The following is a 57671-nucleotide window of genomic DNA, read 5'->3' as shown; positions in this document are numbered from 1 at the left end:
GGCCGGATCACGATGAGCGCCGCCCAATGGCTCGCCGATCACTTTATCGACAATGCCCAGGCCCTTCAGACGCTCGGCAGTGATGCCCATGGCTTCAGCAGCATCCGGGGCTTTCTCGGAAGTTTTCCACAGAATCGAAGCGCAACCTTCCGGCGAAATCACCGCATAGGTCGAGTACTGCAGCATGTTCAGCTGGTCGCAGACGCCGATCGCCAATGCACCACCGGAACCACCTTCACCGATCACGGTGGCAATGATTGGGGTTTTCAAACGAGCCATGACGCGCAGGTTCCAGGCAATCGCTTCGCTCTGGTTGCGCTCTTCGGCGTCGATACCAGGGTAAGCACCCGGAGTGTCGATGAAGGTCAGGATCGGCATTTTGAAGCGTTCGGCCATTTCCATCAGACGGCACGCCTTGCGGTAGCCCTCCGGACGCGGCATACCGAAGTTGCGGCGAACCTTCTCGCGCACTTCTCGGCCTTTCTGGTGACCGATGATCATCACCGGCTGATCATCCAGACGGGCAACACCACCTACGATGGCAGCGTCGTCGGAGAAGTGACGGTCGCCGTGCAGTTCGTCGAACTCGGTGAAGATGTGTTCGATGTAGTCCAGGGTATACGGACGTTTCGGGTGACGCGCCAGACGTGCGATCTGCCAGCTGGTCAGCTTGCCGAAGATGTCTTCGGTCAGCGTGCTGCTCTTGTCCTGCAGGCGGGAGATCTCATCGCCGATATTCAGCGAATTGTCATTACCGACCAAGCGCAACTCTTCGATCTTGGCTTGCAGGTCGGCGATCGGCTGTTCGAAATCTAGAAAATTCGGGTTCATAGGCGTCCGTCTTGGGTCGACCTTCCAAGAGAGCTTGGGCCGGCCGGTTGTCTATTCGCGCCCTACCTTAAGGGACAGGCGCGTTCAGGTCGAGATTAAAAATTCGGGTCGGGATCAGGCGCGCTCTAATGGTAAAGAATGGCACCTGACCGTCAACGGTATTGGAGGAAGACGTTGTCTCGCCCGAACTGGTCACGCAGGGCTTGAATCAAGGCATCCGCCGGATCGATCCGCCAGGTCTCGCCGAACTGCAACAAGGCCTTCGCATCGGGACTGGTGTACTCCATGGTGATCGGACACGCACCGCGGTGGCGCTTGAACAGCTCACCCAGCCAGCGTAGCTGATCGCCCTTCAAATCCTTGGTGTGCAATTTCAGGCGCAGGCTTTCGGCCAGGTTGGTGCGCGCATCTTCCATGCTCATCACGCGCTTGACCCGCAACCGCAGGCCGCCAGAGAAGTCGTCATTGCTGACTTCGCCTTCGACCACCACCATCGCGTCGGTCTGCAACAGCGACTGCGCGGAATGGAAGGCGTCGGCGAACAGCGAGGCCTCGATCCGCCCGGAGCGGTCGTCGAGGGTAATGAAACCCATCTTGTCGCCCTTTTTGTTCTTCATCACGCGCAGGGCGATGATCATGCCCGCGACCGTCTGGGTATCGCGGGCAGGCTTCAGGTCGATGATGCGCTGACGGGCGAAGCGACGGATCTCGCCTTCGTATTCGTCGATCGGGTGACCGGTCAGGTACAGGCCCAGGGTGTCTTTTTCCCCTTTCAGGCGTTCCTTGAGGGTCAGTTCCTTGGCCTTGCGATGATTGGCGTAGACGTCGGCGTCTTCCTCGACAAACAGCCCGCCAAACAGGTCGGCGTGACCACTGTCGTGGGTGCGCGCGGTTTGTTCGGCAGCCTTGATCGCCCCTTCCATCGCGTTCAACAAGACCGCGCGGTTCTGGTCGATGCTGGATTGATAGGCTTTGGGTTCGTCATGGAAATACGGGCCCAGACGATCCAGCGCGCCGCTGCGGATCAAACCGTCCAGGGTGCGCTTGTTGATCCGTTTGAGATCGACACGGGCGCAGAAATCGAACAGATCCTTGAACGGCCCGTCCTGACGCGCCTCGGTGATCGCTTCCACCGGTCCTTCGCCCACACCCTTGATTGCGCCGAGGCCATAAATAATGCGGCCTTCGTCATTAACCGTGAACTTGAACTCCGAAGTATTCACATCCGGCGCGTCGAGACGCAGCTTCATGGTGCGAATTTCTTCGATCAAGGTCACGACCTTGTCGGTGTTGTGCATATCCGCAGACAGCACCGCGGCCATGAACGGCGCCGGGTAGTGGGTTTTCAGCCACGCGGTCTGGTACGACACCAGGCCATAGGCGGCGGAGTGGGATTTGTTGAAGCCGTAACCGGCGAACTTTTCTACCAGGTCGAAGATGTTACCGGCCAGGTCGGCGTCGATATTGTTGGTGGCGCAACCTTCAATGAAACCGCCACGTTGCTTGGCCATTTCCTCGGGTTTTTTCTTACCCATGGCTCGACGCAGCATGTCTGCACCGCCAAGGGTGTAACCGGCCATGACCTGGGCAATCTGCATCACCTGTTCCTGATACAGGATGATGCCGTATGTCGGCGCCAGGACTGGCTTGAGGCCTTCGTACTGGTAATCCGAGTGCGGGTACGCGAGCTCCGCGCGACCGTGCTTACGGTTGATGAAGTCGTCCACCATGCCCGATTGCAACGGGCCCGGACGGAACAGGGCCACCAGTGCGATCAAGTCTTCCAGGCAGTCGGGCTTGAGCTTTTTGATCAGCTCTTTCATGCCGCGCGACTCGAGCTGGAACACCGCAGTGGTTTCAGCTTTTTGCAACAGCGTGTAGGTCGGTTTGTCGTCCAGCGGGATAAAGGCGATATCCAGCGGCGGCTCGTTGACCTTGGCGCGATCGCGGTTGATGGTTTTCAGCGCCCAGTCGATGACCGTCAGGGTCCGCAGCCCCAGGAAGTCGAACTTCACCAGACCGGCAGCCTCGACGTCATCCTTGTCGAACTGGGTTACCAGGCCATCGCCCGCTTCGTCGCAATAAATCGGCGAAAAGTCGGTCAGTTTGGTCGGCGCGATTACCACACCACCTGCGTGTTTGCCGACGTTACGCACAACGCCTTCAAGCTTGCGCGCCATTTCCCAGATTTCCGCAGCCTCCTCATCGACCTTGATGAAGTCGCGCAGGATTTCTTCCTGCTCGTAGGCCTTTTCCAGAGTCATGCCGACTTCGAACGGAATCATCTTCGACAGACGATCCGCCAAACCGTAGGACTTGCCCTGCACCCGCGCCACGTCACGGACCACCGCTTTCGCAGCCATGGATCCGAAGGTGATGATCTGGCTCACCGCGTTACGGCCGTATTTCTCGGCCACGTAATCGATCACCCGGTCACGGCCGTCCATGCAGAAGTCGACGTCGAAGTCGGGCATGGAAACCCGTTCCGGGTTAAGGAAACGTTCGAACAGCAGGTCATATTCCAGCGGGTCGAGGTCAGTGATTTTCTGCACATAGGCCACCAGCGACCCGGCACCCGACCCACGACCCGGACCTACCGGCACGCCGTTGCTCTTGGCCCACTGGATAAAGTCCATCACGATCAGAAAGTAACCGGGGAAGCCCATCTGGATGATGATATCCAGCTCGAAATTCAACCGGTCGACATAGACCTGACGCTTGGCTTCGTAGTCTTCGGTGGTGTCCTTGGGCAGCAGAACGCTGAGGCGCTCTTCGAGACCATCGAAGGAAACCTTGCGGAAATACTCGTCGATGGTCATGCCATCGGGAATCGGGAAGTTGGGCAGGAAGTGTTTGCCCAGTTTCACCTCGATGTTGCAGCGTTTCGCGATCTCAACCGTGTTTTCCAGCGCCTCGGGCAGGTCGCTGAACAGCTCGGCCATTTCCTCGGCACTTTTGAGGTATTGCTGATCGCTGTAATTCTTCGACCGCCGCGGATCGTCGAGGGCGCGGCCCTCACCGATGCACACGCGGGTTTCGTGGGCTTCGAAGTCTTCCTGCTTGATGAAACGCACATCGTTGGTGGCCACCAGCGGAGCGCCGATTTTCGTCGCCAGGGCCACGGCGCCGTGCAACTGCTCTTCGTCATTGGGGCGGCTGGTGCGCTGGACTTCCAGATAGAAGCGATCCGGGAACACCGCCATCCATTCGCGTGCCAGGGTTTCGGCTTCGTCCGGGTTGCCGCTGAGCATGGCCAGACCGATCTCGCCCTCTTTCGCCGCCGACAGCATGATCAAGCCTTCGCTGGCTTCAGCCACCCACTCGCGCTCGATGATCACCGAGCCATTGCGCTGGCCGTCGATGAAGCCACGGGAGATCAGCTCGGTGAGGTTGCGATAACCCACCGCATTCATCGCCAACAGGCTGATCCGGCTCAAGGGGTTATCCGGATCCTTGTTCGACAGCCACAGGTCGGCGCCGCAGATCGGCTTGATCCCCGCCCCCATTGCCGCTTTATAGAATTTGACCAGGGAACACATGTTGTTCTGGTCAGTGACCGCCACAGCAGGCATGTTCATGCCGACCAGGGTCTTGACCAGCGGTTTGATCCGCACCAGACCGTCGACCAGGGAATATTCAGTGTGCAGGCGTAGATGAACGAATGAAGCCGGCATAGTGATCCTGTCTAGAAACTAGAAACGTAAAGACAACAAGGCCCGGATTGTACCGGGCCTTGAGTAAAACATCAGCCTGCGACTAACTGCCCATCAGGTTTTCCAGCGCTTCGTAAGCCTCACGCACTGGCGCGAACGAACGGCGGTGGATCGGTGTAGGACCGAGACGCACCAGCGCTTCCAGATGAACGGGCGTCGCGTAGCCTTTGTGGCTGCCAATCCCGTAACCCGGATAAATCAATTCGAACGCGGCCATTTCTCGATCACGACTGACCTTGGCCAGAATCGATGCCGCAGCAATGGCCGGTACCTTGCCATCGCCCTGGATTACCGCTTCCGCTCGCATCGAGAGTTTCGGGCAACGGTTGCCGTCGATCATCGCCAGTTTCGGCTGAATGTGCAGCCCCTCGACCGCACGCTGCATGGCCAGCATGGTGGCGTGAAGAATATTCAGCTCGTCGATTTCTTCTACTTCAGCCCGAGCGACATACCAGCTCAGGGCTTTTTCGCAGATTTCGTCGTAAAGCGCTTCGCGACGGGCTTCGGTGAGCTTTTTGGAATCGTTGAGGCCCAGGATGGGGCGGCTCGGATCGAGGATCACTGCCGCCGTCACCACCGCACCGCACAGCGGGCCGCGACCAACCTCATCGACACCCGCCACCAGATCTACAACCTCATCGACCAGCATAAAATCCAGGCCCAGCTGCTTGTTTGCTTTGCTCATTATGCTCTGCCAATCAGGTTCAGTACCGCGTCCGCTGCCTGATTGGAGGCGTCCAAGCGCAGGGTTCGGTGGATTTCGTCAAAGCCTCGGGTCTGCTCCTGGCCACCTTCGATCAGTGGCGACAGGGTCTGGGCCAAGGCCTCAACCGTCGCATCGTCCTGCAACAACTCCGGCACCAGCAGGCGCTGGGCCAGCAGATTCGGCAACGAGACGTAGGGACTCTTCACCATCCGTTTGAGAATCCAGAACGTCAGCGGTGCCAAGCGATAAGCGACCACCATCGGCCGCTTGTACAACAAGGCTTCCAGCGTAGCCGTGCCCGAAGCGATCAACACGGCATCGCAAGCAGCCAAGGCCAGATGGGACTTGCCATCGAGTAAGGTCAGCGGCAGATCGCGACCGGCCAGCAGCTCTTCAAGCTGGGCCCGGCGCTGCGGACTCGCGCACGGCATGACGAACCGTACGCCCGGGCGCATGGCGCGCACGCGCTGGGCAGTGTCGAGGAACAGCGCACCAAGGCGCCCGACCTCACCACCCCGGCTACCCGGCATCAGGGCGACCAGTGGCCCATCCGGCAAACCAAGTTCGGCCCGCGCTGCGGCGCGATCAGCCTCAAGCGGAATAGCATCGGCCAGGGAATGGCCGACAAACCGCACCGGCACGCCCTTCTCTTCATAAAATTTAGCTTCGAACGGGAACAGCGTCAGCATCAGGTCGCAACCTTCGCGAATCTTCAGCACCCGCTTCTGCCGCCAGGCCCAGACCGACGGGCTGACGTAATGCACGGTCTTGATCCCGGCCTGACGCAACTTGAGTTCGATATTGAGGTTGAAGTCCGGGGCATCGATACCGATGAACACGTCCGGCTTCTCGGCGATAAGGTCCGCAACCAGTTTTTTACGACGCGCCAACAGCTCGCGCAAACGGCCCAGCACTTCCACCAGCCCCATGACAGAAAGGCGTTCCATCGGGAAATACGACGTCAAGCCTTCGGCCTGCATCAGCGGACCGCCGACACCGATGAACTCGACCGCCGGATGCTGAACCTTGAGTGCGCGCATGAGGCCCGCACCCAGAATGTCACCGGAAGCCTCTCCCGCCACCAGCGCAATTCGCAAATTGGCCATGGTTAACGGGTGATGCCGCGGGTCGAAGACTGGATGGAGTCACGGAACACCGCGACTTCCGGGAACTGCAGCGAGGGTTCGGCCAGCTCGACAAGCGCCTGCTCGACCGTCAGGCCCTGGCGGTATACCACCTTGTAGGCACGACGCAGCGCGTGGATCGCATCTTCGCTGAAACCGCGACGGCGCAGGCCTTCGAAGTTCATGCTGCGGGCTTCGGCCGGGTTGCCGAATACCGTGACATAGGCTGGAACGTCCTTGCCAATGGCAGTGCCCATGCCGGAAAAGCTGTGGGCGCCAATGTGGCAATACTGGTGAACCAGGGTAAAACCGGACAGGATCGCCCAGTCTTCAACGTGTACATGGCCCGCCAACGCGGTGTTGTTGACTAGGATGCAGTGGTTGCCGATAACGCTGTCGTGACCGATGTGGGCATAGGCCATGATCAGGTTGTGATCGCCCAGGGTCGTTTCCGAACGGTCCTGAATGGTCCCGCGATGAATCGTCACGCCTTCACGGATGACGTTGTGGTCACCGATGACCAGACGGGTTTCTTCGCCCTTGTATTTCAGATCGGGCGTGTCCTCGCCTACCGAAGAAAACTGGTAGATGCGGTTGTGCTTACCGATTCGGGTCGGGCCCTTGAGAATCACATGCGGCCCGATCACTGTCCCCTCGCCGATTTCCACACCTGCGCCGATGATCGACCAAGGGCCGACTTCGACGTCGTCGGCCAGAATGGCCGTCGGATCGATGATTGCGCGAGGGTCAATCAAACTCATAGTTTGCGTTCCGCGCAGATGATTTCAGCGGAGCAGACTGGCTTGCCATCGACCGAAGCCTGGCATTCGAACTTCCAGATCTGACGCTTGCAGCTGATGAAGCGCGCTTCGAGGATCAACTGATCGCCTGGAGTGACGGGCTGACGAAAACGCAGCTTGTCGGAGCCGACGAAGTAGTAAAGCGTGCCGTCAGCAGGCTTCACGTCGAGCATTTTGAAACCGAGGATGCCGGCAGCCTGAGCCATCGCTTCAATGATCAACACGCCCGGCATGATTGGATGCGCAGGGAAGTGACCATTGAAGAACGGTTCGTTGATGCTGACATTCTTGTAGGCGCGAATGCGCTTGCCTTCCACATCCAGATCCACGACCCGGTCCACCAGCAGGAACGGGTAACGGTGAGGCAGGTATTCGCGAATCTCGTTGATGTCCATCATTTCGGGGGGAAGCCTATGTAAAGATTGGGAGCGCGCGACTGACGCGCACTCCTCTAGCAAATCAAGGAGGCAGTCTAACGGCTGTGCACACTTGATATGGAAATGGTATCAGCCATCTGATGAAGCATTACCGTCAGGGGTCACGTCCCCTACACGCTTTTCCAGCTGTCGCAGACGTCGCGCGATGTCATCGAGCTGACGGATACGGGCCGCGCTTTTACGCCATTCGGCTGCCGGTTGCATCGCCGTACCGGAAGAATAGGAACCCGGCTCGGTAATCGAGTGGGTCACCATGGTCATCCCGGTCAGGAAAACGTTGTCGCAAATCTCGATATGTCCCACCAGACCCACGCCACCGGCGAGCATGCAATGCTTGCCGATTTTGGTGCTGCCGGAGATCCCCACACAGGCGGCCATGGCAGTGTGATCACCGACCTGGACGTTGTGAGCGATCTGAATCTGGTTGTCGAGCTTCACACCATTGCCGATAACGGTATCGGCCAGTGCGCCGCGATCGATAGCGGTATTTACGCCTATTTCCACGTCATCGCCGATCGAAACGCCGCCGATCTGGGCGATTTTCTGCCAGACACCTTTCTCGTTGGCAAAACCGAAGCCTTCACCACCGAGCACGGCACCGGATTGAATCACCACCCGTTTGCCAATGCGTACGTCGTGATACAGCGTGACGCGCGGGGCCAACCAGCCGCCCTCGCCGATTTCGCATCGCGCACCGATGAAGCAATGAGCCCCAACGGTCACACCTGCGCCAATACGCGCCGCACTTTCGATGACCGCAAAAGCACCGATGCTCGCCGCCGGGTCGACCACTGCATCCGCCGCCACCACCGCTGTCGGGTGAATACCGGCAGGCGCCTTGGGTTTGGGATCGAACAAGTGGGAAACGCGCGCGTAGGCCAGATACGGATCCGGCACCACCAGTGCATCACCGGCAAAACCTTCTGCGTCAGCGGACTTCAGCAATACGGCTGCGGCCCGACTGTCAGCCAGGTATTTACGGTATTGAGGATTTGCCAGAAAGCTCAACTGAGCTGGGCCAGCCTCTTGCAAAGTGGCTAGCCCAGTAATTGCTTTCTTCGGGTCGCCACGTAAAGTGGCGCCGAGGAACTCGGCCAACTGGCCGAGCTTTATAGTCGCTGTCATGGGTTACTTCAGCTGATTCATGCGCTCGATAACCTGGCGAGTGATGTCGTACTGAGGCTTGACATCAATCACTGCGCCACGCTCGAAGACCAGGTCAAAAGCACCTTTCTTGATGACTTCTTCCACAGCGCTGTCCAGTTTCGGCTTGAGCTGCTTCAGCATTTCACGGTCGGCAACGGCTTTGGCTTCGTTCAGTTCCTTGGACTGGAACTGGAAATCACGGGCCTTTTGCTTGAACTCGAGCTCAAGACGTTCACGCTCGCCTTGCTGCATCTTGTCGCCACCGGCCATCAGACGGTCCTGGATACCCTTGGCACTGCTTTCCAGGCTCTTGAGCTTGGTCAGTTGCGGGCCAAACTTCTTCTCGGCATCCACGGCGTATTTTTTCGCCGCGTCGGATTCCAGCAGTGCCATCTGATAATTCAGTACGGCGATTTTCATGTCGGCAAAAGCCGGTCCTGCAACCAGTACGGTCGCCAGGAGAACCAATTGAGTCAACTTACGCACGATGCACTCCTACAAAATCCATTGTCGTTATCTTGGGTCAGACGCTTAGAACGTCTGGCCGAGGGAGAATTGGAACACTTGAGTTTCAGCGTCATCCGGTTTCTTGACCGGCATCGCCAGTGCGAAGCTCAAAGGACCCAGTGCGGTAACCCAGGTCACGCCGAGACCGACGGAGCTGGCCACGTTGCTCAGACTGATGTCGTTGCATTCGGTTTGAGCGGTCGAGCCGACATTGGCATTCGTCGTTTTGTCACACTTGGAGTCGAATACGTTACCCACATCCCAGAATACCGAAGTACGCAGGGAACGCTGATCCTTGACGAATGGCAGCGGGAACAGCACTTCGACACCACCCTGGATCAGGACGTTACCACCGAATGGCAGCGGATCCTGGTCCGGGTCGGCGACCGTACCGGCGTTACCCGTGACAGCCTCACCACGGCTAGGTGTACTGCGTGGACCCAGTGTACTGTCCTTGAAACCACGAACCGAGTTGAAACCACCAGCATAGTAGTTCTCATAGAATGGCAAGCCATCAGTCGAACCGTAGCCATCGCCATAACCCAGTTCGGTATGAAGACGCACAGTGTAGTTTTCAGTAATTGGCTGGAACAACTGGCCACGGTAATCAAGCTTGAAGAACGACAGATCGCTACCCGGAGTAGTGGTTTCCAGCGTCAGGCTCTGGGAATGGCCACGGGTCGCCAATACGCCTTTGTTCAAAGTGGACTCGGACCAACCGGCCGAAGCCTTGAAGTTCAGGTAGCTATCGCCTTCACGGTTAACGAAGTCGAAAATCTCATCAACGGTGTATCGGCCAGTCTTGATCTTGTCCTGTTGCGCGGTCAGGCCGAAGGTCAGGCGCGAAGTCTCACTGATCGGGTAGCCGACGCTCACGCCCGCACCCAGGCTGTCTACGGCATAGCTGGCCACGTCGACGTCGAGGTCGTCATAGTCGGTGGTGCGATAGAAAGCGTTGTAACCCAGGCTCACACCGTCAGCAGTCCAGTACGGGTCGACATAACCGAAGTTATAGCGGCTCTGGTATTCACTGCGGGTCAAACCGACGCTGACCTTGTTACCGGTACCCAGGAAGTTGTTCTGGGTGATCGAACCACCAAGGATCAGACCGGCACTCTGGGCGAAACCGACGCTGGCGGTAATCGAGCCGGACGCCTGCTCTTCAACGCTGTAGTTCACATCAACCTGGTCATCGACACCGGGCACGGCCGGCGTCTCGACGTTGACTTCCTTGAAGAAGCCCAGACGTTCCAGACGTGTCTTGGATTGATCGATCAGGTAAGTCGAAGCCCAACCGCCTTCCATCTGACGCATTTCACGGCGCAACACTTCGTCTTCGGACTTGGTGTTGCCACGGAAGTTGATGCGGTTCACGTAAGCACGCTTGCCCGGATCGACAGCGAACGTGATGTCGACCGTGTGATCGTCATCGTGAGGCTGAGGCACGCCGTTGACGTTAGCGAAGGTATAACCCTCGTTACCCAAGCGACGGGTGATCAGTTCGGACGTGGTGGTCATCAGCTTGCGCGAGAACACCTGGCCTTTCTGAACCAGCAGCAGGGACTTGATCTGGTCTTCAGGGACTTTCAGGTCACCGCTGAGCTTGACGTCACGAACGGTGTACTTCTCGCCTTCGTTGACGTTGACGGTGATGTAAACGTGTTTCTTGTCCGGGGTGATGGACACCTGGGTCGAAGCGATATCCATATTGATATAGCCGCGATCCAGATAGTAGGAGCGCAGACGCTCCAGGTCACCGGAGAGTTTTTCACGAGCGTACTTGTCATCGTTCTTGAAGAACGACAACCAGTTGCTGGTCTTGAGTTCGAACAGGTCGATGAGGTCTTCATCAGGGAAAACAGTGTTACCCACCACGTTGATGTGCTGGATAGCTGCAACGGTGCCTTCGTTGATGTTGACCTTCAGGCCCACGCGGTTACGCGGCTGTGGCACCACCTCGGTATCGACGGTAGCGGAGTAGCGGCCCTGAGCGACGTATTGACGCTGCAGCTCGTTACGCACACCTTCAAGGGTGGCGCGCTGGAAGATCTCGCCTTCGGCCAGACCGGATTGTTTGAGGCCCTTCATCAGGTCTTCAGTGGAGATCGCCTTGTTGCCTTCGATCTCGATACTGGCGACCGACGGACGCTCGACTACAGTGATGACGAGGACGTTGCCATCGCGCCCCAGCTGGATATCTTGAAAGAACCCGGTTTTGAACAACGCACGAGTGGATTCCACCAGGCGACGATCATCCGCCTGTTCGCCGACGTTCAACGGCAAGGCACCAAAGACGCTACCCGCGGAGACCCGCTGTAGGCCATTGACGCGAATATCAGAGATAGTGAAGGACTCGGCGTGAACTTCGGCGATCATCAATACGGTGAGAACCGCAGTTAGCAGCAGACGTTTCATGAAGTCCTTTCTTATTCCAACTGGCAATAAAAACTGCCGCAAAATGCGGCAGATTCGCAATTCAGCGAAGCGTTACAGTCGGCCCAGATCATTAACCAGAGCAAGTAACATCACCCCGACCACCAAACTGATACCGATCTGTATCCCCCAACCTTGCACCCGATCCGACAAGGGGCGACCACGCGCCCACTCGATCAGATAAAACAACAAATGCCCCCCATCCAGTACAGGAATGGGCAACAAATTCAGAACCCCCAGGCTAATACTCAGATAAGCAAGGAAATTCAGGAAATCAGCGACGCCCGACTGGGCAGAAGCGCCCGCCACTTTAGCAATGGTTATCGGTCCACTCAAGTTTTTTACCGAGAGCTCACCGAACAACATTTTCTTGAGCGAATCGAGGGTCAGTACGCTCATGGTCCAAGTGCGTCGGGCACCTTCGCCAATCGCGGCCACCGGACCGTAACTGACTTCGCGAATCATCTCTGGTGGCCAATCGACCGCTTTCACCCCGGCGCCCAGATAACCACTGGGCGATTTGCTCTCGCCGCGAGCGGCCAACGTCACAGGGACGTCGATTTGAGCACCATCGCGCTCGACGCGCAGCATGATTTTGGTATCCGGATGCATACGGACGATGTCGACTACCTGCTGCCAGTCTTCCAGCGCCTTGCCATCAAGGGCCAACAAGCGGTCACCCGGCTTCAGGCCCGCAGCCTTCGCCGGCCCTTTCGGATCAAATTCGGCCAGGACTGGAGGCAACGCCGGACGCCAAGGACGAATGCCCAGCGAGCGAATCGGATCTGGCTCCTCGGCCCCCTTGAGCCACTTGTCCAGCACCAGCTCACGGGGTGAGTCCACCGTGGAGCCCTGTTCGCGGACCAGCAATTGAATGGCACCGCTCTCGCCCAGACGACGGATCAGTTGCAGGTTCACCGCGGCCCAGCCGGAGGTTGGCTCGCCATCGATGGCCATGATTTCCTGGCCCGGGCTCAAACCTGCCTTGGAAGCAATACTGCCAGACTCTACCGCGCCGATAACCGGCCGCACCTGCTCGCTGCCCAGCATTGCCAATGCCCAGAAAAACACCATTGCCAATAGAAAGTTGGCGATCGGGCCGGCCGCGACGATGGCGATGCGCTGACGGACAGATTTGCGATTGAAGGATTGATCGACTTGGTCGGCCGGGACCTCGCCTTCGCGCTCGTCGAGCATCTTCACGTAGCCACCCAACGGGATGGCGGCAATTACGAACTCAGTGCCTTTGCTGTCGTGCCAGCGCAACAACGGCATGCCAAAGCCCACGGAGAAACGCAGCACTTTGACCCCACAGCGACGCGCGACCCAGAAATGGCCGAACTCGTGGAAGGTGACCAGCACACCCAGCGCTACCAGGGTGCCGACAATCATATAGAGCGCGCTCATGTACTTTCTCCGCAATCCTATCAGTGCTGCATGGGGCAACGTATTGCAGCACTTATCGCCCGTGACGGCTCAACCATTGCCCGGCCAGTACCCGTGCTTTCGCATCAGCCGTAAACACTGCCTCGAGATCATCTACTGCAACCACAGGCTCGAGGTTCAACGCTTCCTCGATAATACTCGCGATTTCCAGGTAGCGAACCCGTCCGTCGAGAAAGGCCGCCACAGCCACTTCATTCGCGGCATTGAGCATGGCCGGCGCGCTGTTGCCCGCTTCGGCGGCTTGACGCGCAAGGCGCAGGCACGGAAAACGTTCCTCATCGGGCGCCTGGAAATCCAGGCGAGCGATGGCAAACAGGTCCAGCGGCGCAACACCCGAGTCGATTCGCTCTGGCCAGGCCAGGGCATTGGCAATCGGCGTGCGCATGTCCGGATTGCCCAACTGCGCCAATACTGAACCATCGATGTAGTCGACCAGCGAATGAATCACGCTCTGCGGGTGAATCACCACTTCGACCTGGGACGGCGTGGCATCGAACAGCCAGCAGGCTTCGATCAGCTCGAGCCCTTTGTTCATCATGCTGGCCGAATCCACCGAAATCTTGCGCCCCATGGACCAATTCGGATGGGCACACGCTTGCTCGGGGGAAACATGTGCCAGCTCGGCCATGGGCGTCTGCCGGAATGGGCCACCAGAGGCTGTCAGTAAAATCCGACGCACCCCGACCGCGCCAAGTCCACGAGCGAAATCCTGTGGCATGCACTGGAAAATCGCGTTGTGTTCGCTGTCGATCGGCAGCAGCACTGAACCGCTTTTGCGCACGGCCTGCATAAACAGCGCACCGGACATCACCAGCGCTTCTTTATTGGCCAGAAGAATCTTCTTGCCGGCTTCGACCGCCGCCAGGGTCGGACGCAAGCCCGCCGCACCGACAATAGCCGCCATTACCGCATCGACTTGCGGATCGGAGGCGACCCGACACAAGCCCTCCTCCCCTACCAGAACCCGGGTCGACAGACCGGCCGCGCGCAAATCGTCCTGCAAGCGTCGGGCAGCGCCAGATTCCGGCACGACGGCAAAGCGCGGCGAATGACGCACACACAGCGCCAGCAATTCACTCAAACGAGTGAATCCGCTCAAGGCGAAAACCTGATAACGCTCGGGATGACGGGCGATGACGTCGAGGGTACTCAGACCAATCGAACCGGTCGCTCCCAGCACAGTAATCTGTTGTGGGCGGCTCACGGTGCGGCCATCCACAGCAGCACGGCGAATACCGGAATCGCCGCCGTCAGGCTATCGATTCGGTCCAGCACGCCGCCGTGGCCAGGCAGCAGATTACTGCTGTCCTTGATCCCCGACTGGCGCTTGAACATGCTTTCGGTGAGGTCGCCCACCACCGAAATGAACACGATTATTGCGGCACCGAACAGCCCCATCAGCATCTGAGCGAAACTCCAGTCCCGCACAAAACCGACGATTGCGGTAATCACCAGGCTCACCAGCAAGCCGCCGTACACGCCTTCCCAGCTCTTGCCGGGGCTGACCTGCGGCGCCAGCTTGCGTTTGCCGAAGGCCCGACCGGAAAAGTACGCACCGATATCGGCCCCCCAGACCAGCACCATCACTGCCATGATCAGCCAGTTACCCAAGGGCTGCTGCTTGATCAGGACCAGCCCCTGCCACGCCGGCAACAGAATCAACAAACCGATCACCAGCTTGCAGGCAGCACTGGCCCAATGTTGACTGGACTGTGGATAGGTCAATACCAGGTACGTGGCCATGCCCCACCAGAGCACCGCGGCACCCAACACCCAAGGCGCGAGCCCCGGCAGGATGTGCATGAAAAACAGCATCAACGCAACCACAGCGGCATAGGCAAGGCGAATCGACTGAGCAGCGAAACCTGCCAACCGCGCCCACTCCCACGCCCCAAGCGTCACCACCAGCCCAATGAACAGCGCAAAACCGGACCCTTCGAGCAGGAAAAACCCGCCCAGGGCAATCGGCAGCAGAATCAGTGCCGTGACGATTCGTTGTTTAAGCATTAAACCCGGGCTCCAGCCTCGACCTGCTCGCTCGTTTTACCGAAGCGACGCTGGCGAGAAGCGAAATCGGCTAGCGCATTGCGCATGGCGTCGTGTTTGAAGTCCGGCCAGAACAGGTCGGAGAAGTACAACTCGGCGTAAGCCAGCTGCCACAGCAGGAAATTGCTGATGCGATGCTCGCCACCGGTACGGATGCACAAGTCTGGCAACGGCAGATCACCGGTCGCCAGACAGGTTTGCAACAGCTCGGGGGTAATGTCCTCCGGACGCAGATGCCCGGCTTGAACTTCTCGGGCCAGACGCTGCGCGGCTTGCGCGATATCCCACTGACCGCCGTAGTTGGCAGCGATCTGCAGGACAAAGCGGTTGGCACCGACAGTCATCGCCTCGGCTTCGCGCATGGCGGCCTGAAGCTCCGGATGAAAACGCGAGCGATCACCAATGATGCGCAAACTGATGTTGTTGTCGTTGAGGCGCTTGGCCTCGCGACGCAATGCCTTGAAGAACAGATCCATCAAGGCACTGACTTCATCGGCCGGGCGCTGCCAGTTCTCGCTGGAGAACGCGAACAGGGTCAATACTTCGACCCCGGCCTCGGCACACACTTCGATCACCGCACGCACCGCATCCACGCCCGCTTTATGCCCGGCGACACCCGGCATAAAGCGTTTTTTCGCCCAGCGATTATTACCATCCATGATGATCGCGACATGGCGCGGCACCGCGGACGGCGCAGTCTGCTTTGTCTTATCCATTAAAACGTGACCCTTATACGGCCATCAGGTCTTTTTCTTTCTGCGCCAAATTCGCGTCAATTTCAGCCACGTACTTTTTGGTCAGATCATCAATTTCGCCAGTAGCGCGACGCTCTTCGTCTTCGCTGATTTCCTTTTCCTTGACCAGATCCTTGAGTTGGCTGTTCGCATCACGACGGATGTTGCGCACCGCAACACGGGCATCTTCAGCGACATCGCGAGCCTGCTTGGTGAAGCCCTTACGGGTTTCTTCGGTCAGGGCCGGCATGGAGATCAGCAGCAACTCACCCAGGTTGGTCGGATTGAGGTTCAGACCCGCGCTACCGATGGCCTTGTCGACGGCACCCAGCATGTTGCGCTCAAAGGCAACCACTTGCAGGGTACGGGCGTCTTTCACAGTGATGTTCGCCACTTGCTTGATCGGCGTGTCGGAACCGTAGTACGGCACCATCACGCCTTCCAGAATGCTTGGGTGCGCCTGGCCCGTACGAATACGGCCGAAGTTGTGCGCCAGCGACTCGACGGATTTTTTCATGCGCTCTTGAGCGTCTTTCTTGATTTCGTTGATCATTGTTGGCCTTCCTCGATCAGAGTCCCTTCAGCGCCGCCATGTACGATGTTCAGCAGGGCGCCGGGCTTGTTCATGTTAAATACGCGCAACGGCATCTTGTGGTCGCGGCACAGGCAAATAGCCGTCAGATCCATCACGCCCAGCTTGCGATCCAGTACTTCATCATAAGTCAGATGATCGAACTTCTCGGCATGCGGGTCTTTGAATGGATCAGCCGTGTAAACGCCATCGACCTTGGTTGCCTTGAGCACGACGTCAGCGTCGATTTCGATTGCACGCAAGCAAGCTGCCGAATCCGTGGTGAAGAACGGATTACCGGTACCAGCCGCAAAAATCACGACTTCCTTGGCATTCAGGTGGCGCATGGCTTTGCGGCGATCATAGTGATCGGTCACGCCAACCATGGAAATGGCCGACATCACGATGGCCGAGATATTGGCACGTTCCAGTGCATCACGCATCGCCAGGGCGTTCATCACAGTGGCCAGCATGCCCATGTGGTCGCCAGTGACCCGATCCATGCCGGCCGCGCTGAGCGCCGCGCCGCGAAACAGGTTACCCCCGCCGATCACCAGACCAACCTGGACACCGATGCCGACCAGTTGGCCAACTTCCAGCGCCATGCGATCCAGAACTTTCGGATCGATCCCGAACTCTTCCGAGCCCATCAGGGCCTCGCCGCTAAGCTTGAGTAGAATGCGTTTATAGCGAGCCTGATAACCACTGCCCTGCTGAGCCATTGCGAATCTCTCCTGCGGCGTATTTTAAAAAATTCTTTGCGGGCTGTTTGCAGCCTGCGTTCACTCTAGCTTGACGCTATCACAGCGCCATCGGAACACGGCTTTGTAAGCCAGTTCCGACGAGAAGCCAAATAAATTGGCATCCCCATCTGAAAAGAGGCTGCGCGCGTGAGCGGGCAGCCTCTTCAGGGCGACAGTTAAAAAACCGTCTTATTGCTTGGCAGCAGCCAGTTGGGCAGCAACTTCTTCAGCGAAGTTGTCGACCGGCTTCTCGATGCCTTCGCCTACTTTGAAGTAGGTGAAGGAAACGATTTCAGCACCGGCTTTCTTGGCCAGCTCGCCGACTTTGATTTCAGGGTTCTTGACGAACGCCTGCTCAACCAGGCTGGCTTCGGCCAGGAACTTGCTGATACGGCCTTTGACCATGTTTTCAACGATGTTTTCCGGCTTGCCGGCGATCTTGTCAGCGTTGAGAGTCAGGAACACGCCCTTCTCACGCTCAATCGCTTCAGCGGAAACTTCCGACGGCAGCAGGAATTCAGGGTTGGTCGCCGCTACGTGCATAGCGATGTCCTTGGCCAATTCAACAGTGCCGCCTTTCAGGACAACTGCAACACCGATCTTGTTGCCGTGCAGGTAACCACCAACTACGTCACCTTCAACGCGCGCCAGACGACGGATGTTGACGTTTTCGCCAACCTTGCCGACCAGTACCAGGCGATCAGCTTCTTGAGCTTCGATCAACGGAGCAGCTTCAGTCAGCTTGTCAGCGAACGCTTTTTCAACGCTTGCGGTAACAAATGCCTTGAAATCGTCCTGCAGAGCCAGGAAGTCGGTCTGCGAGTTCACTTCCAGCAGAACGGCGGATTTGCCGTCTTCCTTCAGAGCGATAGCGCCTTCAGCAGCTACGTTGCCAGCTTTCTTGGCAGCCTTGATGGCGCCCGAAGCACGCATGTCATCAATGGCTTTTTCGATGTCGCCGCCGGCCTTGGTCAAGGCCTTTTTGCAGTCCATCATGCCTTCGCCAGTACGCTCGCGCAGTTCTTTGACCAACGCTGCAGTAATCTCTGCCATTTTCAAATTCCTCTTGGATAGGTTTTCAACCATTCCACCCGATCGAACGGGCGTTCAATTCTTCCCGAACCACCCTTGTTAGCCGCTGCACGTTACAGATGCTGTAGCTGCGCTGCTCACAAATGGTTTTCGAGGTGGCAAAAAGGGGGCCAAGCCCCCTTTTTGCTTACTGAGTCAACGCCAGGGCGTCAATTACTCAGCTGCAGCTGCCGGAGCTTCTTCAACAAACTGCTCGGTACCGCCAGCAACGTGGTTGCGACCACGGATTACAGCATCAGCCATCGAACCCATGTACAGCTGGATAGCGCGGATTGCGTCATCGTTGCCTGGGATGATGTAGTCAACGCCTTCCGGGCTGCTGTTGGTATCGACTACGCCGATAACCGGGATACCCAGCTTGTTGGCTTCGGTGATCGCGATGCGCTCGTGATCAACGTCGATAACGAACAGAGCGTCTGGCAGACCGCCCATGTCCTTGATACCACCCAGGGAACGATCCAGCTTCTCAAGATCGCGAGTGCGCATCAGCGCTTCTTTCTTGGTCAGCTTGGCGAAAGTACCGTCTTCGGCTTGTACTTCAAGGTCACGCAGACGCTTGATGGAAGCACGGATGGTTTTGAAGTTGGTCAGCATGCCGCCCAACCAGCGGTGATCGACGTACGGCGAACCGCAACGTGCTGCTTCTTCAGCAACGATCTTGCCAGCGGAACGCTTGGTGCCGACGAACAGGATCTTGTTTTTGCCCTGGGCCAGACGCTCTACGAAAGTCAGAGCTTCGTTGAACATTGGCAGGGTTTTTTCAAGGTTGATAATGTGGATCTTGTTACGCGCGCCGAAAATGTACTTACCCATTTTCGGGTTCCAGTAACGGGTCTGGTGACCGAAGTGCACACCGGCCTTCAGCATATCGCGCATGTTGACTTGGGACATGATAGTTCCTTAATAAGTCGGGTTTGGCCTCCACGTATCCCAATGACCAACCAGCAGCATCAGCTGAGGGCACCCAGGTCATCGTGTCGACACGTGTGTGGATTTAAGCTTCCCAGGGTATCCCCGGAAAGCGGCGCATTTTATATCACAAGGCAGAAAAAAACGGAACCCGGATTCTGAAAACCTGAGGAATGCTTTTGGCCCCTGCCTTGGAATCTCCCCAGAATGCGCCATCCTATAGAGAGAAGCGATGCACAGAGGCTCAGATTTGCGCTGATCGTCTGGTAGAATCGCGTTTTTCAGGGCTGCGAAGATCGCTCACGCAATGCCCATTTCGTTTTAGAAGGCGCCATTGAGCGCAGAGAGAGCCTGTATGACCGTCACCCTCAAAACCCCAGAGGACATCGCAAAAATGCGGATCGCCGGCAAATTGGCCGCCGATGTGCTGGAAATGATTGCCGATTATGTCAAACCGGGTGTCACCACCGAAGAACTGGACCGCATCTGCCACGACTACATCGTCAATGAGCAGAAAGCCATCCCTGCCCCGCTCAACTACAAGGGCTTCCCGAAGTCGATCTGCACCTCGATCAACCATGTGGTCTGCCATGGCATTCCGAACGAGAAACCGTTGAAGGATGGCGACACGCTGAACATCGACGTCACCGTGATCAAGGACGGTTACCACGGCGACACCAGCCGCATGTTCCACGTCGGTACCGTGCCGGTCTGGGCCGAACGTCTGTCCCAAGTGACTCAGGAATGCATGTACAAGGCCATCGAACTGGTCAAACCCGGCTGCCGCCTGGGCGATATCGGTGAAGTGATCCAGAAGCACGCCGAAAAGAACGGCTTCTCGGTGGTTCGCGAGTTTTGCGGTCATGGCATCGGCAAGGTGTTTCACGAAGAACCGCAGATCCTGCACTACGGCCGCGCCGGCACCGGTATGGAACTGAAAGCCGGCATGACCTTCACCATCGAGCCGATGATCAACCAGGGCAAGGCCGACACCAAGGTGTTGGGCGACGGCTGGACCGCCATCACCAAGGACCGCAAGCTGTCGGCTCAATGGGAGCACACCCTGCTGGTGACCGAAACCGGTTACGAGATCTTCACCCTGCGCAGCGACGATACCATCGCGCGCGTTTCGGCCTGATCCCGCCCGCTCCGTTCCCAGCCTTATAGAAAGGAAAGCCAATCGATGCCGCAGGTGGATCCCGAACTCTTCGACCGCGGCCAGTTCCAGGCTGAACTGGCCCTGAAGGCAAGCCCTATTGCTGCTTTCAAGAAGGCGATCCGTCAGGCCCGCGAGGTGCTCGACGAGCGGTTCCGCAGTGGCCGGGACATCCGCCGGCTGATCGAGGATCGCGCCTGGTTTGTCGACAACATCCTGCAACAAGCCTGGGAACAGTTTAACTGGAGCGAAGACGCCGATATCGCCCTGGTGGCAGTCGGCGGCTACGGTCGCGGCGAGCTACACCCCTATTCCGACATCGATCTGCTGATTTTGCTGGACAGCGCCGATCACGAAATTTTTCGGGATTCCATCGAACGTTTTCTGACGTTGCTGTGGGACATCGGCCTGGAAGTCGGCCAGAGCGTTCGTTCGGTGGACGAATGCGCCGTCGAGGCCCGTGCTGACCTGACGGTCGTCACCAATCTGATGGAAAGCCGCACCATTTGCGGCCCCGAACGCCTGCGCCAGCGCATGCTGGACGTCACCAGCACCGCGCACATGTGGCCCAGCAAGGAATTCTTCCTGGCCAAACGCGCCGAGCAGAAAGCCCGTCATCACAAGTACAACGACACCGAATACAACCTGGAACCCAACGTCAAAGGCTCGCCCGGTGGCCTTCGGGATATTCAGACGATTCTCTGGGTGGCCCGTCGCGAATACGGCACCCTGAACCTGCGGGCCTTGGCGGGCGAAGGTTTCCTGGTGGAGAGCGAAAACGCCCTGCTGGCCTCGTCCCAGGAGTTTCTGTGGAAGGTACGTTATGCCCTGCACATGCTCGCCGGCCGCTCCGAAGACCGCCTGTTGTTCGACCACCAGCGTTCCATCGCCGGGCTATTGGGGTTCGAAGGCAACGACGCCAAGCAAGCCATCGAAAACTTCATGCAGCAGTATTATCGGGTAGTCATGAGCATTGCCCAGCTCAGCGACCTGATCATCCAGCACTTTGAAGAAGTGATCCTGGCCCCCGAAGACGAAGCACCACCACAGCCGATCAACTCGCGGTTCCAGCTGCACGACGGCTACATCGAGGCGCGTAGCGACAACGTGTTCCGCCGTACGCCATTCGCCATGCTCGAGATCTTTGTGCTGATGGCTCAGCAACCGGAAATCAAAGGTGTACGCGCCGATACCATCCGTCTGCTGCGCGAGAATCGTCATCTGATCGATGACGACTTCCGCAACGATATTCGTAATACCAGCCTGTTCATCGAGCTGTTCAAGTGCAAAATCGGCATCCACCGCAATCTGCGGCGGATGAACCGTTACGGCATCCTTGGGCGCTATCTGCCGGAGTTCGGCTTCATTGTCGGGCAGATGCAGCATGACCTGTTTCATATCTATACGGTCGATGCGCACACCCTGAACCTGATCAAGCACCTGCGTAAGCTGCAGTACACCCAGGTGTCGGAAAAATTCCCGTTGGCCAGCAAGCTCATGGCCAAACTGCCCAAACCCGAACTGATTTACCTGGCCGGTCTTTATCACGACATCGGCAAGGGCCGGCATGGCGATCACTCGGAAATCGGCGCCGTGGACGCCGAAGCTTTTTGCCAGCGCCACCAGTTGCCGATCTGGGACAGCCGTCTGATCGTATGGCTGGTGCAGAACCATTTGATGATGTCGACCACGGCCCAGCGCAAAGACCTGTCCGACCCGCATGTGATCCACGACTTCGCGCAGACCGTCGGCGATGAAACCCGCCTCGATTATCTGTACGTGCTGACCGTTGCCGACATCAACGCAACCAACCCGACGCTGTGGAACTCCTGGCGCGCGAGCCTGTTGCGCCAGCTCTACACCGAGACCAAGCGCGCCTTGCGTCGTGGTCTGGAAAACCCGGTGGATCGCGAAGAGCAGATCCGCCAGACCCAGAGCGCAGCACTGGACATTCTCGTACGCGGCGGCAACGATCCGGACGATGTCGAGCAGCTCTGGGCGCAATTGGGCGATGACTACTTCCTGCGTCACACCGCCGGCGACGTGGCCTGGCACACTGACGCGATTCTGCAGCAGCCGGCCGACGGCGGCCCGCTGGTGCTGATCAAGGAAACCACCCAGCGCGAGTTCGAGGGCGGCACGCAGATCTTCATCTATGCACCGGATCAGCACGACTTCTTCGCCGTGACCGTGGCGGCGATGGACCAGCTCAACCTGAACATTCACGATGCCCGGGTCATCACCTCCAGCAGCCAGTTCACCCTCGATACCTATATCGTGCTCGACACCGATGGCGACTCGATCGGTGATAACCCGGCGCGGGTCAAGCAGATCCGCGAAGGCCTGACCGAAGCCCTGCGCAACCCGGACAATTACCCGACCATCATCCAGCGTCGGGTGCCGCGACAGCTCAAGCATTTTGCGTTTGCGCCACAGGTCACAATCCACAACGATGCTCAGCGTCCGGTGACCGTGCTGGAGCTCAGCGCGCCCGACCGTCCGGGGCTGCTGGCGCGGATCGGCACGATCTTCCTGGAATTCGACTTGTCGCTGCAGAACGCCAAGATCGCCACCCTGGGCGAGCGCGTGGAAGACGTGTTCTTCATCACCGACGCGAACAATCAGCCGCTGTCCGACCCGTTGCTGTGCAGCCGCTTGCAGGACGCCATCGTCAAACAGCTGAGCGTCAGCCAGGAACCCGATATCAAACTGTCACGACTCAGTATCTGAATTAATAACTTTCCCCCTGTGGGAGCGAGCCTGCTCGCGATGGCGTCAGTCCATTCAACATCGCCAGCGACTGATCTATCGCTATCGCGAGCAGGCTCGCTCCCACATTGAACGAGGCCCTCATGAACAACGCTCTGAACCAGTTGCAGCCCTACCCGTTCGAAAAGCTCCGCGCCCTGCTCGGCAGCGTCACGCCAAACCCGGAAAAGCGCGCCATCGCGCTGTCCATCGGCGAGCCGAAACACCGCTCGCCAGCTTTTGTCGCCGAAGCCTTGGCAAGCAATCTGGATCAGATGGCCGTGTATCCGACCACCCTCGGCATCCCTGTCTTGCGTGAAGCTATCGCCGCCTGGTGCGAACGCCGCTTCAGCGTCCCGAACGGCTGGCTCGACCCGGCGCGCAATGTGCTGCCGGTCAACGGCACGCGCGAAGCGCTGTTCGCGTTCACCCAGACCGTGGTCAACCGTGGTGACGACGCATTGGTGGTCAGCCCGAACCCGTTCTATCAAATCTACGAAGGCGCGGCATTCCTCGCCGGGGCCAAGCCGCATTACCTGCCGTGCCTGGATGAAAACGGCTTCAACCCGGATTTCGACGCTGTTTCGCCGGACATCTGGAAACGCTGCCAGATCCTGTTCCTGTGCTCGCCGGGTAACCCGACCGGTGCACTGATTCCGGTCGAAACCCTGAAGAAGCTGATCGCCCTGGCTGACGAATACGACTTCGTGATCGCCGCAGACGAGTGCTACAGCGAGCTGTATTTCAACGAACAAACCCCACCGCCAGGCCTGCTCAGCGCATGCGTCGAACTGGGCCGCAAGGACTTCAAGCGTTGCGTGGTGTTCCACAGCCTGTCCAAGCGTTCCAACCTGCCGGGCCTGCGTTCGGGCTTCGTGGCTGGTGATGCCGATATTCTCAAAGGCTTTCTGCTGTATCGCACCTATCACGGCTGCGCGATGCCGGTTCAGACCCAACTGGCCAGCGTTGCCGCATGGAATGATGAAGTGCATGTACGCGCCAACCGTGCGCTGTACCGCGAGAAATACGATGCGGTGCTGGAGATCCTCAGCCCAGTGATGGACGTACAGCGTCCGGACGGTGGTTTTTACCTGTGGCCGAATGTGAACGGTGATGACGCGGCATTCTGCCGTGATCTGTTCGAGCAGGAACACGTGACCGTGGTACCGGGCTCCTACCTGTCCCGCGATGTCGATGGCGTCAACCCGGGCGCCGGGCGCATACGCATGGCGCTGGTAGCGCCGCTGGCTGAATGCGTGGAAGCGGCCGAGCGCATTCGCGATTTCATACAGCGCCGCAAGTAACAAAGCCTCGCTCCTGCACAAATCCCGGGCGCTACACCGTAGCGCCTTCAAACGCAATCGCCGCTCCAGTAATCGTTGCCTCCATTTGAAGTGCCATATTGGCTGTTTAGACTGAAGTCTGACCGGCGCACTCATATCGCATGGAACCTCTGATAGCCAGGTCAAAAAGACAACCCGACCACAGCCGACGCGAAACCGTCCGGTCATGGCATAATCCGTCACCTTTTATTTTCAGCACCTGCAAAGGGGGCAATTCCTTGACCGCTTCAAGCAAAACGTTGCACCTTTTCGGCATCAAAGCCTGCGACACCATGAAAAAGGCGCGCACCTGGCTCGATGAACACGCTGTCAGCTATGACTTCCATGATTACAAAACGGTCGGAATCGACCGTGAACACCTGAGCCAATGGTGCGACGAGCACGGCTGGCAAGTGGTGTTGAACCGTGCAGGCACGACCTTTCGCAAGCTCGACGACGAACGCAAAGCCGATCTCGACCAGCGCAAAGCCATCGAACTGATGCTCGCACAACCTTCGATGATCAAGCGCCCGGTGCTCGATCTCGGTGACCGAACCCTGATTGGCTTCAAGCCAGATATCTACGCGGCCGCACTCAAGTAAGGCAGCCCGTTCCATTTTGTTAGAGGTATCAACATGTCCACTACCCTGTTCAGCCTGGCCTTTGGTGTCGGCACTCAAAACCGTCAAGGCGCATGGCTGGAAGTGTTTTACGCGCAGCCACTGCTCAACCCGTCGGCCGAACTGGTCGCCGCCATTGCGCCGGTTCTGGGCTACACCGACGGCAATCAGGCCATCGCCTTCAGCACCGCTCAGGCGTCGCAACTGGCCGAAGCGCTGAAAAGCGTCGACGCTGCACAAGCGGCACTGCTGACCCGTCTGGCCGAGAGCCACAAGCCGCTGGTCGCCACGCTGCTGGCCGAAGATGCACAGCTGAGCTCCACGCCTGAGGCTTACCTCAAGCTGCACCTGCTGTCCCATCGACTGGTCAAGCCCCACGGCCTGAACCTGGCCGGGATCTTCCCGTTGCTGCCGAACGTGGCCTGGACCAGCCAGGGCGCGATCGATCTGGCCGAACTGGCCGAGCATCAACTGGAAGCCCGTCTGCGCGGCGAGCTGCTGGAAGTGTTCTCGGTGGATAAGTTCCCGAAAATGACCGACTACGTGGTACCGGCCGGCGTGCGTATCGCTGACGCGGCGCGTATTCGTCTGGGCGCTTACGTGGGCGAAGGCACCACCGTCATGCACGAAGGCTTCGTCAACTTCAACGCCGGTACCGAAGGCCCGGGCATGATCGAAGGTCGTGTGTCGGCGGGCGTGTTCGTTGGCAAGGGTTCGGACCTGGGCGGCGGCTGCTCGACCATGGGCACCCTGTCGGGTGGCGGCAACATCGTGATCAAGGTCGGCGAAGGCTGCCTGATCGGCGCCAACGCTGGTATCGGTATCCCGTTGGGCGATCGCAACACCGTTGAGTCGGGCCTGTACGTGACCGCTGGTACTAAAGTGGCGCTGCTGGACGAAAACAACAAACTGGTTAAAGTCGTGAAGGCGCGTGAACTGGCCGGTCAACCTGACCTGCTGTTCCGTCGCAATTCGGAGACCGGCGCCGTGGAGTGCAAAACCCACAAATCGGCCATCGAATTGAACGAAGCGCTGCACGCTCACAACTAAGCAGAGCGTCACACGATCACCTGAACTTGTAGGAGCGAGGCTTGCCCGCGAAGCTTTTGGCGCCAGTGATGACGCCTTCGCGGGCAAGCTTCGCTCCTACACAGGTCCGGCGTAGACCCGACCATCAGGTCAGGCGTACACCCCGCCCATGTTCACCAGGGCCCGATTACATGATGATTCCTTCTCCCTGGCGCGCCGATTTCCCGGCCATCGCCGCCCTGCAACGGCAAGACCAGACTTATCTGGACAACGCCGCCACCACGCAAAAACCTCAAGCCCTGCTGGATGCCCTGGCGCATTACTACGCCAATGGCGCGGCTAACGTGCATCGGGCGCAACACTTGCCCGGCGCCCATGCCACCCAGGCGTTCGAGGACAGCCGCAGCAAAGTTGCGCAATGGCTCAATGCCGGCGATTGCGGACAGATCATCTTTACCCACGGCGCGACGTCCGCGCTGAACCTCCTGGCCTATGGCCTGGAACACGTATTCAATCCGGGCGATGAAATTGTCATCAGCGCTCTGGAGCACCACGCCAACCTGTTGCCGTGGCAGCAACTGGCCCACCGTCGCGACTTGAAGCTGGTGATCCTGCCGCTGGATGCCGACGGTTTGATTGACCTTGAAGCCGCCGCTTGCCTGATCGGCCCGCGTACACGCCTGTTAGCGGTCAGCCAGCTGTCCAACGTGCTCGGTGCCTGGCAGCCGTTGCCCGCGTTACTGGCGATGGCCAAGGCACACAATGCAATGACCGTGGTCGACGGCGCTCAAGGCGTGGTGCATGGTCGGCATGACGTGCAGGCGCTGGGCTGCGACTTCTATGCGTTTTCCAGCCACAAGCTCTACGGCCCGGATGGCCTGGGTGCGATGTTCGGTCGTCATGAAGCGCTTGAGCAACTGCGTCCGTGGCAGTTCGGCGGCGAAATGGTGCTGGATGCCAACTACCACGACGCACGCTTTCGTCCTGCGCCGCTGGGGTTCGAGGCGGGTACGCCACCGATTTCCAGCGTGATTGGCCTGGGGGCGACCCTGGATTATCTGGCCGGGCTGGATCAGGACGCCGTGTCCGCCCACGAAGCCGCGTTGCATGACTATTTGCTCAAAGGCCTTGAGGCGCGCAACGGCATCCGGTTGCTGGGCAAGCCGCAACTGGCGCTGGCCAGTTTTGTCGTCGAGGGTGTGCATAACTCTGATCTGGCGCATTTACTGACCGAACAGGGAATCGCCGTACGCGCCGGTCATCATTGCGCCATGCCGTTGCTCAAAAGCTTTGAACTGGCTGGGGCGATTCGGGTGTCGTTGGCGTTGTACAACGATTCCGAAGACCTCGAGCGCTTTTTTGAAGCGCTGGATCAGGCCCTGGAGTTGTTGCGATGATCTTGCCCGCCGATGCCGTCACGGCGCTGGACACGTTTCAGAAGACTGCGAGTTGGGAACAGCGGGCGCGGTTGCTGATGCAATGGGGCGACCGCCTGCCGCCGTTGAGCGATGTGGATAAAGTCGAGGCCAACCGCGTGCATGGCTGTGAGAGCCAGGTGTGGCTGGTCGGTGCGCTGCAGGACGGTCATTGGCAGTTCAGCGCCAGCAGCGATGCACGGTTGATTCGCGGGTTAGTGGCGCTGCTGCTGGCGCGGGTCAACGGCTTGTCCGCAGTTGAGTTGCAGCAGGTGGATTTGGCGGATTGGTTTAATCAGCTGGGGCTGTCGCGGCAGTTGTCGTCGTCGCGCAGTAATGGCCTCAACGCCGTGCTACAGCGGATGCGGAGCCTGAGCGACGTGTAGGAGCTGCCGAAGGCTGCGATCTTTTGATCTTCACGCTAAAGATCAAAAGATCGCAGCCTTCGGCAGCTCCTACGCGGATTTACGTTTCAGCTTGAGGCTTGACCCGATCCGCCGGGCGCCGAACCCCGGCCACAATCTTATCCACAGTCTTGGTCGCCGCGACCATGCCGAATGTTGCCGTCACCATCATCACCGCGCCAAAGCCCCCGGCGCAGTCGAGCTTCACGCCATCACCGACAAAACTCTTCTGCAAGCAAATGCTGCCATCGGGTTTCGGGTAGCGCAGTTGCTCGGTGGAAAACACGCACGGGACGCTGTAGTGGCGGGTCACGGTGCGGGAGAAGCCATAGTCGCGGCGCAACGTGGAGCGCACTTTCGACGCCAGCGGATCGTTGAACGTGCGGTTCAGGTCGCAGACCTGGATCAGTGTCGGGTCGATCTGCCCGCCCGCGCCGCCGGTGGTGATGATCTGGATTTTGCGTCGCTTGCACCAGGCGATCAGCGCCGCTTTGGCGTTGACGCTGTCGATGCAGTCAATCACGCAGTCGATGTTCGGCGTGATGTACTCGGCCATGGTTTCGCGGGTGACGAAGTCCGCCACCGCATGCACCGTGCAGTCCGGGTTGATCCCGCGCAGGCGCTCGGCCATCACCTCGACCTTGGGCTTGCCGACGGTGCTGTCCAGCGCATGCAGTTGACGGTTGACGTTGCTGACGCAGACGTCATCCAGGTCGAACAGCGAAATCTCGCCCACGCCACACCGGGCGACAGCTTCCGCCGCCCAGGAACCGACGCCACCGACACCGACGATCGCCACATGGGCCGCGCGCAAGCGCTCAAGGCCTTCGATGCCATACAAGCGGGCGATGCCAGCAAACCGCGGATCTTCTGTACTCATGACCATTACCCCAAAAACCGGCGCGCATTATAGGGCCGTCGGCGGCCAAGAGCATCTTTGGGTCTATAAACGGCGGTCTTGACTGCCTTAATTGCCTACAAATTTATTGGAATTGGGCTACAACGCCCCGGTCAAAGAACTTAAGTCGACTTGGATTGCCCAACGTCCGGCATTTCCCTGTCCGCTGTACGGTCAGTGAACGCCCGGTGTAGGATGCGCGCCCCGCCCCTTGGCAGCCGGCCGCCGACCGTTCCTTCGTTCAGTAGCCCCTGGAACCTGAAATAGCTATGTCATCGCGTAAATTTGGACTCAACCTGGTCGTGGTTCTTGCAATCGCCGCCTTGTTCACCGGTTTCTGGGCGTTGGTCAATCGCCCGGTCACCGCCCCCAACTGGCCTGAACAGATCTCCGGCTTTTCGTACTCGCCGTTTCAACAAGGCCAGTACCCGCAAAAAGCCCAGTACCCGACCGACGATGAAATGCGTCGCGACCTGGAGATCATGAGCAAGCTGACGGACAACATTCGGACCTACTCGGTCGACGGCACGCTGGAGAACATTCCCAAACTCGCGGAAGAATTCGGCCTGCGGGTGACCTTGGGTATCTGGATCAGCCCGGATGAAGAGCGCAACGAGCGCGAGATCACCCGCGCCATCGAAATCGCCAACACCTCGCGCAGCGTGGTTCGCGTGATTGTCGGTAACGAGGCGATCTTTCGTAAGGAAATCACTGCAGCAGAGCTGAGCCTGATTCTGGATCGCGTCCGCGCGGCCGTAAAGGTTCCGGTCACCACCTCCGAACAGTGGCACGTCTGGGAAGAAAACCCGAGCCTGGCCAAGCACGTTGACCTGATCGCAGCTCACGTTCTGCCCTACTGGGAGTTCGTTCCCGTGGATAAGGCCGGTCAGTTCGTTCTTGACCGCGCCCGTGACCTGAAAAAGATGTTCCCAAAAAAACCGCTGCTGCTCTCCGAGGTCGGCTGGCCGAGCAACGGCCGCATGCGCGGTGGCGCCGATGCGTCGCCGGCGGACCAGGCGATTTACCTGCGCACGCTGGTCAACAAGCTCAACCGCCAAGGCTTCAACTACTTCGTGATCGAAGCGTTCGACCAACCGTGGAAAGCCAGCGACGAAGGTTCGGTGGGCGCGTATTGGGGCGTATTCAACGCCGCACGCCAGCAGAAATTCAACTTCGAAGGCCCGGTCGTCGCGATCCCGCAATGGCGCGTGCTGGCTATCGGCTCGGTAGTGCTGGCACTGCTGTCGCTGACCCTGCTGATGATTGACGGCTCCGCCCTGCGTCAACGTGGCCGCACCTTCCTGACTTTTATCGCGTTCCTGTGCGGTTCGGTGCTGGTGTGGATCGGTTATGACTACAGCCAGCAATACAGCACCTGGTTCAGCCTGACGGTGGGCTTCCTGCTCGCCCTCGGTGCACTCGGGGTGTTTATCGTTCTGCTGACCGAGGCCCATGAACTGGCCGAAGCAGTCTGGACCCACAAACGCCGGCGTGAATTCCTGCCAGTGGTGGGTGATTCGGACTACCGACCGAAGGTGTCGATTCACGTACCTTGCTACAACGAGCCGCCGGAGATGGTCAAACAGACCCTCAACGCCCTGGCCAACCTCGACTATCCGGACTTCGAAGTCCTGATCATCGACAACAACACCAAAGACCCGGCGGTCTGGGAACCGGTGCGCGATTATTGCGAAACCCTCGGCCCGCGCTTCAAGTTCTTCCACGTGGCACCGTTGGCCGGTTTCAAGGGTGGCGCGCTGAACTACCTGATTCCGCATACCGCCAAGGATGCCGAAGTGATTGCGGTGATCGACTCGGACTACTGCGTCGACCCGAACTGGCTCAAGCACATGGTGCCGCATTTCGCGGATCCGAAAATCGCCGTGGTGCAATCGCCACAGGATTACCGCGACCAGAACGAAAGCACCTTCAAGAAGCTCTGCTACGCGGAATACAAAGGCTTCTTCCACATCGGCATGGTCACCCGCAACGACCGTGACGCGATCATCCAGCACGGCACCATGACCATGACCCGGCGCTCGGTGCTCGAGGAACTGGGCTGGGCCGACTGGTGCATCTGTGAAGACGCCGAGTTGGGTCTGCGCGTGTTCGAAAAAGGCCTGTCGGCGGCGTATTACCACGACAGCTACGGCAAAGGCCTGATGCCCGATACCTTCATCGACTTCAAGAAACAGCGTTTCCGCTGGGCCTACGGAGCGATTCAGATCATCAAGCGTCACACCGCCAGCCTGCTGCGCGGCAAGGACACCGAACTGACCCGTGGCCAGCGTTACCACTTCCTCGCGGGCTGGTTGCCGTGGGTGGCGGACGGCATGAACATCTTCTTCACCGTCGGCGCGCTGTTGTGGTCGGCAGCGATGATCATCGTGCCGCAACGGGTCGATCCGCCGTTGTTGATTTTCGCGATCCCGCCGTTGGCGCTGTTTGTGTTCAAGGTCGGCAAGATCATCTTCCTGTACCGCCGTGCGGTCGGGGTCAACCTCAAGGATGCGTTCTGCGCAGCATTGGCAGGGCTGGCGTTATCGCACACCATCGCCAAAGCGGTGTTGTACGGTTTCTTCACCAGCAGCATTCCGTTCTTCCGTACCCCGAAAAATGCCGATAACCACGGCTTCTGGGTAGCCATTTCGGAAGCGCGCGAAGAGGTGTTCATCATGCTGTTGTTGTGGGGCGCGGCGCTGGGGATCTTCCTGGTGCAGGGCCTGCCGAGCAACGACATGCGCTTCTGGGTGACCATGTTGCTGGTGCAGTCGCTGCCGTACCTGGCGGCGCTGATCATGGCGTTCCTGTCGTCGCTGCCCAAACCGGTGGCTGAAGCCACGACCGCACCGGCTGTCTAAATCAATACAGATGCACTAAACGGCGGCCAATGGCCGCCGTTTTGCTTTAAGATAACCGCCATTTTGCAGGCCTTGGCCTTTATGGCCTGACCCAATACCTGTGGGAGCGAGCCTGCTCGCGATAGCGGTCTGACAATCAGCATCAATGTTGAATGTACCGACCTCATCGCGAGCAAGCTCGCTCCCACATTTACAGTTTTCGGAGCTTTCCATGACGGCCCACGCCGACCTTTCGCCGACCCTTCAACTTGCCATCGACCTGATCCGCCGTCCGTCCGTGACGCCGGTCGACGCCGATTGCCAGAAGCAGATGATGCAGCGCCTGGGCGATGCCGGGTTCAAGCTGGAACCGATGCGCATCGAAGAGGTGGATAACTTCTGGGCGACTCACGGTAAACACGAAGGTCCGGTGCTGTGCTTCGCCGGCCACACCGACGTGGTCCCGACCGGCCCGGTAACCGCCTGGCAGATCGACCCGTTCAACGCGGTGATCGACGAGCACGGCATGCTCTGCGGCCGTGGCGCGGCCGACATGAAAGGCAGCCTGGCCTCCATGACCGTGGCAGCCGAGCGCTTCGTCGCCGATTACCCGGACCACAAAGGCAAGGTCGCTTTCCTGATCACCAGCGACGAAGAAGGCCCGGCGCACCACGGCACCAAGGCTGTGATCGAACGCCTCGCCGCCCGTAAGGAACGTCTGGACTGGTGCATCGTCGGCGAACCGTCGAGCACCACCCTGGTGGGTGACGTGGTCAAGAATGGCCGTCGCGGCTCCCTCGGCGCCAAATTGACCGTGCGCGGCGTGCAGGGTCACGTGGCCTATCCGCACCTGGCGAAGAACCCGATCCACCTCGCTGCCCCGGCGCTGGCCGAGCTCGCCGCCGAACACTGGGACCATGGCAACGATTTCTTCCCGCCGACCAGTTTCCAGATTTCCAACGTCAATTCCGGCACTGGCGCGACCAACGTGATCCCGGGTGATCTGGTGGCGGTGTTCAACTTCCGCTTCTCCACCGAGTCCACCGTCGAAGGCCTGCAAAAGCGCGTCGCCGACATCCTCGACAAGCATGGCCTGGACTGGCACATCGACTGGGCGCTGTCCGGTCTGCCGTTCCTCACCGAACCGGGCACCCTGCTCGACGCGGTATCGGCAAGCATCAAGGACATCACCGGTCGCGAAACGCAAGCTTCCACCAGCGGTGGTACCTCCGACGGGCGCTTCATCGCGACCATGGGCACTCAGGTTGTCGAACTGGGCCCGGTCAACGCGACGATCCACCAGGTCAACGAGCGCGTGCTGGCGGCCGATCTCGACGTGCTGACCGAAATCTACTACCAGACCCTGATCAAGTTGCTCGCCTGATGCTCGCATGTCCGATCTGCAGCGAACCGCTGAACACGGTGGACAACGGCGTGGCTTGCCCCGCCGGGCATCGTTTCGACCGTGCGCGGCAGGGTTACCTGAACCTGTTGCCGGTGCAGCATAAAAACAGCCGCGACCCTGGGGATAACCTGGCGATGGTCGAAGCCCGTCGCGACTTCTTGAACGCCGGCCATTACGCGCCGGTGGCCAAGCGTCTGGCGGAACTGGCGGCGCAGTACGCGCCCCAGCGCTGGCTGGACATCGGTTGTGGTGAGGGTTACTACACCGCGCAAATCGCTGAAGCCTTGCCCAACGCCGATGGCTACGCCCTGGACATTTCCCGGGAAGCGGTCAAACGCGCCTGCAAACGCAACCCTGCCCTGACCTGGTTGATCGCCAGCATGGCCCGAGTACCGCTGGCCTCAGGCAGCTGTCAGTTTCTCGCCAGCGTTTTCAGCCCGCTGGACTGGGAAGAAGCCAAGCGCCTGCTCAGCCCCGGCGGCGGCTTGATGAAAGTCGGGCCGACCAGCGGCCATCTGATGGAATTGCGCGAGCGACTGTACGACGAAGTGCGCGAGTACACCGATGACAAGCATTTGGCGCTGGTGCCGGAAGGCATGGCGCTGCAGCACAGCGAAACCCTGGAGTTCAAACTGACGTTGGTCAGTGGTCAGGATCGCGCGAACCTGTTGGCCATGACACCCCATGGCTGGCGCGCCAGTGCCGAACGCCGGGCGGCGGTTATCGAACAGGCCGAGCCGTTCGAGGTCACTGTTTCGATGCGCTACGATTACTTCGTACTTCAATAATTTTTGGTCTCGAGCAACAGCTTGAGGCCGGCTAAATCCGCGAATGGATTTTTCAAGACCGCAGTGAGGACATCCATGCGCCAACCCGATATCGAGATTTACCTGAAAGACGCCGACGTCGACTACAAGGCCATCGCGGCCTGGCTCGGCGCGGCTTTAGGCCCGTGCACCGACTGGGTTCAGAAAGGCCAGACCTACAAGTGCAAGGCCGGCAGCGTGCCGGTCACCTGGCTGCCGAAAGCCGTGGGCAAATGGAACAGCCTGTACCTGGAAAGCGACCAGACCCCATGGGAAGACGACATCGCCTGCGCCCGCGCAGCCTTTGCCGCGCTGAACGTCGAAGTGCGTTGCGCACCGGGTAGCTGGGTCGAGGAAGAAGGTGAAGAGACGGCGGATCGCTGGATGCGCATCAGCGCCGATGGTGAAGAAGAGATCACCTGGAAAACCGCTTGAAAGCAAAAGATCGCAGCCTTCGGCAGCTCCTACAGTTGGAATGCATTCCCCTGTAGGAGCTGCCGAAGGCTGCGATCTTTTGATCTTGAGGTTTACAACCCTACAACGTCTTCTGCCTGCAAGCCCTTCTCCCCGCTCACCACCGCATACTCAACCTGCTGACCTTCCGTCAGCGAGCGATGGCCTTCGCCGCGGATAGCGCGGTAGTGCACGAACACGTCCACCCCGTCCTCACGCTGAATGAAGCCATAGCCCTTGGCGTCGTTGAACCACTTCACATTGCCGGTTTCGCGTGCAGCCATATCTAGTTACCCCCTTGTTTTTATTTTGAACGGCCGAGTATATGACAGCCGCGAAAACTCTCAACTCAAGTTTACTTAGGCGCTTTTTTGCCGATTTTCGGCGAATACGGCACACTATCTGCCGTCCGAGCAAACGCTCGGTTTTTTCCACTCACGCAGAAGCCGTATGACCCGCTCCCCGTTCCGCCGTCTTGTGTTTGGCACCCTGCGCCGACTGCTGTACCTCTGGGTTCGCTCGGAGACGATCAATCAGTCGTCGTTCACCCTTAACCTCGACCGCAGCCGGCCGGTGTTCTACGTCCTGCAAAATCCTTCACTGACCGACCTCGCCGTGGTCGATACCGAATGCAGCAAGGCCGGCCTGCCGCGCCCGGTGTTGCCGGTATCGGTGGGTGCGCTGGTGGAGCCCGCAGCGTTCTTTTACCTGACGCCGGAGCCCGACTGGCTCGGCCGTCAGGACAAACGCGGTGCGCCACCGACCCTGACCCGTCTGGTCAGCGCCCTGAGCCAGAACGCCGCCGAAGACGCGCAGATCATTCCGGTCAGCGTGTTCTGGGGCCAGTCGCCGGACAGCGAATCGAGCCCGTGGAAACTGCTGTTCGCCGACAGCTGGGCGGTCACCGGGCGTTTGCGTCGACTGCTGAGCATCATCGTGCTGGGGCGCAAGACCCGGGTGCAGTTCTCGGCGCCGATTCATTTGCGTGAACTGATCGATCACAACAAAGGCCACGAGCGCACCGTGCGCATGGCCCAGCGGATTCTGCGGGTGCACTTTCGCAACCTGAAAGCCGCGGTGATCGGCCCGGACATTTCCCACCGCCGTAATCTGGTCAAAGGCCTGCTCAATCAGCCCTCGGTCAAACAGGCGATCCTCGACGAAGCCGAACGCGAGAACATCTCGCCGGAAAAAGCCAAGGCCCAGGCCTTGCGCTATGGCAACGAGATCGCCTCGGACTACACCTACACCGCGATCCGCTTTCTGGAAGTGGTGCTGAGCTGGTTCTGGAACAAGATCTACGACGGGATCAAGGTCAACCACATCGACGGTGTGCAGAAAGTCGCCCAGGGTCACGAAGTGATCTACGTGCCGTGCCACCGCAGCCACATCGACTATTTGCTGCTCTCGTATCTGCTGTTTCGCAACGGCCTGACCCCGCCGCACATTGCCGCCGGGATCAACCTCAACATGCCAGTCATCGGCAGCCTGCTGCGCCGTGGCGGTGCGTTCTTCATGCGCCGCACCTTCAAGGGCAACCCCCTCTACACCTCGGTGTTCAACGAATACCTGCATACCCTGTTCACTAAAGGTTTCCCGGTCGAGTACTTCGTCGAGGGCGGCCGTTCGCGCACCGGGCGCATGCTGCAACCGAAAACCGGGATGCTCGCGATCACTCTGCGCAGCTTCCTGCGTTCGTCACGCATGCCGATCGTCTTCGTGCCGGTGTACATCGGCTATGAGCGCGTGCTGGAAGGCCGCACCTACCTCGGCGAATTGCGTGGCGCAAGCAAGAAGAAAGAATCGATCTTCGACATTTTCAAAGTCATCGGCGCGCTCAAACAGCGCTTTGGTCAGGTCGCGGTCAACTTCGGTGAGCCGATCAAACTGGCGGAGTTCCTCGACAGCGAACAGCCAGACTGGCGCCAACAGGAACTCGGTCCACAATTCAAACCGGCCTGGCTCAACGAAACCACCAACCGCCTCGGCGAGAAAGTCGCCCAGCATTTGAATGAAGCGGCGGCGATCAACCCGGTGAATCTGGTGGCCCTGGCGTTGCTGTCCACCAGCCGTCTGGCCCTGGACGATCGCGCCATGGCGCGGGTGCTTGATCTGTATCTGGCGCTGTTGCGCAAGGTTCCCTACTCCTCGCACACCACCCTGCCGGAAGGTGACGGACGGGCGCTGATCGAGCACGTGAAGGACATGGACCTGCTGTCCGAGCAAAGCGATGCGCTGGGCAAGATTCTGTACCTGGACGAACAAAACGCCGTCCTGATGACCTACTACCGCAACAACGTGCTGCACATCTTCGCGTTGCCGTCGTTGCTGGCGAGTTTCTTCCAGAGCACCTCGCGCATGAGCCGCGAGCAAATCCTGCGCTACACCCGCGCACTGTATCCGTACCTGCAATCGGAGCTGTTCATACGCTGGACGCTGGACGAACTCGATGGCGTGGTCGATCAATGGCTCGAAGCCTTCGTCGAGCAAGGCCTGCTGCGTTTCGAGAAGGACGTGTACCTGCGTCCGGCACCGAGCTCGCGGCATTTCGTGCTGCTGACACTTTTATCAAAAAGCATCGCCCAGACCTTGCAGCGCTTCTACATGACTGTTTCCTTGCTGCTCAACAGCGGCCAGAACAGCATCAGTGCCGAAGAACTGGAAGATCTGTGCACGGTCATGGCCCAGCGCCTGTCGATCCTCCACGGCCTGAACGCCCCGGAGTTCTTCGACAAGAGCCTGTTCCGTCACTTCATCCAGACAATGCTGGACCTTGACGTGCTGCGCCGCGACGAAGCCGGCAAGTTGAGCTATCACACACTGCTCGGCGAACTGGCCGAAGGTGCGGCAAAACGGGTATTACCGGCGGAGATTCGTTTGTCGATCCGTCAGGTGGCGCTGCATCGCAGTGAAGATGCGGCGGATCAAGTTTAGTTGAGGTTACCTGTAACTTTCTGACAATGATTACAAGAACAAGGACGTTCTTATAACCACCAAATTATGAATTAATAGAGATCCTCTACAACTAATCCCGATACGGATATCGCGATGAACCCATTAGAAAATATTAACCCATACGTAACGCTCACCTTTAGTTTGCCTGAAGACTTTCTGCCGCCCAGCGGTGGCGAAGGCGAAACTTATATAAGTGTTCATACCGCGAATTCTTCCACCCCCATCAAAGTGGCGCAATCCCGTGACCCCGTACTGCGTAGTGGGCGTTGGAACTTTTCATTTGCACACAACTATTCCGATATCAGCGTTAAATACCTTGTCACCGTCAGCATGACCCACAACGGCGTTCCACTGCTGATTGACCTGGACTACTTCGTGATCGTCCATCGTGCGCCGCACCGACAAACCCTGCACCTTAGCCCTATCGGCCGCCTCTACCTCCAGGCACAGGAGCCTCAAGCGGTTCAACCTGAACACGCAGTAACCGTTGTTGCCCACGAGCACGACAATACCGCTGCACAATTGACGCAAATACATATCAGCGAAAAAATGGCGGAAGCGTTTTACCTGGAATACGATCCGGACACTGTCGTACCTGGTAAACGCTATACGCTGACAGCCACTGAAAATGAATACCGCAATTCAATTGCAGTATCTCCAGAATCCGTTGTATTGAAACCCTTTAGTAGAACCTGAAAAAGCGCTGCCAGAAGATTCATGGGGCGAAATCACCGGAAAAATCCGTTAAATTGCCGTTGGCGTTCGTCTACTTCGAGCGCCAACGACAGGGATTCAATTCATGAAAAAACTCTCATTTCTAGGGCTTACGGCTCTACTCGCTGCCTGCCAATCAATACAACCTGCCGCGAAAACCAGCCTCAACGGCGAAGTTTTCTACCTGCAACGCATCGCCCTGCCGCCGAGCGCCACATTGAGCGTCAGCCTGCAGGACATTTCCCTCGCCGACGCGCCCGCCGTTATCCTCGACGAACACAAAGGCCCGGTCAAAGGCCAGGTGCCGCTGCCGTTTCATCTGAGTTACGATCCAGCGCAGATTAAACCGGGCCATCGTTATTCGGTTAGCGCACGGATCGAAGTGAATGGTGAACTGATGTTCATCACCACCGAACATCATGCCGTGCAGCTGGATGGCAGCGATCCGCAGCCACTGAAAATCCGCGTCGACGCCGCCCGCTAATTCTCTATTTTGAACAAGGAAGCCGCCATGCTCCGCCCTACTCTTCGCTTCGCCGGCCTGTGCGCCGGTTTGATGATCTGCGCCAACGCCTTGGCCTTGTCGCTCAATGACCTGTCGCAACAAGATGCCACCGGCGGTCTAAAGGACGCCCTGACCCAAGGCGCGCAACTGGCCGTTAAACAACTCGGCACACCCGGCGGCTTCAGCAACAACCCAGACGTGAAAATCGAACTGCCGGGCAAGCTGGGTAAGGTCGCCAAGAAAATGAAACAGTTCGGCATGGGCGATCAGGTCGATCAATTGGAAACCAGCATGAACAAAGCGGCTGAGGCGGCCGTGACGCAGGCTCAGCCGATTCTGGTGGATGCGGTGAAGAAGATGACCGTGGAGGATGCCAAGGGGATTCTCGGCGGCGGCAAGGACTCGGCGACTCAGTACCTGAGCAAAACCAGCCGCGAGCAGATTCGCACCAAATTCCTGCCAATCGTCAAACAAGCCACCGACCAGGTCGGCCTGGCCCAGCAATACAACTCGTTCGCCGGGCAAGCGGCGACCCTGGGCGTGCTGGATGCGAAAAACGCCAACATCGAAAGCTACGTAACCGAGCAGGCGTTGAACGGTTTGTTCGAGATGATTGGCAAGCAGGAAGAAACGATTCGCCAGAACCCTGCGGCAGCGGCGACCAGTTTGGCGAAGAAGGTGTTTGGTACGCTCTAAGCCTCAACTCCGATCCTGTGGGAGCGAGCTTGCTCGCGATTGCGGTGTGTCAGCCACAGTTTATGTCGACTGACACGGACTCATCGCGAGCAATCTCACTCCCCCGAGAATCAGACCGCGGACGCTGCCCGCAGGAAGAACACCCACTCGCGCCCCATCCTCCTTTTCTCGAACACCATCAACTCGACCAAACCATTCAGAGTGGCTGACGCGGTGTTGTAAGAGCAGTTCAGATTCTCCTTCACATTGACAGCCGTAAACTCCTTGGCCATACCACTCTTGGCCACTTGGTATACGGCTCGCTGTTTCTCGGTCAATCGGTCGAAAAAACCAGACTCCAGCAGCCATCGATCAAAGCTTTCGGTATAGGCCAGGCTTTTTCGATAAGCCTCGGTAAAAGCGCTGACAGCCCGGGAGATGACTGAACACTGGAAATCGATGAAGTAGGTCAGGTCCAGATCATCGGCCTCGGTATTCAGATACGAGCGCCCGTATTTCACCGGCGCATTGCGCAGCAACAAGCTGATCGCGATGTAGCGAAAGGCCGAGAAGTCATTCTTGAACATGAACCAGTAAAACAGTGCCCGTGCAACCCGGCCGTTGCCATCGCGAAAAGGATGCTCATAGCCCAGTGCAAAATGCAGCGCGATACCTTTGATCAATGGATGAAGGTAATCCACTTGACCGGGATCGTCGTGAGACTGATTGATCCACTTCGACAGCACCTGCAATCGCGACACGAGCCCCGCTGCGGGAGGCGGCGTATGCACGGTATTACCTTCGCCATCCTGCACCACCACGTCATCGTTGACCCTGAAGGCACCCGGTGAATATTGCGGGTCATCGATACCTTCGACGCCGACACGATGCATCGCCGCGATCAGCTCGACGCTCAAGGGCTCATAACGCTTTTCCCAGGCGAAGTTCATCATCTTGTAGTTACCGATGACCATCCTCTCATCCGGCGTACGCGGCAGGCGCTTGCGCTTGAGCATGTCCTTGGCCACCCGGGTGGTGGTTGCCGCGCCTTCGAGCTGGCTGCTGCTGATGGCTTCGTCTTCGATCAGATCGTTGAGCAGATAGCTGAAATGCGCTCGTTCGCCGATCTGGCCAGTCATGTATTCCAGCGCTGCCGTCGTCGCTTGTCGATCGACGGCCGAAACAGCTTTCTGGGCCAATGGGGTCAGCACAAATTGGCCCCATTGAATGGGCTCGCCCAATGGCAAAATGCTGGAATACTGTGCGGTCCGGGCTTTCTTGACCAAGGCCCAGCACAGGTTCGCATCCAGTCCAGGCGCCCAGCGGTAGCGCAACTCATCGAAAGGAAGGTAGCGGCCCTGATCGTCCAGCGGCTTGAGCAGTGCGAGGTAGTCCGAGAGGCGTTCCTTGTGGGGCGACTGTCCCAACAGATCGAACACCGGGTCGGATCTGCCCTTGAGCATGGGCGTTTTTTTCATTATCGGTGTCTCAAAAACTCACGAAGTTGAGTCTTGAGTACAACAGCGCACCTACGTTGACTCAATATCAGAAGGATCTGAAATATGCGTAGGAGCTTGGACCGCCTTCGCGGGCAAGCCTCGCTCCTACAAGTGGGGCAGCGTACATTTGAAAAGAAATTGGTTGGCTGTCAGGCCGCCAAGATCAAAAGATCGCAGCCTTCGGCAGCTCCTACGTGGGGTTGTGTACACCCGCGATAGATTGATCGGCTGGCAGGCCGCCTTCGCGAGCAAGCCCGCTCCCACAATGGAGCGGCATACACCCGCCCCTCACCACTCAACAGGCCGAGCGTTAGCTCGCCTGCAGCTTTTGATCTGGCTTTTGATCTTGATCCACCCGCCCCTTCGGGAGGCTGAGCGCAGGTGTTCATCTGGGGATTGGCGCGCAGCGCCGTTCGACGCAGTCGAACCCATCGCATGTAGGTCGTAGCGAAGCAGACCGTAGGGCGATGCCCCCAGATGGATACCGGAGCGAAGGAACGCCGAGCCTCAGCGAGGTGCCGGACGCTTGGGGCGAGACCTTTTGGTTCCTTTTGGGGCGTTTGCCAAAAGGGACTCGCCGTAAGGGCGAAACCATAAGCCGCCGTTACCGGAGCAACGGATATGCCCCCCCACCAACAACAGCATGGTCGGCCCGAAGGCCGCCAGGATCAAACAATCACACCGGCTCTTGCTTGACCCTGAACCAAGCCGCATACAACGCCGGCAAAAACAGCAACGTCAACGCCGTCGCCACGATCAGCCCGCCCATGATCGCCACCGCCATCGGCCCGAAAAATACGCTGCGCGACAATGGAATCATCGCCAGCACCGCCGCCAACGCCGTCAGCACAATCGGTCGGAACCGCCGCACCGTCGCCTCGATAATCGCCTGCCAAGGCTTAAGCCCGGCAGCGATGTCCTGCTCAATCTGATCCACCAGAATCACCGAGTTACGCATGATCATCCCGGACAAGGCGATGGTCCCGAGCATCGCCACAAAACCAAATGGCTGGCGGAACACCAATAGAAACAGCGTCACACCGATCAGCCCCAGTGGCGCCGTCAGAAACACCATCACCGTGCGTGAGAAACTGCGCAGTTGCAGCATCAGCAACGTCAGCACCACCACAATGAACAACGGCACGCCAGCATTCACCGAGCTCTGCCCACGGGCCGAGTCTTCCACCGTACCGCCGACGTCCAGCAAATAGCCGTCCGGCAATTCGGCGCGAATCGGATCCAGGGTCGGCATGATTTGCTGCACCAGTGATACCGGTTGTTCCTTGCCGTAGATGTCGGCGCGAACCGTCACGTTGGGCAGGCGGTTACGGTGCCAGATGATGCCTTCTTCGAAGCCGTATTCCAGCGTCGCGATCTGCGACAGCGCCACGCTGCGACCGTTGTCGGTCGGCACGGCCAGGCTTGGCAGCAATGCCAGCTCGGTGCGCTCATGCACCGTGCCGCGCAGCAAGATCTCGATCAACTCGTTGTCTTCGCGGTACTGGCTGACGCTGGCACCGGTCAGCGAGCTGCGCAGGAAACCCGACAGGTTCGCCGTGCTCACACCCAGCGCTCGTGCGCGGTCCTGATCGACGTTCAGATAAACGACTTTGCTCGGCTCTTCCCAGTCCAGATGCACGTTGACCACGTGAGGATTCTCGCGAACCTTGGCCGCGACTTTACGGGCCAATGCGCGGACTTCCTCAATGTGCTCACCGGTGACCCGGAACTGCACCGGATAGCCAACCGGTGGACCATTCTCCAACCGCGTGACCCGCGAACGCAGGGCCGGGAATTGTTCATTGAGGGTTCCAATCAGCCAGGTGCGCAGGGTTTCGCGGTCTTCGATGGTTTTGGCCAGCACAACAAATTGCGCAAAGCTCGCAGCCGGAAGTTGCTGATCCAGCGGCAAGTAGAACCGCGGCGAACCGGTGCCGACGTAAGCCACGTAGTTGTCGATCCCGGCCTGATCCTTGAGCAGGCCTTCGAGGCGTTTGACCTCCTCGGCGGTGTTGCTCAAAGACGCCCCTTCGGCCAGTTTCAGATCGACCATCAACTCCAGCCGCCCCGAAGCCGGGAAGAACTGTTGCGGCACGAAACGGAACAACACCAGTGAGGCGACGAACATCACGACCGTCAGCATGATCACCGTTTTGCGTCGGCGCACGCACCACTCCACCAGACGTCTGACGCGCTGATAGAACGGCGTGCCATAAGGGTCGGGTTGACCGTCGCCAATGCCATGTTTGGCGGCGTGAATTTTCGCCAGGTCCGGCAGGAGTTTTTCCCCCAGATAAGGCACAAAGACCACGGCGGCAACCCACGACGCCACCAGCGCGATGGTCACCACCTGGAAGATCGAGCGGGTGTATTCGCCAGTACCCGATTGCGCGGTGGCAATCGGCAGGAAACCGGCAGCGGTGATCAACGTACCGGTGAGCATCGGGAACGCAGTGCTGGTCCAGGCGTAGCTGGCGGCTTTGACCCGGTCGAAGCCCTGTTCCATTTTGATCGCCATCATTTCCACGGCGATGATTGCGTCGTCCACCAGCAATCCCAGCGCCAGTACCAGCGCGCCAAGGGAAATCTTGTGCAGGCCGATGCCGAGGTAATACATGCAGGCGAAGGTCATCGCCAACACCAGCGGAATCGCCAGCGCCACCACCATGCCGGTGCGCACACCGAGGGAGAAGAAGCTCACCAGCAATACAATCGCCAGAGCCTCCACCAGCACCTGAACAAACTCGCCGACACCGGTTTTCACCGCAGCAGGTTGATCGGAGACCTTGCGCAGTTGCATGCCGGCCGGAAGACTCTTCTGGATCCGGGCGAATTCGACTTCCAGCGCTTTGCCCAGAATCAGAATGTCGCCACCGCTCTTCATGGCCACCGCCAGTCCGATGGCGTCTTCAGCCATGAAGCGCATGCGCGGCGCCGGTGGATCGTTGAAGCCACGACGAACGTTCGCCACATCGCCGATGCGGAACGTGCGATCACCGACCCGGATCGGGAAGTTCCTGATCTCGTCGACCGTCTGAAAATTACCCGAAACCCGTAGTTGCAAACGCTCGCTGGTGGTTTCGAAGAAACCTGCGTTGGACATCGCGTTCTGCTCTTCAAGCGCTTGCTGCACCGTCGCCAACGGCAATCCGAGGGTGGCCAGTTTGACGTTGGAGAGCTCGATCCAGATCTTCTCGTCCTGCAGCCCGAGCAAGTCGACCTTGCCCACATCCTTGACCCGTTGCAGCTGAATCTGGACGCGGTCGGCGTAGTCCTTGAGCACCGCGTAATCAAAACCTTCGCCGGTCAGAGCGTAGATATTGCCGAAGGTAGTGCCGAACTCATCGTTGAAGAAAGGCCCCTGGATGCCCGGCGGCAAAGTATGGCGAATGTCGCTGATCTTCTTGCGAGCCTGATACCAGAGCTCCGGGATCTCCACCGAGTGCATCGAATCTCGAGCAATGAACGTGACCTGGGATTCGCCCGGGCGGGAGAACGAAGCGATCCGGTCGTACTCGCCGGTTTCCATCAGTTTCTTTTCAATACGCTCGGTAACCTGGCGCGACACTTCCTCGGCCGTGGCCCCCGGCCAGTTGGTGCGAATCACCATGGCCTTGAAGGTAAACGGCGGGTCTTCACTTTGGCCCAGCTTGGTGTAGGACAACGCGCCGACGACGGCCAGCAAGAGCATCAGGAACAGTACGATCTGGCGGTTACGCAACGCCCATTCGGAAAGATTGAAACCCATCGGGGATTACTCCTTGTGCGCCAGATTGACCACGCGGTTGGAGCGATCCACCGGGCGTATTTGCTGCCCGTCGTGAAGCACATGAACACCGGCCACCACTACCCAGTCACTGGCGTTCAGGCCTTCGAGCACCGGCACGGTTTTCTCGCCGAAGGCACCGACCCGCACCGGGGCTTTTTTCAAGGTGTTGTTGGCACCGACCACCCATACATAAGTGGCACCGTTTTCCGCGGTGACCGCCGACAGCGGCACCGACAACGACACCACATCGGCGGTCTGGATAAACACCCGGGCGCTCTGGCCCAGTTCAGCGGGAACCTTGCCGGCGGTAAATGCAATGCGAGCGGCGAAGGTTCGGGATTTCGGGTCGGCCGCAGGTGACAACTCACGGATGCGTCCGGGGAAACGTTGATCGGGTTGCGTCCAGAGTTCCACCGAGACCGGTTGGCCGACCTTGAAACGACCGAAGTTCTGCTCCGGCAGGCTGATCAACACTTCGCGTTCACCATCGGTGGCGAGGGTAAACACGGTTTGCCCGGCCGCGACCACTTGCCCGACTTCAACCGCACGTTTGGCCACCACGCCATCCTGCGGCGCGCGCAGCACTGCGTAACTGGCCTGGTTGGTCGACACGTTGAATTCGGCTCTGATTTGCTTGAGGCGCGCTTCACCGGAGCGGTAGAGGTTTTCCGCATTGTCGTACTGCGAACGGCTGACCATCTGCCGCTCCATCAGAGTCTTGTAGCGATCACGCTCGGCGCGCACCAGGTTCAGATTGGCTTCGGCGGCGGCGACCTGGGCGCGGGTGGCTTCCAGCTGCAGCCGCACGTCCTGAGGATCGAGTTCCGCCAGAGGCTGGTCGGCCTTGACCCGCTGGCCTTCCTCGACCAGTCGTCGGCTGACCTTGCCACCAATGCGGAAGGCCAGATCAGGCTCATAGCGCGCACGGACTTCACCGGGATAACTCTCCATGGCCTGAGCCGAGGGCTCTGGCTGAACGACCATGGCCGGGCGGACGGTGACTTGAGGCGCCTCTTCATGGCCGCACGCAGACAATAAAAAAGCCAGGCTGACCGGCAATGCGAGGGGCAAGGCATAGCGGAACATGGGAAAGGACCTTTCGCTAATGGTGCTTTGAATAATTATACTGACCAGTATGTTATTAATAGCAAACTCACCAGTCCAGTATTAAAGCGAAGAATGTCTGACAATCTTTCCATACCCAGCGGTCCGGGCCGTCCCAAGGATCTGGCCAAGCGCCAGGCCATCCTCGATGCGGCAAAAATCCTGTTTCTGAGCAAGGGATACGCCAACACCAGCATGGATGCGGTGGCGGCCGAAGCCGGCGTGTCGAAGCTGACGGTCTACAGTCATTTCAACGACAAGGAGACGCTGTTTTCCGCCGCCGTCATCGCCAAGTGCGAAGAGCAATTGCCGCCCCTTTTCTTTGAGTTGCCGGAGGGCATCGCGGTGGAAACCGTGCTGCTGAACATCGCACACGGCTTTCATCAGCTGATCAACAGTGATGAATCGGTGAACCTGCATCGGCTGATGATGACGCTGGGTAGCCAAGACCCGAAACTCTCGCTGATTTTCTTCCAGGCCGGGCCAGAACGCGTACTTCACGGAATGGAGGGGTTGCTGAACAAGGTCAATCAGAGCGGCGCATTGAGTATCGACAAACCGCGCAATGCCGCCGAGCATTTCTTTTGCCTGCTCAAGGGGGCGGGAAATTTCCGGTTGCTGTATGGCTGCGGCGAGCCGGTGACCGGGGATGCGGCCGAAGCCCATGTGCGGGAAGTGGTGGGGTTGTTTATGCGGGCTTATCGGCCGGAGTCAGCCTGATCGATTTGTAGTGTCTGGGCCGACGCTATCGCGAGCAAGCCCGCTCCCACATTGGACCTTTGTCGGTCACAGATTTTGTGTACCCCGGAGATCCAATGTGGGAGCGAGCCTGCTCGCGATGGGGGCGACACGGTCTCAGGGCTTGAGTGCTTTCTTCGGATAAATGTCGTATCGGCTGGACTTGCCATCCAGCGCATGACTCGGCTTCGGCCCATCGATGCACGGCGCCTTGCGCGGGCGTTTGACTACCACCCGGTGACTGGCCAGGGCCAATGCCGCTTCAAGCAATGCTGGCGCATCCGGGTCATCGCCGACCAGCGGCCGGAACAGGCGCATTTCCTTCTTCACCAACGCGGTTTTCTCACGATGGGGGAACATCGGGTCGAGGTAGATCACCTGCGGTGGCTCGCCTTCCCAGTTGCGCATCACCTCGATCGAGTTGCCCTTGAGCAAACGCATCCGCGCCACGATCGGTGCCACGTCGAAATCTTCCGCGCCGCGCGCCAGGCCATCTTCAAGCAAGGCGCCGATCAGCGGCTGGCGCTCGATCAGGCTCATCTCGCAGCCCAGGCTCGCCAGCACGAACGCATCCTTGCCCAGCCCAGCCGTGGCGTCCAGCACGCGCGGACGCACGCCTTGGGCGATGCCGACCGCCTTGGCAATCATCTGACCGCTGCCACCGCCGTACAACCGACGATGGGCCGCACCGCCCTCGACGAAGTCCACCCTCACCGGTCCCGGTGCATCCGGCCCGAGTTGTTGCAGCTGCAACCCCTGCTCGCCCACCTGCAAGGCAAACTCGCCGTCATCCACCTGCAACGGCAACCCCAGGCGCTCGGCCCATTGCTCGGCCTGTGGCTGAAAGGTCGTGCCCAAGGCCTCGACATGGATGCGGCAGGCCGCAGGTTGCTCAATCATGGGAAAACACGCTCAAAAAATTAATGATCGGCAAAAACGGCCGATAACCAAACTATCGAGCATTTTGCCAGAGCTGAGCGTCGACCGAGAGAAATGTCAGACATTCAACGCACATCGATAGGTTACATCTCGCCCCACGGCGATTTTGGCCTGCGAAATTCCCAAGCACTGAGCGGCGTCAGTCACCTGTGGCAGGATTTTTTTGCCCAGGCCCTGGCCGATCAGTCGGGCGATGTCGTACCGGAGTCTCTGAACTTTCCGCCGGTCGATCTCGACAGCCCGGTCGAACCGACCGTTGGCAGTGAGCTGCTGGCGCACATCGTTTCCCAGCGCGAATGTGATGTGATCGAAACACCCGTCCGCCCGCCAGAGCCACTGTTCCTGCCGATTGCCGAGTTTGAAATGGACCTGGCCGACAAACCTTCCCCGCCATTCCCGCCGGAAGAAATCGTCGCGCAACAGAAACAACAGGACTTCGACAGCGGCTGGGTACGCCCGATCGTGCTCACCGCCGGTCAACCGCTGCCAGAGCCTGGCCTCGCACCGCAACCGCGTCCGCTACGCTTGCCGATCGCCGAGTTCGAACTTGAGCTGCTGGACAAACCGTTCCCGCCTTTCTCGCCCGAAGAGCTGGTGGAGCAACAGAAACAACTCGATTTCGATAACGGCTGGGCACGCCCGATCGTTCTGCAGAACCTGCGCATCGCCGCATAACCCTCAGCGGCACCGCCACCACGGCCCGACATCCACATGAAAGTGGTTGCGATGAGCGGCGTTGTAGTCCGGGCTCAACACCACACTGAACATATCGCAGGCGCCGTCGCGGACCTGACGCAGAAATCGCGCGTCCTGGTTATCCTTCGGCCAATCCCTGAGCACGCTGATCGATCGGCCGTCCGCCAGCCGGAATCCGCTGATATCCAGCGCATCGGCCGTGGCATGCTGGCTGCGTCTGCCGTTTTCGCGGTTGTAGACGTTGCGACAGGCGAAGCTGCCGAGATGGTCGACCCGTTTCACCGCCTGCCCGTAGACGGCCTGAGCCGCCGGTTGCAGGGCGTGGCGCTCAAACAAGGCGAACGCTACCGCCAGGCTGCAACTGGCGAGGAAACTGCTGCTCAGCGCCGCCTCGCCACCTTGCACACGCAAGGTGTTGGTTAACGGGCAAGTCGCGTCCGGGCTGTCAGTCTGACGGGTTACCCGCAAACCTGAGCCGTTCAGGACCTGGTCGCATAACTGCGGATCATCGCGCAGACGCATCAGTTTGTAGCGGGTCAGCAGGTTCGGTTCGGCCTTCACGTCCAGCGGCGCCCACGGGTTCCATTGCGGGGGAATGGAAACCCAGCCGCGCCAGACGCTCAACCCGGCAGCGCCGACGATCAACAGCACCAGCAACAGCCCCCACCGAAACCGCATCGTCAGCCTTTGAACAATTGATTGGCCTTCTGGAACGGCATCGACCGAGAGGTAAAACCGAAGGTCCCGTGTTGCTGGATTTCCTCGGCGGCGCGGAAGAACTCGCCATACGCGGCCAAGGCCAGGGCCGAACCGACGCTGATGCGCTTGACGCCCATTTCACTCAACTGCTCGACCGTCAGCTTAAGCCCGCCGGACATCAACACATTGACCGGTTTTGGTGCCACGGCGCGAACCACCGCCAAGACCTCTTCAGCGCTGCGCAGACCTGGTGCGTAAAGCACGTCAGCTCCCGCCTCGGCGAATGCCTGCAAGCGGCGAATGGTGTCGTCGAGGTCAGGATTGCCGTGCAAAAAGTTCTCGGCACGCGCCGTCAGCACGAAGGGAAAAGGCAAACTGCGAGCCACCGCGACAGCCGCTTCGATACGCGCCACGGCATGCTCGAAGCAGTAGATCGGACCGTCCTCACGCCCCGTGGCATCTTCGATTGAACCGCCGACCGCACCGGCCTTTGCCGCACGCACAATACTTTTGGCGCAGTCGGCGGGGGCGTCGGCAAAACCGTTTTCGAGATCCACCGCTACCGGCAGATCAGTGGCCGCGACAATCGCTTCAACGTTCGCCAGGGTTTCATCGAGCGTCAGCCCACCATCGGGACGCCCCCGGGAAAAGGCGTAACCGGCACTGGTGGTCGCTAGCGCCTCGAAGCCAAGGCTGGCGAGCATTTTCGCCGAGCCGGCGTCCCAAGGGTTGGGAATGACAAAAGCGCCCTCGCGTTCGTGCAGTGCTTTGAACGCCTGGGCTCGAAGGGTTTGCGCATCCATTGGCAGGCTCCTGAAAAGGGGAACGAATCCGCTTCAGAGCAAGCCAAGTTGCTCGGCGGCGGGCTCTCTGTATAGCTCAGGCAGCGGCGCCAAGCCAGGCAAACGCAGCATCAGTTGTGCGTGAAAACGTTGGGCGAGTTTTGCCGCCAGCAGGTTATCGGCGGTGTGCAGGAAGATATAGGGCGTGCGGCCCTCTTCGATCCAGAGAGCGATTTTCTCGACCCACGGCACCAGGAATGGATCGTTGGCTTCAAGCACAGGATGGCCAATGAAACGCACCTGTGGGAATTGAGTGAACGCTGCAGGACGAGGCGGCACCCTGGGCTTTTTCGATTGGGCGTGGAGCACCGAAGGATCGGTCGAGGTGCAGCTGAACAACGCTCGCGGATCAAGGCAGATACGCTCGACACCACGGTCCAGCAACAGGCGATTGAGCATCCGCTCGGCATCGCCCTTGGCGAAGAACTCATCGTGCCGCACTTCGACCGCCAAGGGCCGGTCCACCGCATCGATAAAACCGGCCAGCTCGGACAAACGTTGCGGGGTGAAGCTTTTGGGCAATTGCAGCCAGAGGGGAGAAACCCGTTCACCCAGGGGGCTGAGCAATTGCAGGAAGGTTTCGGCGGCGGTCAATTGTTCGCGCAGGTCACCGCTATGGCTGATGTCGCCGGGGAACTTGGCGGTGAAGCGAAAGTGTTCGGGCATGGTCTCGGCCCAGCGCTGCACAGTGGCGGCAGACGGGCTCGCGTAGAAGGTCGTATTGCCTTCCACGGCGTTGAACACTTGAGCATAAAGATTGAGAAACTCGGCGGGCCTGGCGTCTTGCGGATACAAGTAATCGCGCCAGGCGTTTTCACTCCAGGACGGGCAGCCGAGGTAGTAAGGCAACATCAGATGTACAGGTCGAGACCCAGTACATCCGCATCCCAATCGACAAAAGTGGCGGTGCTCAGGTAACTGGCCAGTGCCATTGCCACGCTTTTGCTCATCGCGCGGTGATAAATCATGTCTTGTTGACGAGCGGGGAGATTGCTCAGGCGTTGTGCGGAAGCTTTGGCGGCGCGGGCGGCCAATTGCTCTTTGGTAGGGAATTCCAGTTCGCCGTCGATATCGACGGAGTCATCCTCGGACACATGGCCTTTGCGAGGCTTGCGCTTGATGGGGTAGGACTGAGAGGAAACGCCGTCTATACGCATAAGTGCATGCTCGGTATCGATGATGGCAGCTTAGTGGCACATAGCCCACTTCGCAAACTGCCGAGTGATAACTAGAACACAGAAAAGCGAAAAGGTTTAAAGCGCAGGAGAGAAAATGTCGATTGGCTGCGGTTGGAACACTTTGTGGCGAGGGAGCTTGCTCCCGCTGGGCTGCGAAGCTGCCCCCAAGCGCAGTCAGGTACACCGCGCCGTCAGGTTCTACGACTGCTCCGCAGCCGAACGGGAGCAAGCTCCCTCGCCACAGGACAACCGGGATTAACGCGCTTTCGGGGTCGCGACTTTATCGCGCAAATACACCGGCTGCGCCTCATCAGCCACGATCGCTTCACCGCGTTCCCAGGCAAAGCGCGCCAGGGTCAGCAGGTCTTCGGCGTGGGGCAGCATGCCCGCGTCCTGCCCGCTCAGGTTGACGGCAATGCGCTCGGCATACCCCCAACCGGTGCCCGCGCCGAACCACTCGCCGCTGGCATCGGCCGGCAACGCAGCGGCTTCCGGTGGCAGTACCGCTTCATTGCCCACCAGCCGCATCTCCCCCGCCGTTTCACGGTAGCAACCCCAATACACCTCATCCATGCGCGCATCGATAGCCGCCGCGACCTGGCTGACGCCGTGTTCGCGATAGGCCCGCTGGGCAAGTACGGCGAGATTGGAGATCGGCAACACCGGGCGATCCAGCGCAAACGCCAGCCCCTGCACCACGCCGATGGCGATCCGCACACCGGTGAACGCGCCCGGACCACGGCCGAACGCAATGGCATCGACCGCTTGCAGCGAGGTCCCGGCATCGGCCAGCAGTTGCTGGATCATCGGCAGCAGCTTCTGCGCATGCAGGCGCGGGATCACCTCGTAATGACTCGTGACTTTGCCGTCATGCAGCAAAGCAACGGAGCAAGCTTCAGTCGCGGTGTCCAGGGCCAGCAAGGTGCTCATCGATGTTTCCGTAAGAGAGGTCTGAAAAAGTCCGCCAGTATAAACAACTACGGCCCGCAAGCGGGCCGTAGAAGATGAAGCCGATCAGACTTTTCAGCTCAGTGCTTCAAGCACCTTGCCGGTGATCACTTCAACCGAGCCAACACCTTCGATGTGGCTGTACTTCGGCTTGCCCTGAGCAGAGGCCAGACCCTGGTAGAACTCCACCAGTGGTTTGGTCTGGGAGTGGTAGACCGACAGGCGATGACGCACGGTTTCTTCGGTGTCGTCCTTGCGCTGCACCAGCTCTTCGCCAGTGATGTCGTCTTTGCCGGCGATTTTTGGCGGATTGTAAACGGTGTGGTACACGCGGCCGCTGGCCTCGTGAACGCGACGACCGGCGATACGCTGAACGATTTCTTCGTCATCGACGGCGATTTCGACCACGTTGTCCAGTTCCACGCCCGCTTCTACCAGCGCTTCAGCTTGCGGAATGGTGCGCGGGAAACCGTCGAACAGGAAACCGTTGGCACAGTCAGGCTGCGCGATACGGTCCTTGACCAAGGCGATGATCAAATCGTCAGAGACCAGACCACCGGCATCCATGATGCCTTTGGCTTTAACACCCAGCTCGGTGCCGGCTTTTACCGCAGCACGCAGCATGTCGCCGGTGGAGATTTGCGGAATGCCGAATTTCTCGGTGATGAACTTAGCCTGAGTACCTTTACCGGCCCCGGGAGCTCCCAGCAGAATGACGCGCATTAGATGTGCTCCTCAATTTTTTATATAGATAACGTCAGATTCGCCTCTTGGGGCCAATCTCAAAAATAGGATCGCGACCGCCCAAACGGCCAAAGGCTGATCAAGATACACAGCGGGCCCTGCCCACACAAGCCGCCGAAAGTCGGAGAAACCCGCCCCTTACGAGACCCTGCGAAGGGGTAACCCAAGTCGCAACCCCATCATTAACTGTCGCGTGACAGACCTTTTCGAGCGCTCGCCAACAGGCACTCGACGCTCGCGCCGGGTGCCTGTTCCCCACGACGAAAACCTTAGCCGGTATTTCGCAAACCGGCGGCAATCCCCGCCACAGACACCAGTAACGCCTGTTCTACCGGGCTGCCTTGGGCCACATCCTGTTGCCGCGAACGTGCCAACAGTTCGGCTTGCAATAGATGCAGCGGGTCGAGGTAAGTGTTGCGCAGACGGATGAATTCAAGGGTGGCTGGGCTATGTGCCAGTAGCTGCGACTGACCGGTCAACCCCAGGACCACTGCACAGGCCTGCGACAATAGGTCGCGTAAATGCGCACCCAAAGGGAGCAGATCCGGCTCGACCAGACGCTCATCGTAAGACTGGGCGATGTCGGCGTCGGCCTTGGCCAGCACCATTTCCAGCATATCGATGCGGGTACGGAAGAATGGCCACTGCTCGCGCATCTGCCCCAGCAACTCACCCTCGCCGCGCTCCAGCGCCTTGCTCAATGCCGCTTCCCAGCCAAGCCAGGCCGGCAACATCAGGCGCGTCTGGGTCCAGCCGAAGATCCATGGAATGGCGCGCAGGCTTTCGATGCCGCCAGCGCGGCGCTTGGCCGGACGGCTGCCCAACGGCAAACGCCCCAACTCCTGCTCCGGGGTGGACTGGCGGAAATACTCGACGAACTGCGGATTTTCCCGCACCACGGCGCGGTAAGCCTTGACACCATCGGCGGCCAATTCGTCCATCAAATGGCGCCAGGCAGGCTCAGGGGGTGGTGGCGGCAACAAGGTCGCCTCCAGCACCGCCGCCAGGTACAGATTGAGGTTTTGCTCGGCGATGTCCGGCAGGCCAAATTTGAAACGAATCATTTCCCCCTGCTCGGTGGTGCGGAAACGCCCCGCCACCGACCCCGGCGGCTGCGACAGAATCGCCGCGTGCGCCGGGCCACCACCACGGCCCACGGTGCCCCCGCGACCGTGGAACAACAGCAGCTCCACTTGCTGTTCGCGACAGATGTCGACCAAACGCTCCTGCGCCCGATACTGCGCCCAGGCTGCCGCTGTAGTGCCGGCGTCCTTGGCCGAGTCGGAATAACCGATCATCACTTCCTGCGGCCCTTGCAGGCGCGAGCGATAGCCCGGCAGCAGCAACAGTTTTTCGATCACCGGGCCGGCGTTATCGAGGTCGGCGAGGGTTTCGAACAGCGGTACCACGCGCATCGGCCGCAATACGCCGGATTCTTTGAGCAGCAATTGCACGGCCAGCACGTCGGAAGCGGCACCGGCCATGGAAATCACATACGAGCCGAGGGAGGCCCCCGGTGCCGCGGCGATTTCCCGGCACGTCGCCAGCACTTCGGCGGTGTCGGCAGACGGCTTGAAGTACGCCGGCAGCAATGGCCGACGATTGTTCAGTTCGCGCATCAGGAAGGCAATGCGCTCCTCTTCGCTCCAGTCCTCATAACGGCCCAGGCCGAGGTAATCGGTGATTTCGGTCATGGCCGCCGTGTGGCGCGACGAGTCCTGCCGCACATCAAGGCGCACCAGAAACAGCCCGAATGTCACCGCACGGCGCAGGCAATCGAGCAACGGGCCATCGGCGATGACGCCCATGCCGCATTCATGCAGCGAGTGGTAGCACAGCTCCAGCGGGTCCAGCAGGTCGCGGTTGTTTTGCAACACATCGGCCGACGCTGGCGTGTTTGCCGTCAGGGATGCGTGGGCCCAATTACGGGTCGCGCGCAGACGTTCACGCAATTGTTTGAGCACTGCGCGGTAAGGCTCGGCGCTGTCGCCGGCCTTGGCTTTCAACTCGTCACTGGCCTGCTGCATCGACAACTCGGCGGCGAGGTGATCAACATCGCGCAGGTACAAATCGGCGGCCATCCAGCGCGCCAGCAGCAACACTTCGCGGGTTACGGCGGCGGTGACGTTGGGGTTGCCGTCGCGGTCGCCGCCCATCCATGAGGCAAAGCGAATCGGTGCGGCTTCCAATGGCAGGTGCAGGCCGGTGGCGGCATGCAGGGCCTGATCGGCCTTGCGCAAATAGTTGGGAATCGCCTGCCACAGCGAATGCTCGATCACCGCGAAGCCCCACTTGGCTTCGTCCACCGGTGTCGGGCGGGTACGGCGGATTTCTTCGGTGTGCCAGGCCTCGGCGATCAGGCGCTGCAACTTCGTTTTGATCTGCTCGCGCTCGGCGGTAGTCAGGTCGCGATGGTCTTGTGCGGCCAGTTGCGCGGCGATCGCGTCGTACTTCTGAATCAGCGTGCGACGCGCCACTTCGGTGGGGTGCGCCGTCAATACCAGCTCGATTTCCAGCCGGCCCAATTGCCGGGCCAGGGACTCGGGGTCATGGCCCGCGGTCAGCAGGCGAGCGAGCAATTCCGGTAACACCCGGGCTTCGAACGGCGCAGGCTGCGATTCTTCGCGGCGGTGAATCAGCTGATATTGCTCGGCGATATTGGCCAGGTTGAGGAACTGGTTGAACGCTCGCGCCACCGGCAGCAACTCGTCTTCGCTCAACTGGTTGAGGCTGGCGCTAAGCTCAGCGTCCATCGAACCGCGACGGTCGGCCTTGGCGCCTTTGCGGATCTGCTCGATCTTGTCGAGAAAGTCGTCCCCGTACTGTTCACGAATGGTGTTGCCCAACAGCTCACCCAACAGGTGAACGTCCTCGCGCAAGCGTGCATCAATATCGGTCATCAGCAGTTCTCCAGCGAAAATCCGGGCGGCTATGCTTTGATAGTAAAGACGTTGAAATAGAAGCTCTGTTAAAGAGAGTGCCGTCCTAAAGCGCTTCTTACAAGCAGACGACGCCAAGGACTTCAAACACCGGGCATTGCAGCTAATCTCAACCATAAGCCGTACAACGGCGTATCACCGGCCACCGCCGGACACTCACCCGGCCTGCCACGAGCAGGTGCGCAATGAGGTCATCATGAAAATCCGCGAGCTCGCCAAGCATTGGGAAGAAAACGCCAAGGGTCGTCTGACCGACTCTGGCTACGCGATTCATCTGGACGTGGAAGCCGCCGCACGGCTGGCGGCGATTATCGACATGTACCCCAAGCGGCACCCCGAAGAACTGCTCGGCGAGTTGATCGGCGCCGCCCTGGAAGAACTCGAAGCGAGTTTTCCGTACGTGAAAGGGTCAACGGTGGTGTCCACCGATGAAGAAGGCGATCCGCTGTACGAAGACGTCGGCCCGACACCGCGCTTTCTCGCCTTGTCCCGGCGTCATTTGCATGATTTGTCGGGCGATAACGACAAGCAGAAACACTGATTCCTGTGGGAGCGAACCTGCTCGCGATAGCGGTTTAACAGTCAACTTGATGTTGGATGATATGGCCCCATCGCGAGCAGGCTCGCTCCCACAATTTGATCGCATTCTTCCTGCTGAACGGTGAACTTGCGGGTCACTTAAAGCCCTGTGAATACCCCTGTGCCGCCCGAAAGTTCCCGATTTAGAGCCTTGTCCGCTCGATCAAGTTTTTTCGGGCGATAGGCCATCTTCTCTGAACTTTTGAAAAACACTTTGGGTCAACCCAATAACCACGCCTGGGACGGCCGATTCAAAATGCTCTGGAAATTGAAGGTTGCGGCTCCTTGCCCAGGATGGATTCAGATGTTTTTCAGGAGTTATCCAATGGAGTTGAAGACCATGAAGACCAGCACTGCACCCTCCTCGTTTCCCCCTCTGCGCGGTCTCAAACTGGCGGCCCTGGCCATCGGCAGCAGCTTGGTTCTGGCCGGTTGCGCCGGTAACCCGCCGAGCGAGCAATACGCCGTGACCCAATCGGCTGTGAACAGCGCTGTCAGCGCCGGTGGTACCGAATTCGCCGCCGTGGAAATGAAAGCCGCTCAGGACAAGCTCAAACAAGCCGAAATCGCCATGCACGACAAAAAGTATGACGAAGCCAGAATGCTGGCCGAGCAAGCCGAGTGGGACGCCCGCGTCGCCGAGCGCAAGGCCCAGGCGATGAAAGCCGAACAAGCTGTGAAGGATTCCCAGAAAGGTGTTCAGGAACTGCGTCAGGAAAGTCAGCGCACCGTGCAGTAAGCGCCCATCCCGATTTTCACACCTGAAACGCTTCTCGATAGAAAGGACGAACTATTATGCGCAAACAATTGATGATCCCCGCCCTCCTGGCCGCAAGTGTTGCACTGGCTGCCTGCTCCACACCGCCCAACGCGAACCTGGAGCAAGCCCGCACCAACTACACCGGCCTGCAAGCCAACCCGCAAGCCAGCAAAGTCGCAGCGCTGGAAACCAAAGACGCCAGCGAATACCTGGACAAGGCCGACAAGGCTTACCTGGATAGGGAAGACCAGGCCAAGGTCGACCAACTGGCTTACCTGACCAATCAGCGCGTTGAAGTGGCCAAGCAGACCATCGCCCTGCGCACCGCTGAAAACAACCTGAAAAATGCCGCGGCACAACGGGCCCAGGCTCGTCTGGATGCCCGCGACCAGCAGATCAAACAGCTGCAGGACAGTCTGAACGCCAAACAGACCGATCGCGGTACGCTAGTGACGTTTGGTGATGTGCTGTTCGCCACCAACAAGGCTGACCTGAAGTCCAACGGTTTGGTAAATATCAACAAACTGGCGCAGTTCCTTCAGGAAAACCCGGACCGCAAAGTGATTGTCGAGGGTTACACCGACAGCACTGGCTCGGCGTCGTACAACCAGTCGCTGTCCGAGCGTCGTGCGACCTCGGTGCAAGTGGCCCTGATCAAGATGGGCGTAGATCCAGCGCGCATCGTGGCCCAGGGTTATGGCAAAGAATACCCGGTTGCGGAGAACTCCAGCGTCTCGGGCCGTGCGATGAACCGTCGGGTGGAAGTGACCATTTCCAATGACAACCAGCCTGTCGTACCGCGTTCGGCGATCAGCGCCAAGTAAGCTCCCCACGCTGAAACTTAAAAGCCCCGCCTGAATTGATCAGGCGGGGCTTTCGTTTTCAAGATCAAAAGATCGCAGCCTTCGGCAGCTCCTACAGAGTTTGCATAGGCTGCGATGTCGCGGGTGTACTCGGTCAATGTAGGAGCTGCCGAAGGCTGCGATCTTTTCGGGCGCGCTACGGTTGCAGTTTTTGCGGCGTTTCCTCGCCCATGCAGCGCACGGCTTTTTTC

At 59.2% G+C, this 57671-nt stretch carries 51 protein-coding genes (2 of these 51 only partly in view); 20 read left to right on the top strand and 31 right to left on the bottom strand.

Annotated elements, in window-relative coordinates; all coding sequences use genetic code 11:
* From ACZ89R_RS23850 to rpsB, 17 genes are all read right to left on the bottom strand, one after another.
* Positions 1–831 carry the 5' portion of an acetyl-CoA carboxylase carboxyltransferase subunit alpha gene (locus ACZ89R_RS23850; protein ID WP_007907168.1) on the bottom strand. The gene continues 117 nt to the left of window position 1, outside the view, so only the first 831 of its 948 coding nucleotides appear in the window; the start codon lies at positions 829–831; the stop codon falls past the left edge of the window.
* Between the two features lie 152 nt (positions 832–983).
* Positions 984–4505: a DNA polymerase III subunit alpha gene (gene dnaE, locus ACZ89R_RS23845; RefSeq protein WP_429544393.1), complete on the bottom strand. Its 3522-nt coding sequence runs from the start codon at positions 4503–4505 to the stop codon at positions 984–986.
* A gap of 82 nt (positions 4506–4587) precedes the next feature.
* The gene (rnhB, locus tag ACZ89R_RS23840) at positions 4588–5229 is read right to left on the bottom strand and encodes a ribonuclease HII (RefSeq protein WP_429544394.1); all 642 of its coding nucleotides are present in this window, start codon (positions 5227–5229) and stop codon (positions 4588–4590) included.
* Complete coding sequence (gene lpxB, locus ACZ89R_RS23835) at positions 5229–6356, bottom strand: lipid-A-disaccharide synthase (RefSeq protein WP_008072670.1); 1128 nt, start codon at positions 6354–6356, stop codon at positions 5229–5231. The genes rnhB and lpxB overlap by 1 nt, the downstream gene beginning before the upstream one ends.
* Positions 6357–6358: 2 nt before the next feature.
* Positions 6359–7135 (bottom strand): acyl-ACP--UDP-N-acetylglucosamine O-acyltransferase, encoded by a 777-nt coding sequence (lpxA, locus tag ACZ89R_RS23830; protein WP_063342640.1) that lies wholly within the window; start codon positions 7133–7135, stop codon positions 6359–6361.
* A complete protein-coding gene (fabZ, locus tag ACZ89R_RS23825) occupies positions 7132–7572 on the bottom strand; it encodes a 3-hydroxyacyl-ACP dehydratase FabZ (protein WP_008154051.1) in 441 nt (146 codons plus the stop codon). Before fabZ ends, lpxA begins: the two co-directional genes overlap by 4 nt.
* A gap of 108 nt (positions 7573–7680) precedes the next feature.
* Positions 7681–8736 (bottom strand): UDP-3-O-(3-hydroxymyristoyl)glucosamine N-acyltransferase, encoded by a 1056-nt coding sequence (gene lpxD / locus ACZ89R_RS23820; RefSeq protein ID WP_429544395.1) that lies wholly within the window; start codon positions 8734–8736, stop codon positions 7681–7683.
* Positions 8737–8739: 3 nt separating this feature from the next.
* On the bottom strand, positions 8740–9243 hold the full coding sequence (locus ACZ89R_RS23815) for an OmpH/Skp family outer membrane protein (protein ID WP_007907155.1): 504 nt from the start codon (positions 9241–9243) through the stop codon (positions 8740–8742).
* 45 nt (positions 9244–9288) lie between these two features.
* On the bottom strand, positions 9289–11679 hold the full coding sequence (gene bamA, locus ACZ89R_RS23810; protein ID WP_429544396.1) for an outer membrane protein assembly factor BamA: 2391 nt from the start codon (positions 11677–11679) through the stop codon (positions 9289–9291).
* A 72-nt stretch (positions 11680–11751) separates the two neighbouring features.
* On the bottom strand, positions 11752–13104 hold the full coding sequence (rseP, locus tag ACZ89R_RS23805; protein ID WP_429544397.1) for an RIP metalloprotease RseP: 1353 nt from the start codon (positions 13102–13104) through the stop codon (positions 11752–11754).
* Positions 13105–13156: 52 nt separating this feature from the next.
* On the bottom strand, positions 13157–14347 hold the full coding sequence (ispC, locus tag ACZ89R_RS23800) for a 1-deoxy-D-xylulose-5-phosphate reductoisomerase (RefSeq protein ID WP_429544398.1): 1191 nt from the start codon (positions 14345–14347) through the stop codon (positions 13157–13159).
* Positions 14344–15150 carry a phosphatidate cytidylyltransferase gene (locus ACZ89R_RS23795; RefSeq protein ID WP_429544399.1) on the bottom strand — a complete coding sequence of 269 codons (807 nt, stop codon included), beginning with the start codon at positions 15148–15150 and terminating at the stop codon, positions 14344–14346. Before ACZ89R_RS23795 ends, ispC begins: the two co-directional genes overlap by 4 nt.
* Positions 15150–15905: a polyprenyl diphosphate synthase gene (uppS, locus tag ACZ89R_RS23790; protein WP_007907977.1), complete on the bottom strand. Its 756-nt coding sequence runs from the start codon at positions 15903–15905 to the stop codon at positions 15150–15152. Before uppS ends, ACZ89R_RS23795 begins: the two co-directional genes overlap by 1 nt.
* A 13-nt stretch (positions 15906–15918) precedes the next feature.
* Positions 15919–16476, bottom strand: a complete 558-nt coding sequence (gene frr / locus ACZ89R_RS23785) for a ribosome recycling factor (protein WP_007907979.1) — start codon at positions 16474–16476, stop codon at positions 15919–15921.
* Positions 16473–17216 (bottom strand): UMP kinase, encoded by a 744-nt coding sequence (gene pyrH / locus ACZ89R_RS23780; protein ID WP_003172271.1) that lies wholly within the window; start codon positions 17214–17216, stop codon positions 16473–16475. Before pyrH ends, frr begins: the two co-directional genes overlap by 4 nt.
* A gap of 210 nt (positions 17217–17426) precedes the next feature.
* Positions 17427–18290, bottom strand: coding sequence for a translation elongation factor Ts (gene tsf, locus ACZ89R_RS23775; RefSeq protein ID WP_429544400.1), 864 nt, complete (start codon positions 18288–18290; stop codon positions 17427–17429).
* A gap of 192 nt (positions 18291–18482) precedes the next feature.
* On the bottom strand, positions 18483–19220 hold the full coding sequence (gene rpsB, locus ACZ89R_RS23770) for a 30S ribosomal protein S2 (protein ID WP_007907989.1): 738 nt from the start codon (positions 19218–19220) through the stop codon (positions 18483–18485).
* 373 nt (positions 19221–19593) lie between these two features.
* Here rpsB and map point away from each other — a divergent pair, with 373 nt between their 5' ends.
* The 7 genes from map (at position 19594) to ACZ89R_RS23735 (ending at position 27914) form a co-directional block, all read left to right on the top strand.
* Entirely contained in the window at positions 19594–20376 is a 783-nt protein-coding gene (map, locus tag ACZ89R_RS23765) for a type I methionyl aminopeptidase (protein ID WP_095631674.1), read from the top strand.
* A 45-nt stretch (positions 20377–20421) separates the two neighbouring features.
* On the top strand, positions 20422–23124 hold the full coding sequence (locus ACZ89R_RS23760) for a [protein-PII] uridylyltransferase (protein ID WP_429544401.1): 2703 nt from the start codon (positions 20422–20424) through the stop codon (positions 23122–23124).
* A 122-nt stretch (positions 23125–23246) separates the two neighbouring features.
* Positions 23247–24446, top strand: coding sequence for a succinyldiaminopimelate transaminase (gene dapC / locus ACZ89R_RS23755; protein WP_429544402.1), 1200 nt, complete (start codon positions 23247–23249; stop codon positions 24444–24446).
* A gap of 257 nt (positions 24447–24703) precedes the next feature.
* Positions 24704–25066, top strand: a complete 363-nt coding sequence (locus ACZ89R_RS23750) for an ArsC family reductase (RefSeq protein WP_007907995.1) — start codon at positions 24704–24706, stop codon at positions 25064–25066.
* A 33-nt stretch (positions 25067–25099) separates the two neighbouring features.
* Positions 25100–26134, top strand: coding sequence for a 2,3,4,5-tetrahydropyridine-2,6-dicarboxylate N-succinyltransferase (gene dapD / locus ACZ89R_RS23745; protein WP_008070343.1), 1035 nt, complete (start codon positions 25100–25102; stop codon positions 26132–26134).
* Between the two features lie 170 nt (positions 26135–26304).
* A complete protein-coding gene (locus ACZ89R_RS23740) occupies positions 26305–27510 on the top strand; it encodes an aminotransferase class V-fold PLP-dependent enzyme (RefSeq protein WP_429544403.1) in 1206 nt (401 codons plus the stop codon).
* Entirely contained in the window at positions 27507–27914 is a 408-nt protein-coding gene (locus tag ACZ89R_RS23735) for a SufE family protein (protein ID WP_429544404.1), read from the top strand. Before ACZ89R_RS23740 ends, ACZ89R_RS23735 begins: the two co-directional genes overlap by 4 nt.
* Before the next feature lie 79 nt (positions 27915–27993).
* On the opposite strand, the gene tcdA is transcribed toward ACZ89R_RS23735, so the two are convergent.
* Positions 27994–28818 carry a tRNA cyclic N6-threonylcarbamoyladenosine(37) synthase TcdA gene (tcdA, locus tag ACZ89R_RS23730; protein WP_429544405.1) on the bottom strand — a complete coding sequence of 275 codons (825 nt, stop codon included), beginning with the start codon at positions 28816–28818 and terminating at the stop codon, positions 27994–27996.
* Between the two features lie 281 nt (positions 28819–29099).
* Between tcdA and ACZ89R_RS23725 the strand changes: the two genes are divergently transcribed.
* The 4 genes from ACZ89R_RS23725 to ACZ89R_RS23710 all read left to right on the top strand — a co-directional run bounded on the left by ACZ89R_RS23725 (position 29100) and on the right by ACZ89R_RS23710 (position 34316).
* Positions 29100–31691, top strand: coding sequence for a glycosyltransferase (locus ACZ89R_RS23725; RefSeq protein WP_008070347.1), 2592 nt, complete (start codon positions 29100–29102; stop codon positions 31689–31691).
* A 211-nt stretch (positions 31692–31902) separates the two neighbouring features.
* Positions 31903–33054 carry a succinyl-diaminopimelate desuccinylase gene (gene dapE / locus ACZ89R_RS23720; RefSeq protein WP_429544406.1) on the top strand — a complete coding sequence of 384 codons (1152 nt, stop codon included), beginning with the start codon at positions 31903–31905 and terminating at the stop codon, positions 33052–33054.
* Positions 33054–33863, top strand: a complete 810-nt coding sequence (locus ACZ89R_RS23715) for a putative RNA methyltransferase (protein WP_218398453.1) — start codon at positions 33054–33056, stop codon at positions 33861–33863. The genes dapE and ACZ89R_RS23715 overlap by 1 nt, the downstream gene beginning before the upstream one ends.
* 75 nt (positions 33864–33938) lie before the next feature.
* Positions 33939–34316, top strand: a complete 378-nt coding sequence (locus ACZ89R_RS23710; RefSeq protein WP_008070352.1) for a hypothetical protein — start codon at positions 33939–33941, stop codon at positions 34314–34316.
* Positions 34317–34408: 92 nt separating this feature from the next.
* Here ACZ89R_RS23710 and ACZ89R_RS23705 read toward each other — a convergent pair whose 3' ends face one another.
* Positions 34409–34618, bottom strand: coding sequence for a cold shock domain-containing protein (locus ACZ89R_RS23705; RefSeq protein WP_218398461.1), 210 nt, complete (start codon positions 34616–34618; stop codon positions 34409–34411).
* Positions 34619–34784: 166 nt separating this feature from the next.
* Between ACZ89R_RS23705 and plsB the strand changes: the two genes are divergently transcribed.
* From plsB to ACZ89R_RS23685, 4 genes are all read left to right on the top strand, one after another.
* A complete protein-coding gene (plsB, locus tag ACZ89R_RS23700) occupies positions 34785–37268 on the top strand; it encodes a glycerol-3-phosphate 1-O-acyltransferase PlsB (protein ID WP_429544407.1) in 2484 nt (827 codons plus the stop codon).
* 114 nt (positions 37269–37382) lie between these two features.
* Positions 37383–37985, top strand: a complete 603-nt coding sequence (locus ACZ89R_RS23695) for a hypothetical protein (protein WP_429544408.1) — start codon at positions 37383–37385, stop codon at positions 37983–37985.
* A 103-nt stretch (positions 37986–38088) separates the two neighbouring features.
* A complete protein-coding gene (locus ACZ89R_RS23690; RefSeq protein WP_429544409.1) occupies positions 38089–38487 on the top strand; it encodes a YbaY family lipoprotein in 399 nt (132 codons plus the stop codon).
* Positions 38488–38514: 27 nt separating this feature from the next.
* Positions 38515–39204 carry a DUF4197 domain-containing protein gene (locus ACZ89R_RS23685; protein ID WP_429544410.1) on the top strand — a complete coding sequence of 230 codons (690 nt, stop codon included), beginning with the start codon at positions 38515–38517 and terminating at the stop codon, positions 39202–39204.
* A gap of 110 nt (positions 39205–39314) precedes the next feature.
* Here the strand turns inward: ACZ89R_RS23685 and ACZ89R_RS23680 are convergent, their stop codons facing one another.
* The 3 genes from ACZ89R_RS23680 to ACZ89R_RS23670 form a co-directional block, all read right to left on the bottom strand.
* The gene (locus ACZ89R_RS23680) at positions 39315–40661 is read right to left on the bottom strand and encodes a Fic family protein (protein ID WP_429544411.1); all 1347 of its coding nucleotides are present in this window, start codon (positions 40659–40661) and stop codon (positions 39315–39317) included.
* A gap of 697 nt (positions 40662–41358) precedes the next feature.
* Positions 41359–44430, bottom strand: a complete 3072-nt coding sequence (locus ACZ89R_RS23675) for an efflux RND transporter permease subunit (protein ID WP_429544412.1) — start codon at positions 44428–44430, stop codon at positions 41359–41361.
* Positions 44431–44436: 6 nt separating this feature from the next.
* Positions 44437–45537 (bottom strand): efflux RND transporter periplasmic adaptor subunit, encoded by a 1101-nt coding sequence (locus ACZ89R_RS23670; RefSeq protein ID WP_429544413.1) that lies wholly within the window; start codon positions 45535–45537, stop codon positions 44437–44439.
* A 93-nt stretch (positions 45538–45630) separates the two neighbouring features.
* Here ACZ89R_RS23670 and ACZ89R_RS23665 point away from each other — a divergent pair, with 93 nt between their 5' ends.
* Positions 45631–46275: a TetR/AcrR family transcriptional regulator gene (locus tag ACZ89R_RS23665; RefSeq protein ID WP_192344199.1), complete on the top strand. Its 645-nt coding sequence runs from the start codon at positions 45631–45633 to the stop codon at positions 46273–46275.
* A gap of 135 nt (positions 46276–46410) precedes the next feature.
* On the opposite strand, the gene ACZ89R_RS23660 is transcribed toward ACZ89R_RS23665, so the two are convergent.
* On the bottom strand, positions 46411–47193 hold the full coding sequence (locus tag ACZ89R_RS23660) for a class I SAM-dependent methyltransferase (RefSeq protein ID WP_007906283.1): 783 nt from the start codon (positions 47191–47193) through the stop codon (positions 46411–46413).
* A gap of 93 nt (positions 47194–47286) precedes the next feature.
* On the opposite strand from ACZ89R_RS23660, the gene ACZ89R_RS23655 reads away from it, so the two are divergent.
* Entirely contained in the window at positions 47287–47907 is a 621-nt protein-coding gene (locus ACZ89R_RS23655; RefSeq protein WP_429544414.1) for an energy transducer TonB, read from the top strand.
* Positions 47908–47910: 3 nt separating this feature from the next.
* On the opposite strand, the gene ACZ89R_RS23650 is transcribed toward ACZ89R_RS23655, so the two are convergent.
* The 7 genes from ACZ89R_RS23650 to ppc form a co-directional block, all read right to left on the bottom strand.
* Entirely contained in the window at positions 47911–48606 is a 696-nt protein-coding gene (locus ACZ89R_RS23650; RefSeq protein ID WP_429544415.1) for an extensin-like domain-containing protein, read from the bottom strand.
* A gap of 2 nt (positions 48607–48608) precedes the next feature.
* Complete coding sequence (locus tag ACZ89R_RS23645) at positions 48609–49430, bottom strand: isocitrate lyase/PEP mutase family protein (RefSeq protein ID WP_429544416.1); 822 nt, start codon at positions 49428–49430, stop codon at positions 48609–48611.
* Between the two features lie 33 nt (positions 49431–49463).
* On the bottom strand, positions 49464–50324 hold the full coding sequence (locus ACZ89R_RS23640) for a DUF72 domain-containing protein (protein ID WP_429547816.1): 861 nt from the start codon (positions 50322–50324) through the stop codon (positions 49464–49466).
* Complete coding sequence (locus tag ACZ89R_RS23635) at positions 50321–50626, bottom strand: hypothetical protein (RefSeq protein WP_429544417.1); 306 nt, start codon at positions 50624–50626, stop codon at positions 50321–50323. The genes ACZ89R_RS23640 and ACZ89R_RS23635 overlap by 4 nt, the downstream gene beginning before the upstream one ends.
* Before the next feature lie 276 nt (positions 50627–50902).
* Positions 50903–51577: a tRNA (adenosine(37)-N6)-threonylcarbamoyltransferase complex dimerization subunit type 1 TsaB gene (tsaB, locus tag ACZ89R_RS23630; protein WP_429544418.1), complete on the bottom strand. Its 675-nt coding sequence runs from the start codon at positions 51575–51577 to the stop codon at positions 50903–50905.
* Positions 51578–51670: 93 nt separating this feature from the next.
* On the bottom strand, positions 51671–52318 hold the full coding sequence (gene adk / locus ACZ89R_RS23625; protein ID WP_123498116.1) for an adenylate kinase: 648 nt from the start codon (positions 52316–52318) through the stop codon (positions 51671–51673).
* Positions 52319–52608: 290 nt separating this feature from the next.
* Positions 52609–55239 carry a phosphoenolpyruvate carboxylase gene (gene ppc / locus ACZ89R_RS23620; RefSeq protein WP_063342620.1) on the bottom strand — a complete coding sequence of 877 codons (2631 nt, stop codon included), beginning with the start codon at positions 55237–55239 and terminating at the stop codon, positions 52609–52611.
* A gap of 235 nt (positions 55240–55474) precedes the next feature.
* Between ppc and ACZ89R_RS23615 the strand changes: the two genes are divergently transcribed.
* The 3 genes from ACZ89R_RS23615 (at position 55475) to lptF (ending at position 57441) form a co-directional block, all read left to right on the top strand.
* The gene (locus ACZ89R_RS23615; RefSeq protein ID WP_429544419.1) at positions 55475–55819 is read left to right on the top strand and encodes a pilin assembly protein; all 345 of its coding nucleotides are present in this window, start codon (positions 55475–55477) and stop codon (positions 55817–55819) included.
* Between the two features lie 363 nt (positions 55820–56182).
* Positions 56183–56596 carry a DUF4398 domain-containing protein gene (locus ACZ89R_RS23610; RefSeq protein WP_429544420.1) on the top strand — a complete coding sequence of 138 codons (414 nt, stop codon included), beginning with the start codon at positions 56183–56185 and terminating at the stop codon, positions 56594–56596.
* Between the two features lie 56 nt (positions 56597–56652).
* Entirely contained in the window at positions 56653–57441 is a 789-nt protein-coding gene (gene lptF / locus ACZ89R_RS23605; RefSeq protein ID WP_429544421.1) for a lipotoxin F family OmpA-related lipoprotein LptF, read from the top strand.
* A 175-nt stretch (positions 57442–57616) separates the two neighbouring features.
* On the opposite strand, the gene ACZ89R_RS23600 is transcribed toward lptF, so the two are convergent.
* Positions 57617–57671, bottom strand: partial view of a PA3694 family proteiin gene (locus tag ACZ89R_RS23600; RefSeq protein ID WP_429544422.1) — the 3' portion only. It continues 275 nt past the right edge of the window; only the last 55 of its 330 coding nucleotides appear in the window; its start codon lies off the right edge, out of view; the stop codon is at positions 57617–57619.

Source organism: Pseudomonas sp. TE3728, assembly GCF_056279145.1.
The sequence above is the reverse complement of the archived record's forward strand: the minus strand, read 5'-3'. Positions and strand labels throughout refer to the sequence as shown.

Excerpts from the sequence above, each read along its gene's own strand:
- ACZ89R_RS23705 (WP_218398461.1), bottom strand. The coding sequence starts at position 34,618 with ATGGCTGCACGCGAAACCGGCAATGTGAAGTGGTTCAACGACGCCAAG.
- bamA (WP_429544396.1), bottom strand. The coding sequence starts at position 11,679 with ATGAAACGTCTGCTGCTAACTGCGGTTCTCACCGTATTGATGATCGCC.
- ACZ89R_RS23740 (WP_429544403.1), top strand. The coding sequence starts at position 26,305 with ATGATGATTCCTTCTCCCTGGCGCGCCGATTTCCCGGCCATCGCCGCC.
- rpsB (WP_007907989.1), bottom strand. The coding sequence starts at position 19,220 with ATGTCCCAAGTCAACATGCGCGATATGCTGAAGGCCGGTGTGCACTTC.
- dapC (WP_429544402.1), top strand. The coding sequence starts at position 23,247 with ATGAACAACGCTCTGAACCAGTTGCAGCCCTACCCGTTCGAAAAGCTC.
- ACZ89R_RS23760 (WP_429544401.1), top strand. The coding sequence starts at position 20,422 with ATGCCGCAGGTGGATCCCGAACTCTTCGACCGCGGCCAGTTCCAGGCT.
- dnaE (WP_429544393.1), bottom strand. The coding sequence starts at position 4,505 with ATGCCGGCTTCATTCGTTCATCTACGCCTGCACACTGAATATTCCCTG.
- ACZ89R_RS23795 (WP_429544399.1), bottom strand. The coding sequence starts at position 15,150 with ATGCTTAAACAACGAATCGTCACGGCACTGATTCTGCTGCCGATTGCC.
- ACZ89R_RS23665 (WP_192344199.1), top strand. The coding sequence starts at position 45,631 with ATGTCTGACAATCTTTCCATACCCAGCGGTCCGGGCCGTCCCAAGGAT.
- ACZ89R_RS23645 (WP_429544416.1), bottom strand. The coding sequence starts at position 49,430 with ATGGATGCGCAAACCCTTCGAGCCCAGGCGTTCAAAGCACTGCACGAA.
- ACZ89R_RS23680 (WP_429544411.1), bottom strand. The coding sequence starts at position 40,661 with ATGAAAAAAACGCCCATGCTCAAGGGCAGATCCGACCCGGTGTTCGAT.
- ppc (WP_063342620.1), bottom strand. The coding sequence starts at position 55,239 with ATGACCGATATTGATGCACGCTTGCGCGAGGACGTTCACCTGTTGGGT.
- ACZ89R_RS23690 (WP_429544409.1), top strand. The coding sequence starts at position 38,089 with ATGAAAAAACTCTCATTTCTAGGGCTTACGGCTCTACTCGCTGCCTGC.
- frr (WP_007907979.1), bottom strand. The coding sequence starts at position 16,476 with ATGATCAACGAAATCAAGAAAGACGCTCAAGAGCGCATGAAAAAATCC.
- ACZ89R_RS23610 (WP_429544420.1), top strand. The coding sequence starts at position 56,183 with ATGGAGTTGAAGACCATGAAGACCAGCACTGCACCCTCCTCGTTTCCC.
- ACZ89R_RS23615 (WP_429544419.1), top strand. The coding sequence starts at position 55,475 with ATGAAAATCCGCGAGCTCGCCAAGCATTGGGAAGAAAACGCCAAGGGT.
- lpxD (WP_429544395.1), bottom strand. The coding sequence starts at position 8,736 with ATGACAGCGACTATAAAGCTCGGCCAGTTGGCCGAGTTCCTCGGCGCC.
- ACZ89R_RS23685 (WP_429544410.1), top strand. The coding sequence starts at position 38,515 with ATGCTCCGCCCTACTCTTCGCTTCGCCGGCCTGTGCGCCGGTTTGATG.
- ACZ89R_RS23695 (WP_429544408.1), top strand. The coding sequence starts at position 37,383 with ATGAACCCATTAGAAAATATTAACCCATACGTAACGCTCACCTTTAGT.
- uppS (WP_007907977.1), bottom strand. The coding sequence starts at position 15,905 with ATGGATAAGACAAAGCAGACTGCGCCGTCCGCGGTGCCGCGCCATGTC.
- ACZ89R_RS23650 (WP_429544415.1), bottom strand. The coding sequence starts at position 48,606 with ATGCGGTTTCGGTGGGGGCTGTTGCTGGTGCTGTTGATCGTCGGCGCT.
- rseP (WP_429544397.1), bottom strand. The coding sequence starts at position 13,104 with ATGAGCGCGCTCTATATGATTGTCGGCACCCTGGTAGCGCTGGGTGTG.
- tcdA (WP_429544405.1), bottom strand. The coding sequence starts at position 28,818 with ATGGTCATGAGTACAGAAGATCCGCGGTTTGCTGGCATCGCCCGCTTG.
- map (WP_095631674.1), top strand. The coding sequence starts at position 19,594 with ATGACCGTCACCCTCAAAACCCCAGAGGACATCGCAAAAATGCGGATC.
- pyrH (WP_003172271.1), bottom strand. The coding sequence starts at position 17,216 with ATGGCTCAGCAGGGCAGTGGTTATCAGGCTCGCTATAAACGCATTCTA.
- ACZ89R_RS23735 (WP_429544404.1), top strand. The coding sequence starts at position 27,507 with ATGATCTTGCCCGCCGATGCCGTCACGGCGCTGGACACGTTTCAGAAG.
- tsaB (WP_429544418.1), bottom strand. The coding sequence starts at position 51,577 with ATGAGCACCTTGCTGGCCCTGGACACCGCGACTGAAGCTTGCTCCGTT.
- ACZ89R_RS23635 (WP_429544417.1), bottom strand. The coding sequence starts at position 50,626 with ATGCGTATAGACGGCGTTTCCTCTCAGTCCTACCCCATCAAGCGCAAG.
- lpxB (WP_008072670.1), bottom strand. The coding sequence starts at position 6,356 with ATGGCCAATTTGCGAATTGCGCTGGTGGCGGGAGAGGCTTCCGGTGAC.
- adk (WP_123498116.1), bottom strand. The coding sequence starts at position 52,318 with ATGCGCGTCATTCTGCTGGGAGCTCCCGGGGCCGGTAAAGGTACTCAG.
- ACZ89R_RS23675 (WP_429544412.1), bottom strand. The coding sequence starts at position 44,430 with ATGGGTTTCAATCTTTCCGAATGGGCGTTGCGTAACCGCCAGATCGTA.
- ACZ89R_RS23710 (WP_008070352.1), top strand. The coding sequence starts at position 33,939 with ATGCGCCAACCCGATATCGAGATTTACCTGAAAGACGCCGACGTCGAC.
- ACZ89R_RS23725 (WP_008070347.1), top strand. The coding sequence starts at position 29,100 with ATGTCATCGCGTAAATTTGGACTCAACCTGGTCGTGGTTCTTGCAATC.
- dapD (WP_008070343.1), top strand. The coding sequence starts at position 25,100 with ATGTCCACTACCCTGTTCAGCCTGGCCTTTGGTGTCGGCACTCAAAAC.
- rnhB (WP_429544394.1), bottom strand. The coding sequence starts at position 5,229 with ATGAGCAAAGCAAACAAGCAGCTGGGCCTGGATTTTATGCTGGTCGAT.
- tsf (WP_429544400.1), bottom strand. The coding sequence starts at position 18,290 with ATGGCAGAGATTACTGCAGCGTTGGTCAAAGAACTGCGCGAGCGTACT.
- lptF (WP_429544421.1), top strand. The coding sequence starts at position 56,653 with ATGCGCAAACAATTGATGATCCCCGCCCTCCTGGCCGCAAGTGTTGCA.
- lpxA (WP_063342640.1), bottom strand. The coding sequence starts at position 7,135 with ATGAGTTTGATTGACCCTCGCGCAATCATCGATCCGACGGCCATTCTG.
- ACZ89R_RS23715 (WP_218398453.1), top strand. The coding sequence starts at position 33,054 with ATGCTCGCATGTCCGATCTGCAGCGAACCGCTGAACACGGTGGACAAC.
- ACZ89R_RS23670 (WP_429544413.1), bottom strand. The coding sequence starts at position 45,537 with ATGTTCCGCTATGCCTTGCCCCTCGCATTGCCGGTCAGCCTGGCTTTT.
- ACZ89R_RS23660 (WP_007906283.1), bottom strand. The coding sequence starts at position 47,193 with ATGATTGAGCAACCTGCGGCCTGCCGCATCCATGTCGAGGCCTTGGGC.
- plsB (WP_429544407.1), top strand. The coding sequence starts at position 34,785 with ATGACCCGCTCCCCGTTCCGCCGTCTTGTGTTTGGCACCCTGCGCCGA.
- dapE (WP_429544406.1), top strand. The coding sequence starts at position 31,903 with ATGACGGCCCACGCCGACCTTTCGCCGACCCTTCAACTTGCCATCGAC.
- ACZ89R_RS23655 (WP_429544414.1), top strand. The coding sequence starts at position 47,287 with ATGTCAGACATTCAACGCACATCGATAGGTTACATCTCGCCCCACGGC.
- fabZ (WP_008154051.1), bottom strand. The coding sequence starts at position 7,572 with ATGATGGACATCAACGAGATTCGCGAATACCTGCCTCACCGTTACCCG.